The organism is Mesorhizobium sp. M0408 (assembly GCF_040321495.1).
GTDB lineage: Bacteria > Pseudomonadota > Alphaproteobacteria > Rhizobiales > Rhizobiaceae > Mesorhizobium.
This window is the reverse complement of sequence record NZ_JAMYRO010000038.1, coordinates 1-52,040: the sequence shown is the minus strand read 5'-3', so window position 1 is coordinate 52,040 and position 52,040 is coordinate 1. Positions and strand designations below refer to the sequence as shown.

General features: G+C 63.5%; 42 protein-coding genes. 18 read left to right on the top strand and 24 right to left on the bottom strand.

What is annotated here, in order from left to right:
* Positions 1–137: 137 nt before the first annotated feature.
* From NKI67_RS29855 to NKI67_RS29825, 7 genes are all read right to left on the bottom strand, one after another.
* Entirely contained in the window at positions 138–1,136 is a 999-nt protein-coding gene (locus NKI67_RS29855; protein ID WP_023679835.1) for an ABC transporter ATP-binding protein, read from the bottom strand.
* Positions 1,137–1,151: 15 nt separating this feature from the next.
* Entirely contained in the window at positions 1,152–2,207 is a 1,056-nt protein-coding gene (locus NKI67_RS29850; protein WP_023679836.1) for a Gfo/Idh/MocA family protein, read from the bottom strand.
* 92 nt (positions 2,208–2,299) lie between these two features.
* Positions 2,300–2,677, bottom strand: a complete 378-nt coding sequence (locus tag NKI67_RS29845; RefSeq protein ID WP_352620797.1) for a DUF4304 domain-containing protein — start codon at positions 2,675–2,677, stop codon at positions 2,300–2,302.
* A complete protein-coding gene (locus NKI67_RS29840; RefSeq protein ID WP_023679838.1) occupies positions 2,674–3,513 on the bottom strand; it encodes a carbohydrate ABC transporter permease in 840 nt (279 codons plus the stop codon). The genes NKI67_RS29845 and NKI67_RS29840 overlap by 4 nt, the downstream gene beginning before the upstream one ends.
* Positions 3,514–3,521: 8 nt before the next feature.
* Positions 3,522–4,445, bottom strand: coding sequence for a carbohydrate ABC transporter permease (locus NKI67_RS29835; protein WP_352575248.1), 924 nt, complete (start codon positions 4,443–4,445; stop codon positions 3,522–3,524).
* Between the two features lie 240 nt (positions 4,446–4,685).
* Entirely contained in the window at positions 4,686–5,945 is a 1,260-nt protein-coding gene (locus NKI67_RS29830; RefSeq protein ID WP_023679841.1) for an ABC transporter substrate-binding protein, read from the bottom strand.
* A gap of 2 nt (positions 5,946–5,947) precedes the next feature.
* Positions 5,948–6,907 carry an N-acetylmuramic acid 6-phosphate etherase gene (locus NKI67_RS29825; protein WP_031212743.1) on the bottom strand — a complete coding sequence of 320 codons (960 nt, stop codon included), beginning with the start codon at positions 6,905–6,907 and terminating at the stop codon, positions 5,948–5,950.
* A 199-nt stretch (positions 6,908–7,106) separates the two neighbouring features.
* Between NKI67_RS29825 and NKI67_RS29820 the strand changes: the two genes are divergently transcribed.
* From NKI67_RS29820 to nagA, 4 genes are read left to right on the top strand one after another with little or no spacing between them, the layout of a single operon-like run.
* Positions 7,107–7,988, top strand: a complete 882-nt coding sequence (locus NKI67_RS29820; RefSeq protein ID WP_023679843.1) for a glucosamine kinase nucleotide-binding domain-containing protein — start codon at positions 7,107–7,109, stop codon at positions 7,986–7,988.
* On the top strand, positions 7,985–8,767 hold the full coding sequence (locus NKI67_RS29815; RefSeq protein WP_023679844.1) for a GntR family transcriptional regulator: 783 nt from the start codon (positions 7,985–7,987) through the stop codon (positions 8,765–8,767). The genes NKI67_RS29820 and NKI67_RS29815 overlap by 4 nt, the downstream gene beginning before the upstream one ends.
* Entirely contained in the window at positions 8,764–9,795 is a 1,032-nt protein-coding gene (locus NKI67_RS29810) for an SIS domain-containing protein (protein WP_036239401.1), read from the top strand. The genes NKI67_RS29815 and NKI67_RS29810 overlap by 4 nt, the downstream gene beginning before the upstream one ends.
* On the top strand, positions 9,792–10,964 hold the full coding sequence (gene nagA, locus NKI67_RS29805) for an N-acetylglucosamine-6-phosphate deacetylase (RefSeq protein WP_023679846.1): 1,173 nt from the start codon (positions 9,792–9,794) through the stop codon (positions 10,962–10,964). The genes NKI67_RS29810 and nagA overlap by 4 nt, the downstream gene beginning before the upstream one ends.
* A 2-nt stretch (positions 10,965–10,966) precedes the next feature.
* Here the strand turns inward: nagA and NKI67_RS29800 are convergent, their stop codons facing one another.
* From NKI67_RS29800 to NKI67_RS29785, 4 genes are all read right to left on the bottom strand, one after another.
* Positions 10,967–12,490, bottom strand: a complete 1,524-nt coding sequence (locus NKI67_RS29800) for a malonate--CoA ligase (RefSeq protein ID WP_023679847.1) — start codon at positions 12,488–12,490, stop codon at positions 10,967–10,969.
* A 40-nt stretch (positions 12,491–12,530) separates the two neighbouring features.
* Positions 12,531–13,208: a ribulose-phosphate 3-epimerase gene (gene rpe / locus NKI67_RS29795; RefSeq protein ID WP_023679848.1), complete on the bottom strand. Its 678-nt coding sequence runs from the start codon at positions 13,206–13,208 to the stop codon at positions 12,531–12,533.
* 221 nt (positions 13,209–13,429) lie between these two features.
* Positions 13,430–17,110 (bottom strand): DUF7929 domain-containing protein, encoded by a 3,681-nt coding sequence (locus NKI67_RS29790; RefSeq protein ID WP_031212746.1) that lies wholly within the window; start codon positions 17,108–17,110, stop codon positions 13,430–13,432.
* Between the two features lie 10 nt (positions 17,111–17,120).
* Positions 17,121–19,082: a hypothetical protein gene (locus NKI67_RS29785; protein ID WP_023679850.1), complete on the bottom strand. Its 1,962-nt coding sequence runs from the start codon at positions 19,080–19,082 to the stop codon at positions 17,121–17,123.
* Between the two features lie 571 nt (positions 19,083–19,653).
* On the opposite strand from NKI67_RS29785, the gene dnaK reads away from it, so the two are divergent.
* The 6 genes from dnaK (at position 19,654) to NKI67_RS29755 (ending at position 25,321) form a co-directional block, all read left to right on the top strand.
* Positions 19,654–21,570, top strand: coding sequence for a molecular chaperone DnaK (gene dnaK / locus NKI67_RS29780; RefSeq protein ID WP_023679851.1), 1,917 nt, complete (start codon positions 19,654–19,656; stop codon positions 21,568–21,570).
* Between the two features lie 213 nt (positions 21,571–21,783).
* The gene (gene dnaJ / locus NKI67_RS29775; protein ID WP_023679852.1) at positions 21,784–22,914 is read left to right on the top strand and encodes a molecular chaperone DnaJ; all 1,131 of its coding nucleotides are present in this window, start codon (positions 21,784–21,786) and stop codon (positions 22,912–22,914) included.
* 117 nt (positions 22,915–23,031) lie between these two features.
* Positions 23,032–23,637, top strand: coding sequence for a phospholipid N-methyltransferase PmtA (gene pmtA, locus NKI67_RS29770; protein ID WP_023679853.1), 606 nt, complete (start codon positions 23,032–23,034; stop codon positions 23,635–23,637).
* A gap of 60 nt (positions 23,638–23,697) precedes the next feature.
* Complete coding sequence (locus NKI67_RS29765; RefSeq protein ID WP_023679854.1) at positions 23,698–24,294, top strand: NADPH-dependent FMN reductase; 597 nt, start codon at positions 23,698–23,700, stop codon at positions 24,292–24,294.
* A complete protein-coding gene (gene pyrF, locus NKI67_RS29760) occupies positions 24,291–25,004 on the top strand; it encodes an orotidine-5'-phosphate decarboxylase (protein WP_023679855.1) in 714 nt (237 codons plus the stop codon). The genes NKI67_RS29765 and pyrF overlap by 4 nt, the downstream gene beginning before the upstream one ends.
* 29 nt (positions 25,005–25,033) lie before the next feature.
* A complete protein-coding gene (locus tag NKI67_RS29755; protein WP_023679856.1) occupies positions 25,034–25,321 on the top strand; it encodes a DUF1330 domain-containing protein in 288 nt (95 codons plus the stop codon).
* Here NKI67_RS29755 and NKI67_RS29750 read toward each other — a convergent pair.
* From NKI67_RS29750 to NKI67_RS29725, 6 genes are all read right to left on the bottom strand, one after another.
* Positions 25,318–26,376, bottom strand: coding sequence for a D-alanine--D-alanine ligase family protein (locus NKI67_RS29750; protein ID WP_031212748.1), 1,059 nt, complete (start codon positions 26,374–26,376; stop codon positions 25,318–25,320). The genes NKI67_RS29755 and NKI67_RS29750 overlap by 4 nt on opposite strands.
* 267 nt (positions 26,377–26,643) lie before the next feature.
* Positions 26,644–27,525, bottom strand: a complete 882-nt coding sequence (locus NKI67_RS29745; protein WP_023679859.1) for an SMP-30/gluconolactonase/LRE family protein — start codon at positions 27,523–27,525, stop codon at positions 26,644–26,646.
* Positions 27,525–28,163 carry a 2-dehydro-3-deoxy-6-phosphogalactonate aldolase gene (locus NKI67_RS29740; RefSeq protein WP_023679860.1) on the bottom strand — a complete coding sequence of 213 codons (639 nt, stop codon included), beginning with the start codon at positions 28,161–28,163 and terminating at the stop codon, positions 27,525–27,527. Before NKI67_RS29740 ends, NKI67_RS29745 begins: the two co-directional genes overlap by 1 nt.
* A complete protein-coding gene (locus NKI67_RS29735) occupies positions 28,160–29,110 on the bottom strand; it encodes a 2-dehydro-3-deoxygalactonokinase (RefSeq protein ID WP_031212749.1) in 951 nt (316 codons plus the stop codon). Before NKI67_RS29735 ends, NKI67_RS29740 begins: the two co-directional genes overlap by 4 nt.
* The gene (locus NKI67_RS29730; RefSeq protein ID WP_023679862.1) at positions 29,110–29,877 is read right to left on the bottom strand and encodes an SDR family NAD(P)-dependent oxidoreductase; all 768 of its coding nucleotides are present in this window, start codon (positions 29,875–29,877) and stop codon (positions 29,110–29,112) included. Before NKI67_RS29730 ends, NKI67_RS29735 begins: the two co-directional genes overlap by 1 nt.
* 132 nt (positions 29,878–30,009) lie before the next feature.
* On the bottom strand, positions 30,010–31,812 hold the full coding sequence (locus NKI67_RS29725) for a hypothetical protein (protein ID WP_023679863.1): 1,803 nt from the start codon (positions 31,810–31,812) through the stop codon (positions 30,010–30,012).
* Positions 31,813–31,942: 130 nt separating this feature from the next.
* On the opposite strand from NKI67_RS29725, the gene NKI67_RS29720 reads away from it, so the two are divergent.
* From NKI67_RS29720 to NKI67_RS29705, 4 genes are all read left to right on the top strand, one after another.
* Positions 31,943–32,950 (top strand): glycosyltransferase, encoded by a 1,008-nt coding sequence (locus NKI67_RS29720; protein WP_031212751.1) that lies wholly within the window; start codon positions 31,943–31,945, stop codon positions 32,948–32,950.
* A 7-nt stretch (positions 32,951–32,957) separates the two neighbouring features.
* On the top strand, positions 32,958–33,332 hold the full coding sequence (locus NKI67_RS29715; protein ID WP_023679865.1) for a GtrA family protein: 375 nt from the start codon (positions 32,958–32,960) through the stop codon (positions 33,330–33,332).
* Positions 33,333–33,550: 218 nt separating this feature from the next.
* On the top strand, positions 33,551–34,492 hold the full coding sequence (gshB, locus tag NKI67_RS29710) for a glutathione synthase (protein WP_352648354.1): 942 nt from the start codon (positions 33,551–33,553) through the stop codon (positions 34,490–34,492).
* Between the two features lie 168 nt (positions 34,493–34,660).
* Positions 34,661–36,190 carry a YifB family Mg chelatase-like AAA ATPase gene (locus NKI67_RS29705; RefSeq protein ID WP_023679867.1) on the top strand — a complete coding sequence of 510 codons (1,530 nt, stop codon included), beginning with the start codon at positions 34,661–34,663 and terminating at the stop codon, positions 36,188–36,190.
* Positions 36,191–36,441: 251 nt separating this feature from the next.
* Here the strand turns inward: NKI67_RS29705 and NKI67_RS29700 are convergent, their stop codons facing one another.
* The 7 genes from NKI67_RS29700 to lepA form a co-directional block, all read right to left on the bottom strand.
* Complete coding sequence (locus tag NKI67_RS29700; RefSeq protein ID WP_023679868.1) at positions 36,442–38,613, bottom strand: malate synthase G; 2,172 nt, start codon at positions 38,611–38,613, stop codon at positions 36,442–36,444.
* 256 nt (positions 38,614–38,869) lie between these two features.
* On the bottom strand, positions 38,870–40,897 hold the full coding sequence (locus tag NKI67_RS29695) for a hydantoinase/oxoprolinase N-terminal domain-containing protein (protein ID WP_352648352.1): 2,028 nt from the start codon (positions 40,895–40,897) through the stop codon (positions 38,870–38,872).
* A 244-nt stretch (positions 40,898–41,141) separates the two neighbouring features.
* Complete coding sequence (locus tag NKI67_RS29690) at positions 41,142–41,765, bottom strand: CDGSH iron-sulfur domain-containing protein (protein WP_023679032.1); 624 nt, start codon at positions 41,763–41,765, stop codon at positions 41,142–41,144.
* Between the two features lie 547 nt (positions 41,766–42,312).
* Positions 42,313–42,684: a hypothetical protein gene (locus NKI67_RS29685; protein ID WP_023679031.1), complete on the bottom strand. Its 372-nt coding sequence runs from the start codon at positions 42,682–42,684 to the stop codon at positions 42,313–42,315.
* Between the two features lie 267 nt (positions 42,685–42,951).
* Positions 42,952–43,464, bottom strand: a complete 513-nt coding sequence (locus tag NKI67_RS29680; RefSeq protein WP_023679030.1) for a hypothetical protein — start codon at positions 43,462–43,464, stop codon at positions 42,952–42,954.
* Between the two features lie 126 nt (positions 43,465–43,590).
* Positions 43,591–46,029, bottom strand: a complete 2,439-nt coding sequence (locus NKI67_RS29675; RefSeq protein ID WP_352648350.1) for an NACHT domain-containing protein — start codon at positions 46,027–46,029, stop codon at positions 43,591–43,593.
* A 653-nt stretch (positions 46,030–46,682) separates the two neighbouring features.
* A complete protein-coding gene (lepA, locus tag NKI67_RS29670) occupies positions 46,683–48,488 on the bottom strand; it encodes a translation elongation factor 4 (RefSeq protein WP_352648348.1) in 1,806 nt (601 codons plus the stop codon).
* Between the two features lie 158 nt (positions 48,489–48,646).
* Here lepA and NKI67_RS29665 point away from each other — a divergent pair, with 158 nt between their 5' ends.
* The 4 genes from NKI67_RS29665 to msrA all read left to right on the top strand — a co-directional run bounded on the left by NKI67_RS29665 (position 48,647) and on the right by msrA (position 51,853).
* Positions 48,647–49,711, top strand: a complete 1,065-nt coding sequence (locus tag NKI67_RS29665) for a TadE/TadG family type IV pilus assembly protein (RefSeq protein WP_023679028.1) — start codon at positions 48,647–48,649, stop codon at positions 49,709–49,711.
* Between the two features lie 213 nt (positions 49,712–49,924).
* Complete coding sequence (locus NKI67_RS29660) at positions 49,925–50,635, top strand: DUF1223 domain-containing protein (RefSeq protein ID WP_023679027.1); 711 nt, start codon at positions 49,925–49,927, stop codon at positions 50,633–50,635.
* 78 nt (positions 50,636–50,713) lie between these two features.
* Positions 50,714–51,049, top strand: a complete 336-nt coding sequence (locus NKI67_RS29655; RefSeq protein ID WP_023679026.1) for a hypothetical protein — start codon at positions 50,714–50,716, stop codon at positions 51,047–51,049.
* A 75-nt stretch (positions 51,050–51,124) separates the two neighbouring features.
* Positions 51,125–51,853: a peptide-methionine (S)-S-oxide reductase MsrA gene (msrA, locus tag NKI67_RS29650; RefSeq protein WP_023679025.1), complete on the top strand. Its 729-nt coding sequence runs from the start codon at positions 51,125–51,127 to the stop codon at positions 51,851–51,853.
* The last annotated feature ends 187 nt before the right edge of the window (positions 51,854–52,040 follow it).

The following is a 52,040-nucleotide window of genomic DNA, read 5'->3' as shown; positions in this document are numbered from 1 at the left end:
CCAGCCCGTCCGCCAGACTCAACTGACCCAGAACACGATCCGCCATCCCGAATCTCCCTGCTTCGACCATCATCACAGAATCACCAATCGGCTTCTGTGCAAAGGTCTCACAAGGGGAGAAGGGGAGTCGGCGCCTGCTATTTCAGCACCTTCCCATCGGCTCCAAACCGGTATGTCTTCGCCGGATCCGGCGTCGCGTAGAGCGTGGCACCAGGTTCGGCGTTATAGACGCCAAAAATGCGCACTGTGATCAAGCCGGCCTTCTCGCAGTCGAGATAGAGGTTGGTGTCGGCGCCAAGGTGCTCGGCATGGACGACCGTGCCTTTCCAGGCGCCGGACTTGGGATCGACGGTCAGATGTTCGGGACGGACGCCGATGGTCTTTGCCGTTTCGCCAAGCCTGGCGCCGTCGACGAAGTTCATCTTCGGTGAGCCGATGAAGCCGGCGACGAATTCATTTGCCGGCGAATTGTAAAGCTCCATCGGTCCGCCGATCTGCTCGATCCTGCCCGCATTAAGGACCACGATCTTGTCGGCCAGCGTCATCGCCTCGACCTGGTCGTGGGTGACATAGATCATCGTGGCCTTCAGCCGGCGATGCAATTGCGCGATCTCCAGCCTGGTGTTGACGCGCAGTGCGGCGTCGAGGTTCGACAGCGGCTCGTCGAACAGAAACAGCTTGGGCTCACGCACCACGGCGCGGCCGATGGCGACGCGCTGGCGCTGGCCGCCGGAGAGCTCGGCCGGCCGCCTCGAGAGGTAGGGCTCCAGCGACAGCATCGAGGAGGCGATGCCGATGCGGCGGTCGATCTCGGCCGCCGGTGTGCCCGCCTGCTTGAGGCCGAGGCCCATATTGTTCTTCACCGTCAGATGCGGATAGAGCGCATACGTCTGGAACACCATGGCGATGCCGCGTTTGGCCGGCGGGGTGGCGGAGACGTCCGCCCCGTCGATGACCACGCGGCCCGAGGTCGAGTCCTCCAGCCCGGCGATGACCCTCAGCAGTGTCGACTTTCCGCAGCCGGATGGACCGACGAAGACGACGAACTCGCCATCGGTCACCTCGAGGTTGATGCCCTTCAGCACCTCGACCGGCCCAAAGGCCTTTTTTACGTTCTCGATGTTCAGCGAGCCCACGGCGTCGTCCCTGTTCTAGAGTTTCACGGCGAGGCCGCTGCGCACGCTCTCGTCTGCGGCAAGGCAGACGGCGAGCGACTTCACCGCGTCGTCCATGTGACGGGTCAAGTCCAGATCCTCGCGGATCGCCTTCAGCACAAACGCCTGTTCCAGGTCGCAGAGGTCCTGATGGCCGGGCTCGCCTTGCATCGACAGCATCTCGTCCGGTTTGGCGAATTTGCCGTCGGCTCCGGTCGCCGCACTGTGCAGGCGGATGGTCGAGGTCTTGGTGTGGGTGTCGATGTCGTCGGACCTGACACCCTCCTTCATGACGATCGACACGCAGCCATTGGGCGAAATCACGTCTTTCACGAAGAAAGCCGTCTCCGAAATCATCGGCCCCCAGCCGGCCTCGTACCAGCCGACCGAACCGTCGTCGAACAGCACCTGCAGATGACCGTAATTGTACATCGACGGCGCGATCTCGTCGCTCAGCCGTAGCCCCATGCCGCGCACCTCGACTGGTCTGGCGTCGGTGATCTGCAGCATCACGTCGAGATAATGCACGCCGCAATCGACGATCGGCGATGTCGTCTGCATCAACTGCTTGTGCGTCTCCCAGCTATGGCCGGAGGATTGCTGGTTGAGGTTCATGCGGAACACGTAAGGGCCGCCGAGCTTGCGTGCCTCGGCGATCAGCCGGATCCAGGACGGGTGATGGCGCAGGATGTAGCCGATCACCAGTTTCTTGCCGTTGGCCTTGGCTGCCGCGACCACGCGCTCTGCATCCGCGACGGTGGTTGCCAGCGGCTTTTCGAGGAAGACGTGGCAGCCGGCCTCGAACGCCTTGACAGCATAGTCAGCATGGCTGTCGGAATAGGTGGCGATGCAGGCGACGTCGGGCCGTTCGTCACGCAGCGCCTCGTCGAAGGAGCGCCTGATGCCGTAGCTCGAAAGCCCTTCCGGCAGCGGCACATCGGAGCGGTTGACCAGCGCGGCGATCTGGAATCCCGGATTGGTGTGATACGCCAGCGCATGGCTGCGCCCCATGTTGCCGAGGCCGGCGATGACAACGCGAAGAGGTTGGTCCATTTCAGTTTGCCTTTTGTAGAGCGCGGGCTTTCAGGTCCATCCTAATACTCGATCCATACTCACTGGCGATCTGCAGAGCAGCCTTTTCGCTTTCACAACGTGCCAGAAGTCCGAACCCGTATGTATCGACCCCCCTCTTTGATCAGAGAAGACCTCCGGTCGTCCGGCAACGGACGATCCAGATCCAGCGCCTCGGTGAATGCCTTGGATTGCTCGCTAACCATCAGGGAGTTGACACGCCAGATGATATGACAGTTGTATTCCTTTGGTCGACGCTCGATCCCGAACCGAGTCAGCCAGACTGCTGCATTGAGATAGAACTGCGGTCCCCAGGCAGACTTCTGAAGGTTAAGCAGACAGACCGTTTCCGGCCATTCGCGATAATAGTTTGTTTGGCGAACGCCGCGGAATCTGTGGCGGATTGCCGACTCGGTGAGGCCTCGAATGATCGCGTCCCGACCCTCACTCACTTGACCGCCCCCGAAGTGATGCCGCGGATCAGCTGCCGCGAGAAGATGACGTAGAGGATCAGTACCGGCATGATTGCCAGCGACAGCGCCGCCAGGATGGCGTTCCAGTTGGTGACGAACTGGCCGAGAAACAGCTGGGCGCCGAGCGTCACCGTCTTGGTCTCCTCCGACGGCGCCAGGATCAGCGGGAACCACAGATCGTTCCAGATCGGGATCATGGTGAAGACGGCGACGGTCGCCATCGATGGGCGCACCAGCGGCAGCACCAGCCGGAAAAAGATGGTGTATTCGGACAGGCCGTCGATCCTGCCCGCATTCTTCAGATCGTCCGAGACCTGCTTCATGAATTCCGACAGGATGAAGACGGCAAGCGGCAGGCCTTGCGCGGTATAGACCAGGATCAGCGCCGTCAGCGTGTTGACTAGCCCGCTCGCCACCATCAATTGCAGGATGGCGACGGTGGCAAGGCGGATCGGGATCATGATGCCGAGCGCCAGATAGAGCCCCATCAGCGAATTGCCGCGGAAGCGGTATTCCGACAGCGAGAAAGCCGCCATGGCGCCGAACAAAAGCACGAAGAACAGCGAGGCGACGGTGACGACAAGGCTGTTCTGGAAATAGTGGATGAAATCGCCCTGGCCGATCACCGTCGTGTAGCCGATTAGATCGAAGGTTTTCGGCGTCGGCGGCGCCAGCGGCGCACCGAAGATGGCGGCGCGCGACTTGAATGAGTTGACGATGACGATGATTACCGGAAACAGCGCGATCGCCGTGTAGGTCAGAAGGATCGCATGCGCGCCAATGGTGCGGGGCAGCGAGCGGGTTGCCGTGCTCATGTGGCGCCTCAGAACTGGTAGCGACGCAGGCGCGTCTGCACGAGGAACAGGTAGACGCAGACGCCGCCCAGGATGATCAGGAACATCATCGTGGCGATTGCCGCGCCCATGTTGGGATCACCGATCTGCAACTGGAAGCCGAAGAAGGCGCGGTAGAGGAAGGTGCCGAGGATATCGGTTGAATAGTTCGGCCCGGCCAGCGCCCCTTGCGCTGTGTAGATCAGGTCGAACGCGTTGAAATTACCGACGAAGGTCAGGATCGAGATGATGCCTATCGACGGCAGGATCAGCGGCAGCTTGATCTTCCAGAACTGCGACATGCCGGTGATGCCGTCGCATTCAGCCGCCTCGATCACCTCTTCGGGGATGGATAAGAGCGCCGCATAGATCAGCATCATCGGGATGCCGACGAACTGCCAGACCGAGATCAGGCTGAGTGTGGTCAGCGCGTACTGCTCCTTGCCCAACCAGGGCGTGAACAGGCTCTTGAGGCCGACCAGATCGAGCAGATGCGGCGCCACGCCCCACAGCGGCGACAGGATCAGCTTCCAGGCGAAGCCGACAATGACGAAGGACAGGATTGTCGGCACGAAGATCGCCGTTCGGTAGAAGGCGGAGAATCTCAGCCGCGGGCTCGACAGCAGCGCCGCCAAAAGGACGCCGATCGGATTCTGCACCAGCATGTGGATGATGAAGAACCAGACATTGTTCCGGAGAGCATTCCAGAAGCCCACCGACCAGTTAGGATCGCCGAACAGCGTGCGGAAGTTTGCCAGTCCCACGAAGACTTGGGATTGGTCTATGTTGCGGAACAAGGAGAGCTGCAGCGTGCCGGCCAGCGGCAGGATCATGATCGCCGTATAGACCAGCACTGCCGGCGCCAGAAAGACGCCGATGTGCCAGCGGAACGGTCTTTTCGGTGTTGCGGCCATGAGTTCGGTCCCGCCGATCAGGTTCTTGCAATTGCCGTCAAAGGGCGCGGCGCCTCCCTCCCCTCGAGGGGAGGGTGCCTCGCAAAGCGAGGCGGGTGGAGTCGGCAGAGGCAGCGCGCTATCGTCGTTCGACCGTGCTTTCCAGCAGCGATCAAGCCGCAGCCTGCCTCGACCGACCCCCTCTGTCGCCTTCGGCGACATCTCCCCCCTCGAGGGGGGAGACAACGCTTCGCCGCACTCTTACTTCGCCGGCTTGTACCAGCTGTCGAGGCCGTCCTGCAGCTTCTTGGCGGCAGCTTCCGGCGTGTCGGTGCCGTTGATGACGTTGGCCGATTCAACCCATGTCTCGTTTTCGAGGTTCGGCGTACCGCGGCCCAGGATCTGGTAAGTCGAGCGGATCGTCGACTTGCACTTGTCGCGCCAGGAGACGAATTCCTGCGCCAGCGGGTCTTCCATCTTCACCGGCGTGTTGTTCAGGCTGAAGAAGCCCGGCAGCGCGTTGGCATAGATGGTGGCAAAATCAGGCGAGGCGACCCAGGACAGGAAGGTCTTGGCCGCGTCGGCGTTCTTGGACGCCGCATTGAGGCCCATGCCGATGTCGGTGTGGTCGGAGATGTAACAGGTGTCGCCGGCCTTCTGCACCGGCGGCGGGAAGGCGCCCATCTTGAACTGCGCCTGCGTGTTGAACAGGCCGATCTCCCACGAGCCGGCCGGGTAGATGGCGGCGCGGCCGAGCGTGAACAGGTTCTGGCTGTCCGGATAGGTCTGCGCCTCGAAACCGTCGCCAAGATAGGGCTTCCACTTGGCAAGCTCGGCATAAGGTGCGACCCACTGAGGGTCGGTCAGCTTCTGCTCGCCCTTGATCAGTGCGGCGCGGCCTTCCTCGCCCTTCCAGTAGTTCGGGCCGATGTTCTGGTAGCCCATGGTCGCGGCTTCCCAGAGGTCCTTGGTGCCCATCGCCATCGGGATGTAGGTGCCGTCGGCCTTGATCTTGTCGAGCGCGGCGAAGAATTCGTCGCGCGTCTCCGGCACCTTGATGCCGAGCTTGTCGAAGGCGTCCTTGTTGTAGATGAAGCCGTGGATGACCGAGGCCATCGGCACGCAGAATGTCGCCTTGCCGTCGTCGGTCTGCCAGGCCGACTTGGCCACCGGGGAGAAGTTCTCCATGCCCGGCAGCGCCGACAGATCGGCGAGGTTGCCCTTCTTGAAGAGTTCCAGCGACTTGTCGAACGGGCGGCAGGTGATCAGGTCGCCCGCCGAGCCGGCGGCGAGCTTGGCGCCGAGGGCGGCGTCATATTCGGTTGGCGCCGACGGCGCGAACACCACCTTGATGCCCGGGTTCTTGGCTTCGAAGGCCGGGATCAGCTTGTCCTTCCAGATGGCAAGGTCGTCGCCGCGCCAGCTTTCGATGTTGAGCGTTACGTCGTCGGCATAAGCCACCCCGGCGGAGCCGAGAATGCTGGTGCCGAGAAGAAGTGCCGTCAGTAGCTTCGTTGTCATGCTCAGTCTCCCTGTTGACCTTTTTCAGGTTCGGTTTTGATGAGAACAGAGGCATTGCGCCCCTTGCTCCCCTCGATCGCGGAAAGGGCCGGCCGCAGCTTGTGGCCGGTCCCTTCCAATATCTTCTCGGCTGCATCGGCGCTGGCGGCGCCGGCGGCGAGCAGAATAGCGGTCTTGACGACGCCGCCGCTCCTTTCGAGCAGGCGCGCCGCCTCGTCCTTGTCGCGCCCGCTGACGGCGGCAACGATGCGTGCGGCGCGGTCGCGCAGCTTGATGTTGTCGGCCATGAGGTTGACCATGTAGCCGTCATGGACATGGCCGAGATGGATGGCGGCGAGCGTCGACAGCATGTTGAGCGCGATCTTCTGGGCGGTGCCTGCGCCCATGCGCGTTGAGCCGGCAATCAGCTCCGGCGGCGTTTCGAGCAGGATGGCGATGTCGGCCAGCCGCAACAGCGGCGCATCCCTGTTGTTGGCGATGGCAATGGTCGCCGCACCGCGGCGCCTGGCGTCCTCGATCGCCCTGACTGCATAAGGTGTCGAGCCGCTGGCCGAGACGGCGATCAGGCAGTCGCCCTTGCCGATGCGGGCGGCGGCAACTGCTGCCGAAGCTTCCTCGGTGTCGTCCTCCGGCCCGCCGGCCAGTGTCTTGAAGGCCTCGTCGCCGCCGGCGATCAGGATGGCGATGCGGTCGCGTTGGATGCCGAAAGTGCCCGGCAGCTCAAGCGCATCGGCCAGTGCCATCAGGCCCGAACTGCCGGCAGCCGCATAGGCGAGCTTGCCGCCGCTTTTCAGTCTGCTTGCGATGATTTCGGCTGCCGCGGCAATGGCAGGAATGGCGCCGTGCACAGCCTTGGCGGCCTCGATCTGTGCGTTGGCCAACGAGGAAAGGACGGCTTCCGGGGCCTGGATATCCAGTCCCTCGGCATTCTGGTGAAGCGCTTCGGTGCGCGTTTCGGCCATCCGCTTTCCTCCAATCGAGAAAACCATACCAAAAAAATACCACTTGTCCACACGCATTAATGAAATCCTTGCGGCGGTGCAGGCCTGCGAACGCAATTGGCTGATTTTCCAACAAACTACGCCTTAACTTTTTTGAAACGGAAATTAATCCTTGGCTATTGGTATTTTATTGGTATTATCCGCCCGGAGGAGAAATCGCGTGAAATTCGTGCTCGGCATCGATGGCGGCGGCACCAGCTGCAGGGCGGCCCTTGCAACGGCCGACGGCAGCGTCCTCGGCCGCGCCAAAAGCGGTGCCGCCAACATCCGAACCGATCTCACCGGCGCCAGGACGAACATCGTCGACGCAGCGCAGCAGGCCTTTGTCGCCGCGGGCAGGGATCCCGCACTGATCCCGCAAACTCCGGCCGTTCTCGGTCTTGCCGGCGCCAATGTCGGCACCTACCGGCAGCAGCTCGAAGCGATCCTGCCGTTCCGCATCAGCCGCGTCGAGACCGATGCCGAGATCGCGCTGGAAGGCGCGGTTGGCTCAGGCGACGGCGCCATGGCCATACTCGGCACCGGCACCGCTTATATGGCGCGCAGACGAGGCAAGTCGCGCGCCATCGGTGGCTGGGGTTTTCAGGTCGGCGACCAGGGCAGCGGCGCCCGCATCGGCCGCGACCTGCTCGAGCAGACGCTGCTCGCCTATGACGGCATCCGCCAGGGATCGCCGCTGACGGAGACCATGCTCGCCATTTTCCGCAACAATCCCGAGGATGTGGTCGAATTCACCACCAACGCCAAGCCCGGCGATTTCGGCGGCTTCGCGCCCAAGGTGTTCGAACATGCCGAAAAAGGCGACGCCGTCGCTATCTGGATCCTCGACAAGGCGATCGCCGATGTCGAGGCAGCGCTTGGCGTGCTCGACCTCGGCGGCGACGATCCGCTCTGCCTGCTCGGCGGGCTGGCGCCGCTTTATGCGCCGCGCCTGTCGGCCCGCTACCGGGCGCTGCTGAAACCGCCGCTCGACGACGCGCTGGGCGGCGCGGTTCAGATGGCGGTTCGGATTTTCGCAAACACGGCGGAGGCAGCTCGATGAGTGAGGCCGCCGACCAGATATTTGCGGCGCTGAAACAATCGTCGCAGAGTGGCGCGCCGCTCTATCTGCAGCTCAGGAAGAGCATCGAGGATGCGGTCAAACGCGGGCTGATCGGACCTGGCGATGCGCTGCCTTCCGAGCGCGACATCGCTAGCAAGGCCGACATTTCGCGCGTCACCGTGCGCAAGGCGGTGCAGGACCTGGTCAAGGGCGGCATCCTCGTCCAGCGCCATGGTTCCGGTACCTTCGTTGCGCCACGTATGGAGCGCGTCGAGCAGTCGCTGTCGATGCTGACCTCGTTTACCGAAGACATGGCGCGGCGCGGCATGGCGGTGCGTTCGGCTTGGCTCGACCGCGGCCTCTATCCGCCGTCGCCCGACGAGATGATGGTGCTCGGCCTGGCGTCGAACGAATTGGTTGCGCGCGTGGCGCGCCTTCGTATCGCCAACGACACGCCGCTGGCGATCGAGCGCGCCTCGCTATCGACAAGCGTGCTGCCCGATCCGGCGGCGATTGGTTCGTCGCTCTACGCCGCGTTGGAAAAGACCGGCAACAGGCCGGTGCGGGCGGTGCAGCGCATTTCCGCCACCAATCTCGGCGATGGCGACGCACATCTGCTGGAAGTACCGCCGGGTATTGCCGGCCTGCACATCGAGCGTATCTCCTATCTGGCGAGCGGCAAGGTGATCGAGTTTACCCGCTCCATCTACAGGGGCGACGCCTATGATTTTGTCGCCGAACTCCGGCTGAGCGGGCCGGGCGAAGAGGGCCGGCCGTGACCGCAACAACGACCCATATGCGGCGCGAGATCGAGGAGATCCCGGAGGCCACCGCCCGCCTGCTCGATGGCTCGGCCGCGGTGCTGACGGAAGCTGGACGCGGCATTCGCGAGCGCGATCCGAATTTCGTCGTCACCGTGGCGCGCGGCTCGTCCGACCATGCCGCAACCTTCATGAAATATGCCGTGGAGTTGACCGCCGGGCTGGCGGTTGCATCGGTCGGCCCGTCGATCGCCTCGATCTATGGCGCCAAGCTGAAGCTGGGCGGCTCGGCCTGCCTGGCGATCTCGCAGTCCGGCAAGAGCCCGGACATCGTTGCAATGGCGCAAGCGGCGAGGACCGGCGGTTCGCTGACCGTCGCCATCACCAACACCGCCGATTCGCCGCTGGCGCGGGCTTCGGACTACGCGATCGACATCCTGGCCGGACCGGAGCGCAGCGTCGCGGCGACGAAGACCTTCGTCAATTCAGCCGTCGCAGGACTCGCCTTGATGGCGCATTGCACCGGCGACGAGAAACTCCTGGTGGCGCTCGCGCGCTTGCCGGAGCATTTTCGCAAGGCGATCGCCTGCGACTGGATGGCGCTGGCTGGGGCACTCGAGACGCCGAAATCGCTGTTCATTCTCGGCCGTGGCCCGTCGGCGGCGATCGCCAACGAGGCGGCGCTGAAATTCAAGGAAACCTGCGCCATGCATGCGGAAGCCTATAGTGCCGCCGAGGTCATGCACGGCCCGCTGGCGCTGGTCGGTCCCGGTTTCCCGGTGCTGGCTCTGGCTGCTCGCGATGCGTCCGAGCCATCGGTGGCCGATGCCGCCGACAGCCTGGCCGGCAAGGGCGCTGCCGTCTTTGTGACGTCGAACAAGGCAAAGAGCGCTCAGCGCCTGCCGCATGTCGCAACCGGTCATCCGCTGACCGACCCGCTGACGCTGATCGTGTCGTTCTATGGTTTCGTCGAGGCTTTTGCCCGCCATCGCGGCCTCGACCCCGACACGCCGCCCAATCTGCGCAAGGTAACGGAAACCCTATGAGCGACCGTTTTGCCCTGACTGGCGCCCGGATTTTCGATGGCGACGACTGGCACGACAATGCGGCGCTTGTCGTGCGCGACGGCCTCGTCGAGGCCATTGTTGCCGCCGGCGCCATTCCATCCAATGTTGCGCGTATCGAGACCGGCGGCGGCATGCTGGCGCCTGGCTTCGTCGATCTGCAGGTCAATGGCGGCGGCGGCGTCATGCTCAACGACCATCCCGACGTCGCCTCGATCGAGACCATCTGCCGGGCGCACGCACCCTTCGGCACGGCGGCGCTGTTGCCGACGCTGATCACCGACACGTCCGAGATCACCGCCGCGGCGGTTGCGGCCGGAGCCGAGGCGGCACGGAGGAAGGTGCCGGGGTTCCTGGGCCTGCACCTCGAAGGGCCGCATCTGTCGATCGCCCGCAAGGGCGCACATGACCCGGCTTTGGTCCGGCCGATGCTAGACTCCGACCAGACGATGCTGATCGCCGCACGGAAAAACCTGCCCGTGCTGCTGACGACGGTGGCGCCCGAATCCGTCGAGCCCAGCCAGGTGTCGGCGCTTAGCAAGGCCGGCATCGTCGTCAGCATCGGCCATTCCGATACCGGCTATGCCACGGCTCGCGCCTTTGCCGAGGCCGGCGCAACGGTGGTCACCCATCTGTTCAATGCGATGAGCCAGATCGGCAATCGCGAGCCAGGGCTAGCGGGCGCCGCAATCGATACCGGCACATTCTATGCCGGGATCATCGCCGACGGTATCCATGTCGATCCGGCCACCATGGCCATCGCCTTGCGCGCCAAGCAGGGGCCGGGCAAGATCCTGCTCGTTACCGATGCCATGGCGACGATCGGCACCGACATGACCTCGTTCACGCTGAACGGCCGCACCATCCACCGCAAGGATGGCAGGCTGACACTTGCCGACGGCACGCTGGCGGGCGCGGATCTCGACATGATTTCCGCGGTGCGCTTCATGCACCGCGTCGTCGGTCTCGACCTCGATGAAACCTTGCGCATGGCCTCGCTCTATCCGGCGCAGGCGATCGGCCAGTCGCACCGGCTCGGGCGCTTCGCCAACGGTACCGCGGCCAACATCGTTTCGCTGTCGGACGATCTGGACATTAAAAGCGTCTGGATCGATGGCGCCAGGGTTTTTGCAGGCAGCTCTGCTCGTTAGGGTTAGCCGGCTTTGGACGTATAGAGGTCCTTGTAGGCTTCGCGCAGCAGGTTCTTCTGCACCTTGCCCATCGTGTTGCGCGGCAGTTCGTCGACGAAGATCACCCGTTTCGGATGCTTGTACCTGGCGAGGCGCCCGGCGATGGCCTCGACGATCCCTGCGGCGCTGATGGTCGAGCCTGGCGCCCTCACCACGACAGCGGTGACGCCTTCGCCGAAATCCGGATGGGCAACGCCGATGACAGCGCTTTCGGCGACGCCAGGCAGCGCGTCGATCTCGCTCTCGACTTCCTTTGGATAGATATTGTAGCCGCCGGAAATGATCAGGTCCTTGCCGCGGCCGACGATGTGGACATAGCCGTCGGCATCGATCAGCCCGAGATCGCCGGTGATGAAGAAACCGTCGTCACGGAACTCCGCTTTGGTCTTTTCCGGCATGCGCCAGTAGCCGCAAAAGACATTGGGACCCCTCACCTCGATCATGCCGACATCGCCCTTGGCAAGTGTTTCGCCGCTCTCGGGGTCGGTGATGCGCAGGGAAACGCCGGTCAGGGGAAACCCGACCGTGCCGGCACGCCGCTCGCCATCATAAGGGTTCGACGTGTTCATGTTGGTCTCGGTCATGCCGTAGCGCTCGAGGATGGCGTGGCCGGTGCGCTCTCGCCAGGCTCTGTGCGTCTCGGCCAACAGCGGCGCCGAGCCGGAAATGAACAGGCGGATGTTTTTCGCCGCTTGCCGGTTCAAACCGTCCTGCTGCAGCAGGCGGACGTAGAATGTCGGCACGCCCATCAGCACGGTGGCGCGCGGCAGCAGCGAGACGATGCGGGCCGGGTCGAATTTGGTTTCGAACAGCATCGAGGCGCCGGCCATCAGGACGACATTGGTGGCGACGAAAAGGCCATGCGTGTGGAAAACCGGCAGCGCGTGAATCAGCACGTCTGCGGCAGTGAAGCGCCAGAGGTCGACCAGCACCCGCGCATTCGAGGCGAGGTTTTCGTGGCTGAGCATGGCGCCTTTCGAACGGCCGGTGGTGCCGGAGGTGTAGAGGATCGCAGCAAGGTCGTCCGGTCCGCGCGCCACGTCGTGGAAGTCCACGGCCGCCTCAGAGGCGCGATCGGTCAACGAACCCTCGCCCTTGCTGCCGAGTGTCGCGACCGCAGCGCCCGAGGCCTGCGCCAAAGCGCCGATCTCGGTCACTCGCGCCGGGTCGCAGACGATCAGTCGCGGCTCGGCATCCCTGAAGAAATAGTCGAGCTCGGTCAGCGTATAGGCGGTGTTGAGCGGCAGGAAGATCGCGCCGGCACGCAGACAGGCGAGATAGAGGAAAATGGCCTCCGGGCTTTTCTCGACCTGAACGGCGACGCAGTCGCCGGCTTCGACGCCCAGCTGCGACACCACATGTGCCAGTTGAGCGGAGCGCGCCAGCATTTCGCCATAGCTGATCGAGCGCCCGTCCTCTGCCTCCATCAAAAGGCGTCCGGGCGTGGGCATCCGGGCACGGAAAGCATCGAACAGATGGTTGCTCATAAGTCCCCCCGAGCGGCTGTCTCCGGCCGAACGGCGGCGGTCAGCCGGCCGCCTTGTCCGCCGCCGCCCTGATTGCCTCGATATTTGCCCGGTAGGCCTCGACGCTGCCGCCCTTGAAGATGGCCGCACCAGCGACCAGCACGCTGGCGCCGGCGGCGGTGACCAGGGGCGCAGTTTCAGGCGAAATGCCGCCGTCGATCTCGATCCGGATCGGCCTGTCACCGATCAGCGCCTTCACCCGCTTCACCTTGTCTACGATCGCCGGAATGAAGGCCTGGCCGCCGAAGCCCGGATTGACCGTCATGATCAGGATAAGATCGAGCCGGTCGAGCACGTATTCGATCATCGTCTCCGGTGTCGCCGGGTTGAGCGACACACCGGCCTTCTTGCCAAGGTTTTTGATCGTCTGCAGCGAGCGGTCGAGATGCGGCCCGGCTTCGGCGTGCACCGTGATGCCGTCGCACCCGGCCTCGGCGAAGGCGGCCAGATAGGGGTCGGCGGGGGCGATCATCAGATGGCAGTCGAAGAAGGCCTTGGTGCGGTTGCGAATCGCCTTGATCACCGGCGGCCCGAAGGTGATGTTGGGGACGAAATGCCCGTCCATGACGTCGAGATGGATCCAGTCGGCGCCGGCGGCCGCCACCGCCTCGACCTCGTCGCCGAGCTTCGAGAAATCGGACGCCAGCACCGATGGCGCGATCAGGGTTTTTTTGCTCATGACGCGGTCTTCCCGAACGCCTCGGTTTACGGACCCTCTGTATCGCCTGCCTAGACCATGAGTCGAGTCCGGAAAGTGGAAGCCGGTTTGTCCTTCCGCTGATGCCACGGCTTCAGGTTTTCGCTGCTCTTTCATCTGCCAGCCAAAGAAAAACCCCGCCGGATCGCTCCGGCGGGGTTTTCTTGATCGAACCATCACCGTTTGAAGTTCCGTGCGCGATCCTATTGCTCGATCTGCGGCTTGCGCCTTGGCACGACCTGCTGAAGAACCTTTGGATTCAGCAGCAGGTTCGGTTTGCGGATCGGCTGGCACTGGCCATTGATCGGCCGCGCGCCCGGTGCGCATTCCAACCGTGGTTTGCGGCAGGCGCCGTCGCGCAGCTCTGTCCCACGCGGGCAGACGCATACGCCACGCTTGTTGTGGATCTGGCCTGGTATCGGGCACTCCACCACAACAGGCTTCTTGCGCCTGCAGGCATTGCCTTGCACTTCCGTGCCCCTCGGGCAGACGCAATCGCCAGCGGCATTGTGGATCTGACCACGAATGGTGCACTGCTCCGGCTTCGGCTGGATTGGCCGGCAGGCATTGCCCCTGACTTCCGTACCCCGCGGGCAGACGCAATCGCCAGCGGCGTCGTGGATCTGGCCACGGATGGTGCACTGCTCGGGCCTTGGCTGGATTGGCCGGCAGGCATTGCCTCTGACTTCGGTGCCCCGCGGGCAGGCGCAATCGCCAGCAGCGTCGTGGATCTGGCCACGGATGGTGCACTGCTCGGGCTTCGGCTCTTTCCCCACGCAAGCGCCGTTCTCCAGCTCGGTTCCGCGCGGACAGACGCAGCGTCCGTCTTCGGTGCGGATCTGGCCTTTGAGCAGAACGCAAGGTTTTGGCTTCGGCACGATGACCGTGCCGCCCCCGGACGAGCATTGGCCATTGCGGAAGGTCGTGCCGGGCGGGCAGACGCAGTTGCCGGCGTCGTTCATGACGAAGCCTTGCGAGCATTCCTTCTTCACCTCATTCCTGATGGTGAAGGGATGGCAGGCATAGGCCTTGCCACGATCACCCTGCACGTCGGCCGCACCGCGGGACAACACGTCGCCACCGCCTTGCACCGGCGTGTTCGGAGACAGCACGCCGACGCAGTTCTGACCATTGACCGTGCCCTGCAGATTTGCCAGGCGACCGTCGTCGGGAAGCACCACGGTCACGTTGTGAACGTGGCTTTCCCCCGAGCCGATCGTCAAATTGGCAATGCAGGAGGCAGGCAAGGTTGCCGGCTCCGGCGAGCAGCCGAAGGGCGGATCGATCGAGGTGATCGCAACGCCCTCCAGCCGGCCGAGGCCTTCGACGCCGATGGCATCGCCGATGCGAACCGGGCCAGAGAAGGCGCTCGCCCCATCGTTCGTGATGGTGATCTCGAACGAGCAGGGCTGGCCGGGCTTGCACTCGGCATCACCGGTCTTCTCGACGCGGATGGTCGAGGCGCCGCCGCCCTTGGCGCAGGCCTGGCCGATCGGATAGACGATGTCGTCTCCCGGAGCCGGGCCGTAGGAGCCGCGTGCGCAGTTCTCGAATTCGCCGTTCGCGGCAACCGTCAGGTCGAAATGGCGGCTGGTTCCAGGCGTCATAACAGCGCCAGGAATCTGGCAGGACAGTGTGTTGGCCGGAAGCGGTCCGCAAGCCCATTCCGCGCCGTCTGGGGTGACGGTCTGGATCTGGACCGGCGCTCCGCCGGCTATCAGCGTCGCGGCATCGTTGACCCGTACCGGACCGGTCGGGGCAATGGTGCCGAGGCTGATGACGGTAATGCGGCAGGAAACGACCGCAGCACCGGCCAGCGAGGCATTGCATACCTTGGTGATGCGCAGGGCCGGCTGGCCGCCATTCGGATGACGGATGCGTTCCTTGGCGCAGGCCCTGTTGTTGGTGATGTCGTTCTCACCGGGAATAGCCTTCACCTCGGCGCAGTTCTCGACACTGTCGGGCCGGTAGTTGGCCGGCATCACCGCCCTGACGAAGATCGGCGTCGAGGCGCCAGGCAACAGCACGATGCCGGCGGTGTCGCAGCGGAACTGGCCGGGGCCGTTCGGTCCGCATGTCCATGGCGGCGTCGGGCCGAAGGTCGAGGATGCCGGCGCGCCGCCCGGATAGGTATCGACGACCGTCAGCGGCCCATTATAGGGGACGCTGCCATTGTTGATTATGTCGACCACGAAGGTGCAGACGCCATCGGCCGAACAGAATTCGGTGCGGGCGCGCTTCTTCAGGATCAGGTCGACCTTCTTCTCCACCGGCGGCCGGCAGTCGCGGTCACGATCGCCACGCCGGCAGACCGGGATCGATGCACAGCCGCGATCGTTTTGCTGGCTGCCGAAAAGCGGCTTGCCGCTGGCGCCGTAATTGTAAGTGGCGCAGTTGCGCAAGACGCTGCCTCGCCAGCCTGCGGCCGGCTTGAAGCCGAGCTTGAGGTCGACAGAGGCACCCGGATTGAGCGTGGTCACCAGATGAGTGCAAATCATCGGGGTGGTTCCAGGCGCGCAGACCCAAGGCGGGTTCGGCCCTGAATCGAGGGTGGAGCCGGCCGGCAGGGTGACTTCGTCGAGCACGATCTTGCCGTGGTAGGGTGCATCGCCGACATTGGTGACCCTGATGGTGAAGTCGCAGCCGCCGCCCATCGTGCAACGTTGCACGTCGGCGCGCTTTTCGACTTTCAGATCCGGTTCCTTGTCCTTCGGCGGGCAGCGCTGATCACGTGGGATGACGATATCGATGGTCTGCGTACAGCACCGGCCCCAGCCCTCCCTCGGGCCGGCATAGGTTTCGATACCGGTGACGATGATGTGGATGACGTCGCCGGGTGAAGCGCCGACGATCTTCCAATTGAGCACACCGCCGCCGGCCGGCACCAATTGCGTGTCGGGAATGATGGTGATGCCGGGTGTCGTCGTCGAAAGCTGCACCCATTTGCCGGCCATCTCTGGGCCGACCGGCATGTGGTAGATGAAGGCGCCGCCGCCGGGCAAGCAATCGACCGTGCCGCGCTCCACCTTGAAGCATTCCTTGCCGGGAGGTGGAGGCGGCGGGTTGCACCTGGTGACGTCGATCTTGATCGACGTCTTTGCACCCGTGAGATAATTGCCGTCGTCCGGCTTGCCCGGATCCTGCGACGGGATTTCGATGCCGGCGCCGCGTTCGCGGCTCACCTTAACCGCGCCCTGGTTGTGAACGATCGTCGGCGACGGAAACGCCGCATGGTCGATCTTGGCGGTGATCTGGAACGTGATGACGCGCTGGTTCGCAGCGCCGATGCCGTCGAGATCGCTGGCGGAAATCCGGAAATCGGACACCGTCGCGGTATCGTCCGGGCCAGCCGAACTGCTGATCGCAGCGCCGGGCAGCGGTCCGCCGGACGCATCGGTGCCGTCGCCGGTCACATGCACGCCGACGATGCGCAGGCCGTGCGGGAGCTGGTCCCTGAAATCGAGCCTGACCTTTTTCAGCATGGCGGCGAGGTCCGGGCTGGCAAAACCCTGCGGATTGCCGCGCAAGCCAAAGCTCAGCGAGTATACGACATAGTCGCAGCCTCTCTGGGTGCCTTTCTTGGTGAAGAAGGGCACGATCCGGCCCGGCTCCGGATTGACGGTGCGAGGATTGTCGAAATCGAGCCTGGGATCTGGAACGGCAGTGTAGATGCCCGCATCGGCAGGCTTGGTCTTGGCCGGAGCAAGGTCTTCAGCGAAGCCTTGCAGCGGACTCAGCATGGCGACCGCGATACCGGCCGCCATCAGCCAGCGCACGCCGCGCCTGGCGAGTGACAGGGGTTTCATGATGGTCTCCATGACGGATGATTGTTTGCCGGTTGATGGGCTGCTTGTCGCAGGCGGGAAAAATGCGAGATTGCTCATCTTCCCCTCCTCACGGTTCGCAGCTGACGGCTGGGGTTCTGAGCCGCAAGGTCATCTTGCAGCAAGGGTAGTAGCCACCCTTGTCGCTATCGGACTGCCTGTAGAAGCAGAGCCCGACATCGACCGTATCGCCAGGGTAATGGCCGGTGATGCCGATCGTGTATGGCGCGCCGGGCGCATGCGACAGAGGTGAAGTCACCCCAACGCCAGGCGTCCTGGACAGAGCCTTGATCGAATCGCCGCCAAAGCCGGCATGGTCATGGAGATAGAGATCGGCCTCGAGGCCGGGGGGCGTGCAGAAATACCTGACATCCTCGACATCAAGGCAAGGAGGCAGATTGCCGGGGGGCGGAAAGTCCGGCGGATAGAACGGTGGCAGATAGCCGCCCGGCACCTGCTCGTAATAGCCGGCACGGCCTTCGCAGGGGCGCCAGACCTCGACGTCGCCGACATGGCCTTCGACTTCCGGGTCTTCGAAATAATTGTCGAAGTCGACGAACCACGCGCCGAAAGGCGGCATGTTGGCCGGCTTGACCAGTGCCGTCGGCGTGATTTGCACGCCGTGCACGGCGAGCGGCCCGCCGGCTGCGAGTTGTTCGGCAAGCTCCGGGTTGTCGCGCAACTTGTCGCCGGTATCGACCAGCGTGTCGGTGCAGACGCCGGTATCGAGATTGCCTTCGGCATCGTAGCCATATTGCAGGTCGAGGCCGCCGGCCGACTGTCGGTTGTCTTGCGGGAAGCCGACCGCATATTCCTGCGGCACTTCCACCCAGGCCGATTCCGTCGCCGGATCGTCCGGATTTTCGCGCCAGTAGCGGATGACCTCACCCTTGCCGGAATCGGCGAACTGGCTGTAGTCGTAGCGGTTCTCCACCGGGCCGCGCTGGGCCAGGTACATGAAGCCCTCGTTGTCGAAGGCGATGTCGGTGACCGCGTAATCCTTGTCGGCCTTGACCGTCAGTTCCCAGCGCGGGTCGCCGGCGAAACTGCCGTCGCCGGCAACGCCCACCGACCAGATCTCCGCCTTATCACCGACCGAATAATAGAGCCGGCCGCCACGATAGGCGACCGACCAGACGCGGCGCTCGTCCTGCGTGTAGCCCCAGCTGTCGGGGTCCTCGCTGTCGAAGGCAGCACCCTGGATGTCAATCACCGAGCCGTCGTCGGCAAGGGCGGCAAGCCCGTGCGCCGGGCGGCCGGCTATGCCGTGGTCGAACGTGTCGAGCAGCGCGCCATTGGCGTCGATGCGGTGGATGAGGCCGGTGTCGAGATCGCTGGCGAAGAACTGGCGGTGGATATTGTCGAAAGTGACGTCGCCGATGCCGGGACCGCTATTGGCGTCGATATCGGCGAATTTCGAGACGGCGCCGGTGATGCCGTCGATCTTCCAGATCGTTCCGGAGCCGCCGCCGTTTTCGGTGCCGAACTGGCCGTCCATGAAGACCGCGTCAGCCGTGCCGCGGCGCTGCCGCTCCGGCCGGCCGTCGGCGTCGCCGTCTGGCGTGACTATGCGGATGCCGTGCAGCGACGTGGCGCCGGCATAGAGGTTTGGAATGGCCGATGGAACGCCGTCGCGCACGCCGTCGTCGTAGGTGATGCCGAACACCTGGCCGATTTGCCCGGCCGTGACCTCGAACGGTGGCGGGGTGAAGACCAATTGGCCAGACGCCGGCCCGCCCAGCCTTGAGACGTCGAAGATGCGCAAGGTCGCGCGCGCCGTGTCGATGAAGGTTTCGTCGACGGGATCGACGCCCGGCGGCAGGCCTTCCTCGAAATTGGGAATGATGGTGCCGGAGAATCCGGTCACTGCCATTGAGCCGGGATAGATGATCTGGGTTTCCTGAGCCTGGGCCGAGCCACCGAGCCAGAGCCCAGCGGCGAGCGCCAAGATCGACAATCCGCTGGCAGCCTGGATGGCGCGGCGCAAACGGCCGGCACGAGAGCGCACGAACGCGCCGTGGTCGCAAGACATGGATCTCCCCCCACAGGTCATGGGAGAAGCATCCGGTCCCGGCGCGCAAATCAGGGCAAGGCGCGGCGTTCCGGCACGTTCATCCCTGATCGAATTGTCTGCTTTCCTCAACGTCACGATACGCCTGCGTCCGCGCAGGGTCAACGGAACCAGCGAAAAGCCCAGCGCATCGACCCGGTCCCGAAGGCGATGGTCGCGCTGAGTTCCTGCTGTTCCCGGAGACCATGGAGCCTCTGGATCTGTGGTCATGGGGCTTTCCTTTCCGGGGCCGCACCACGCGGCACCTGAGCGTCAGTCGCGGGGCGAGGCGGAAAGGTTCATGGGCCGGGGGCCGGGCCGGCTGGATCACCGCCGGAAAATACGGGCCTGCCGGTCCCGAATCCGATCAACCGCGATGAAAGGTGAACGCCTTGCGCAGAATGCTTGCGCGCCACGCAGCCTGTTCTTATATACGCGCCAAGCCGTCCAGCGCCGAATGCCGGTTGCCGGAGCGGAATTTCTTGTGAACAGGGGCTTTCGTCGGAACGCCTGTACGGGTCCTGAGAGCCTGCTTAGCGGAGAGATTAGAGAAATGGCAAAAGTAATCGGTATCGATCTGGGAACAACCAATTCCTGTGTCGCCATCATGGACGGCAAGGAATCCAAGGTCATCGAGAATGCGGAAGGCGCGCGCACGACCCCTTCCATCGTCGCCATCAACAGCGACGGCGAGCGCCTCGTCGGCCAGCCGGCAAAGCGCCAGGCGGTTACCAATCCTGAGAACACCATTTTCGCGGTCAAGCGCCTGATCGGCCGCCGCTACGACGATCCGGTGACGGAGAAGGACAAGAAGCTTGTCCCCTACAAGATCGTCAAGGGCGACAATGGCGACGCCTGGGTCGAGGCCGGCGGCAAGAAGCAGTCGCCTAGCCAGATCTCGGCGATGATCCTGCAGAAGATGAAGGAAACGGCGGAGGCCTATCTCGGCGAGAAGGTCGAGAAGGCGGTCATCACCGTTCCGGCCTATTTCAACGACGCCCAGCGCCAGGCGACCAAGGATGCCGGCAAGATCGCCGGCCTCGAAGTGCTGCGCATCATCAACGAGCCGACGGCGGCCGCGCTTGCCTATGGACTGGACAAGAAGGAAGGCAAGACGATTGCCGTCTATGACCTTGGCGGCGGCACGTTCGATATTTCGGTGCTCGAAATCGGCGACGGCGTGTTCGAGGTGAAGTCGACCAATGGCGACACCTTCCTCGGCGGCGAGGATTTCGACATGCGTCTGGTCGAATATCTGGCAGCCGAGTTCAAGAAGGAACAGGGCATCGACCTGCGGAACGACAAGCTCGCCCTTCAGCGCCTCAAGGAAGCGGCTGAAAAGGCCAAGATTGAGCTGTCGTCCACCACGCAGACCGAGATCAACCTGCCCTTCATCACCGCCGATGCCACCGGCCCCAAGCACCTGACGCTGAAGCTGACGCGGGCGAAGTTCGAGAGCCTGGTCGAGGATCTCGTCCAGCGCACGATCGATCCTTGCAAGGCGGCGCTCAAGGATGCCGGCCTGAAGGCCGGCGAAATCGACGAAGTCGTCCTGGTCGGCGGCATGACCCGTATGCCCAAGATCCAGGAGATCGTGAAGCAGTTCTTCGGCAAGGAGCCGCACAAGGGCGTCAACCCGGATGAAGTCGTCGCGTTGGGCGCCGCTATCCAGGCCGGCGTGCTGCAGGGCGACGTCAAGGACGTGCTGCTGCTCGACGTGACGCCGTTGTCGCTCGGCATCGAGACGCTGGGCGGCGTGTTCACTCGGCTGATCGAACGCAACACGACGATTCCGACAAAGAAGAGCCAGGTGTTCTCCACGGCCGAGGATTCGCAGTCGGCGGTGACCATCCGCGTCTTCCAGGGCGAGCGTGAAATGGCCGCCGACAACAAGGCGCTCGGCCAGTTCGATCTGGTCGGCATCCCGCCTGCGCCGCGCGGCGTGCCGCAGATCGAGGTCACCTTCGACATCGACGCCAACGGCATCGTCAACGTCTCGGCCAAGGACAAGGGCACCGGCAAGGAGCACCAGATCCGCATCCAGGCGTCCGGCGGCCTTTCGGACGCCGACATCGAGAAGATGGTCAAGGACGCCGAGGCCAATGCCGAAGCCGACAAGAAGCGGCGCGCGCTGGTCGAGGCCCGCAACCAGGCCGAGGCGCTGGTGCATTCCTCGGAGAAATCTCTGAAGGAATACGGCGAGAAGGTTTCCGAGGCCGACCGCACGGCGATTGCCGATGCGATCGCGGCGCTGAAGACCGCTGCCGAAGGCGACGATGTGACCGAGATCGAGGCCAAGACGCAGACGCTCGCCGAAGTCTCGATGAAGCTCGGCCAGGCCATGTACGAGGCTTCGCAGAAGGAAGCCGCCGAGGCCGACGCCAAGGCTGATGCCGCCAAGGACAGTGACGTCGTCGATGCCGACTTCGAGGAAATCGACGAAGACGACGAGAAGAAGAAGTCGGCCTGAACCGCCTGACGGTACAGGTAAGGGAAAAAGCCCGGCGCACAGCCGGGCTTTTTTGCAACCCTTTGCCGGAAAAACGCTGAGCTGCCCGAAAAAATGCGGACAAAGCCTCGTAGACACTGGCATCGCGGCTCCATCACACCTAAATCGGAACAGCGTGCCGGCAAACGACGCAACGATGCTTCAAGACGTTGACTATCCGGACTGCGGGAAAACATGAAAGCTGATTTTTACGAAACGCTAGGCGTGCAAAAGGGCGCCGACGAGAAGGAGCTCAAGAGCGCTTTTCGCAAGCTCGCCATGCAGTTCCATCCCGACCGCAACCCAGGCGACCATGCCTGCGAGCACAAGTTCAAGGAAATCAACGAAGCCTATGAGACACTGAAGGACCCGCAGAAGCGCGCCGCCTATGATCGCTTCGGCCACGCCGCCTTCGAGCACGGCGGTATGAATGGCGGGGCGCAAGGCTTTGGCGCCGGCGGTTTCGCCGACATTTTCGAAGACATTTTCGGCGACATGATGGGCGGGCGCCAGCGCCGCTCGTCCGGCGGCCGCGAGCGCGGCGCCGACCTGCGCTACAATATGGAAATTACGCTGGAAGAGGCATTTTCCGGCAAGACCGCGCAGATTCGGGTGCCAGCCTCGATCTCCTGCTCGGAATGCTCGGGCAGCGGCGCCAAGCCTGGCACCCAGCCCGTCACCTGCTCGATGTGCAACGGCCACGGCAAGGTGCGCGCCACGCAAGGCTTCTTCTCGATCGAGCGCACCTGCCCGCAATGCCAGGGGCGCGGCCAGACCATCAAGGATCCGTGCCCGAAATGCGCCGGCCAGGGCCGTGTCACCGAGGAGCGCTCGCTGTCGGTAAACATCCCTGCCGGCATCGAGGATGGCACCCGCATCCGGCTGGCCAATGAGGGCGAGGCCGGCCTGCGCGGCGGCCCGTCGGGCGATCTCTACATCTTCCTCGCGGTCAAGCCGCACGAATTCTTCCAGCGCGACGGGGCCGATCTTTATTGCAAGGTGCCGATCTCGATGACGACGGCAGCGCTTGGCGGCTCGTTCGAGGTGACGACACTGGACGGTACCCAGACGAAGGTGAAGGTGCCGGAAGGCACCCAGAACGGTCGCCAGTTCCGCCTCAAGGGCAAGGGCATGCCGGTGCTGCGCCAGCCCAATATCGGCGACCTCTACATCCAGACCGTGGTTGAGACGCCGCAGAACCTTTCGCGCCGTCAGCGCGAATTGCTGGAGGAATTCGAGCAGCTTTCCTCAAAGGACAATTCGCCTCAGTCGAGCGGATTTTTCGCCCGCATGAAAGACTTTTTCGAAACGTTCGGCGAGCACTGAAGCTGATCCCTGGAAAACGCTTCCCGAGCGTCATCAACACCTTATCCGGGGATTCGACTTGTCTTGCACCTCGTAACTGTTAAGTAGCATGCGAGGGAGCGTTGAGGAGGACTTTCGATGACGCGTAGTCCCGGACTGCGAAAGACGCTGGCGGAAAAGTTCGACGACGAGCTGAAGTTCTTCAAGGGCTGGATCGACAAGCCGAAGGCGGTCGGTTCGATCGTCCCGACCAGTTCCATCACCGCAGGCAAGATGGCCTCGATCGTCGATCCGACATCCGGCCTGCCGGTGCTCGAGGTCGGGCCCGGTACAGGCGTCATCACACGCGCCATCCTCGCCCAGGGCATAAAGCCTGAGAACCTCTACGCGGTCGAATATTCCACTGATTTCGTGCGCCATCTGCGCCAGCTTTATCCAGGCGTCAACGTCATCGAGGGCGACGCCTTCAATCTCGACGCGACGCTTGGCGACAAGCGCGACCTGATCTTCGATTCTGTGATATCGGGCGTGCCGCTGCTCAATTTCCCTGTCGCCCAGCGCATCGCCTATGTCGAGAGCCTGCTCGACCGTATCCCGGCGGGCCGGCCGATCGTGCAGCTGACTTACGGGCCGCTGTCGCCGATCCCGCCGGGCCGCGGCGACTATACGGTCGAGCATTTCCATTTCGTCATCCGCAACATTCCGCCGACGCAGCTTTGGATCTACCGACGCGGGGCCGCATGAATTGAAGCGTTGGGTTTGAATAGCACTTGTCTTATACCCATCGGGTGACAAGGCAGACCCATGGCTGTGATCCCGAAAATTCTCGTCGTCGCCGGTTCGTTGCGCAGCGGCGCCTATAGCGGCAGGACCGCCGACGTGGCACAGAAGGAACTTGCCATGCAGGGCGCCGAGGTGACCCGCATCTCGCTCGCCGACTATCCGCTGCCGATCCTCGACCAGGATTTGGAAAAGGACGAAGGCATTCCCGACAACGCCGTCAAGCTCGGCCGGATGATCGCCGCCCATGACGGGCTGCTGATCGCGACGCCCGAATATAACGGCTCCATTCCACCGCTGCTCAAGAACAGCATCGATTGGGTGAGCCAGCTGCGCAAGGATGGCGGCCGGACGTTCAGGCCGCTTGCCGGCAAGGTCGCCGGCCTCTGCTCGTCTTCCAACGGACCCTTCGGCGGGATACGCTGCATCAACCATCTGCGCGCCGTTCTGGTACGCTGCCGGATGGAGGTGGTGACACCGGAGTGTTCGGTGCCGGAGGGCGGCTACGCCTTCGACGACGAGGGCAACTTCCGGGACGAAAGACTACGCCAATCGATGGAGCACCTATGCCGAACGCTGATCGAAACCTCGCGCATGCTGTCGACGCGGATCGAGGCATGATCCCGGACGCCGCGCATGCCGACACGATGCAGGAACGGCTGATCGTCGGCCTCGACCTGCCGACGCTGAAGGAAGCCGAGAAAGCGGTGCGCGAGCTCGACGGGATCGTCTCCTTCTACAAGATCGGTTACCAGCTCGCCTTTGCCGGCGGGCTCGATTTCGCCCGCGAGCTGGCCAGCGGCGGCACTAGGATCTTTCTCGACATGAAGCTCCTCGACATCGATAACACCGTTGCCAAGGGGGTCGACAACATCGCCAGGATGGGCATGAGCATGCTGACCATCCATGCCTATCCGAAGACGATGAAGGCGGCGGTCGAGGCCGCGAGGGGCAGCGACCTTTGCCTGCTCGGGGTCACCGTGCTGACCTCGATGGACGAGCAGGACGTGATCGACGCCGGCTATGAGTATGATCCGCATACACTGGTGCTGAGGCGCTCCGAGCAGGCGCTGCATGCCGGCATGGGCGGCATCGTCTGCTCGGCCGAGGAAGCTGAGGCGGTGCGCCGCATCGTCGGCCCCGACCTGGCGGTCGTGACGCCGGGAATCCGGCCGAAGGGCAGCGACCATGGCGACCAGAAGCGGGTGGTGACGCCGGCGCAGGCGATCCGTAACGGCTCCAGCCATCTCGTCGTCGGCCGGCCGATCGTCGGTGCGGCCGACAGGCGGGCGGCGGCGGAAGCCATCCTTGACGAAATGCGCTCCGCGTAACATCCCCAAAACCATTTCGGAGAAATGCCATGCCCAAGGGATACTGGATCGCTCGCGTCGACGTGCGCGATGCGGAAGGCTACAAGGACTATGTCGCAGCTGCCAAACCGGCCTTCGACCGCTTCGGCGCCAAGTTCCTGGCGCGCGGCGGCGCGCATGAGAAGGCCGAGGGGCCGGGCCGCGACCGCAACGTGATCATCGAGTTTCCGTCGCTTGCGGCGGCGCATGACTGCTACCACTCTCCCGAATACCAGCGCGCCGTCGCGATCCGCCAGAAGGTGGCCGAGGGCGAAATCGTGCTGGTCGAGGGGATTTAGGCGAGAAGCCGGTTCGCCGCTGCCTCCGCCATCGCATCGGCGAGGCTCAAGCCCCATTGCTGGCGACAGTAATCGCGGAAATCGAAGCAGGGCAGGCCGGGGCAGACCTCGAACTCGATGAGGTGGACGCTGTCGTCGGCTTCGACCCGGAAATCGATGGAAAACACATCCCGCAGGCCAAGCCCGACCATCAGGCTTTCGGCGATGTTGCGGATCCTTGCATCAGCCAGAGGCTGGCTGCCGGCGACCGGCAGCAGCAACGGCTCGGCGTAATTTCCCGTGGCTTTGGCCGCTTCGCCGGTATTGCCGTAAAGCGCCAGGCTGTCCTGCATGGTCTGGAAATCGCCGCCTGAATCGACAAAGGCGATGCCCAGCGCCTCGACGCCGGTATCCGGCCTCAATCCGAGAAAACTGGCGCGCGCGTTGCGGCCGGCGACATAGGGCTGGACGACGACATCGTCGCGATAGGCGGCGAAGACGCGCCGGCTAAGCTCCAGCGCATGGCCGAGATCGTGGCAGCGCGAATCGGGCCAGATACCGATCTTGGCGCCGAGCCGGTTCGGCTTGACGAACCAGCCGGCGGGCGAAGCCGGCGGCGCGACCAGCCAGGCGCCGTCACGGGCAAGGCCCGCCTGCGGCACCGGCAAGCCGAACGCGCCGAGCACGGCGCCTGAACGGAACTTGTCCTGGCAGAGCGCGAAAAGCGCATCGTCGGCGCCGATCGCCTCCAGGCCGTTCAGCCGTGCCAGAGCTGGTGCCGCGCCGCCGCGGAAATAGGCGATGCCGTCGGTCAGCGTCCAGACTAGCGTGGTCTTCGGGTCCTCGCCGGCGAGAACGCTTGCGGCGTCGTCGAGCGCCACCGGCGCAAACGACGGGCCGCGCTTCTGGCAAGCGGCGGCAAGTGCGTCGAATTCAGCAGCGATATCGGTCGATTGCGCCAGATAGGAGGCAATTTCGGCGGCACGCTCCGGCACGTGGTTATCGGCAACCAGCCGATCGAAGCAAGCCTTTTCTGGCTCGTAGACAAGGATCAGCTTCGGCTTGCGGCTTGACATGATCGAACGATTTCCCGGCAGCACGATTGCTAAAGCAATTCCAGGAAAAGTGTGAAACGGTTTTCCGTCCGGAATTGCGTCAAAACAAAGAGATAGAGCGGTTCAGCGTTCCCGCGAAACGATGAACCGTTCTAGCATCGCACGGCGAATGCATTCGGCTTTCGCGGAACCGACGTCAGCCGGACGCCTGCACGACAGCAACGGCGCCATCTTCCTGTTTGACCATGATCTTTTCCGAAAACCGGTTCCCACTTTTCGGGATCATGGTCAGCCAATCAGCACACGCGGCTCGAAGCGACCATTGACTGGAATGTCGAGCATAAATGTCATGCCGGCTTGCGGGTCGAGCAGGCGCTGCTTCTCGCTCTTGCCCGACCAGGCGGAGGTGACCGCCAGCCGGTCGGCATTCCTGCCGACGAAAGCCGGACAGGAAGGCTGCGTCGCCGGCATCGCCACCGAACGGACGAGCTTGCCGTCGGGTCCATAGGCTTCGACGACGCTGCCGCCCCAGCAGGCGTTCCACAATATGCCGTCACGGTCGAGCACCGAACCATCGATATAGCCCTTGGCCGAACGGTGGTCGACGAAGACCTTCGGTTCGCCAACCGGCAGGCCGGTCGCCGGATCGCAGCCGACGCGCATCAACAGCCCGGTGCTGGTGTCGGTGTAATAGGCGATCGTCCCATCCTCGGAAAAGCAGATCGAATTGGGCACCGTGACGTCGGCATAGAGCCGGCGCAGCTCGCCCTTGAAGAACCAGTAGATCGAACCGGCGGCCTTCTCCTCGCCCTTGCCCATGGTGCCGACCCAGAGGGCGCCGCAAGGGTGAACGCGTGAATCGTTCGAGCGGGTGACCGTATTGTCGGCCTCGATCGGCGTGTGCAGCGTCAGCTTGCCGGTCGCGACGTCGCGGACATGCAGACCGGTCTCGGTGGCGATCAGCTGGCGTTGGTCGTCGATGATGCAGATGGCGCTGGCCATCTGACCGAGCTCGTGGATTTTGACGGCACCGCCCGACAGGCGCTGTTCGAGGAGCTGGCCGTTGACGATGTCGAACCAGTAGAGCGTGTCGGTGGCAGGGTCATAGCTTGGTCCCTCCCCGAGTTGGCAGACATGGTCGGAAAAAACCGAAACAATGGTCTCGCTCATCATGCCACTCCAAACGCCGCGTCCCAGGCCTGAACTGCGGCTTTCGCTCGCGCTGCCACTTCGTCGACGCTCATGCCCGGCTTGAACAGGCTCGAGCCAAGACCGAAGACGCTGACGCCGGCTGCCTTGTAGCCGGCAAAATCCTTATCCGAAACGCCGCCGACCGCGCCGACCAGCACACTGGCCGGCAGCACCGCGCGCATCGCCGAAATGCCCGCCGCGCCAAGCACGCTCGCCGGGAAGAATTTCAGTGCCGAGGCGCCGAGCCGGATTGCTTGAAATGCCTCGGTCGGCGTGAACACGCCGGGCATCGTCACCATGCCGTAGTGCATGGCACGGCCCATGACCTCGGCATCGATATTGGGGCTGACCAGCAGCCGCCCGCCGGCCTTGTGCAGGCCGTCGACATCGGCGGCGCTGAGCACCGTGCCGGCACCGACCAAGGCTGTTGGAGGAAGCGCTCCGACAATGCTGGCGATGGAGGCGTAAGGATCGGGCGAGTTGAGCGGCACCTCGATCGCTTCGATACCGGCGCCGAAGATCGCCTGGCCGATCGCCACCGCCTCGCTTGGCTTGAGGCCACGCAGGATGGCGACCAGACCCCGCTCGAGCTTTGGAAAAGGTGCGGTCTCTGTCATGCGGCAACTCCATTTCCGGCGATCATGCCATTTTCGCGCGCGGCTTCGGCAAGACCGGCACGCACCGCCTCGTCGGCGTCGACCACCCTGACCGCGAGCCCGGCAAGGCCGAGCGCGTCGGCATAGAGCGTGCCAAGTGCGCCCGACGCGATCAGCACGACGGGCACGGCACTCGCCCCATAACGGCGATTTGCCGAAGCGATCTCGCCGCCGATCAGCAGGCCGGACAGGCACGCGGCGGCATCCTCGGGCTTCAGATCCTGCAGCAGGCTGGCGGCGCGGATCGAGAACAGTCTTGAACCGATGTCACCGCCTTCGGCCAACGCCTTCAGGCACCACTCCCGGAAAAATGGATTTTCGGCGGCAACCGGCTTCGGCGGCTCGCCCAGCGAATGGCGCAGGATCGAGTGCGCGGCCAGCACCGAAAACAGCTCGCCGGTCGGCCAGGTGCCGAAACCGGCAACGGCACCGTCCTCGACCAGCACCCATTTCGAATGCGTGCCAGGCATGCAGACGACATGGCGTCCCTTTGCCGGCAAACCGGCGCCGGCAAGCTGCGTCTCCTCGCCGCGCATGACATCCGGGGCGTCGGCCAGACGCTGGGCAAGGCCGGGCACGATGCGGATGTCGCGGCGCTGGCCGGGGATGCGGGCAGCGCCGGCGAGAATAGCGCCGATCGGCGCCGGCACGCTGACATAGGGCGCCTCCAGCCAGCCCTGGCGCGAACCGGCCATGCCGCAAATGATGACCGGCAGCGCCTCGGCTGCGCCCAGTGCAGCCAGATGCCCTTCAAGAATGGACGAAAATCCTTTAGCCTGGGCGGTGATCAGCCCGTCATCGCCGCGCCGCTCGGCGAGAACCTTGCCGGCGCCGTCGAGCAGCCAGACCCTCATACGGGTGGTGCCCCAGTCGACGGCCGCGACGGAAGCTGCCTTGCTCGATGAGATCACAGGAACCCCCCATCGACGATCAGCATCTGCGCGGTCAGCATGCGTGAGGCATCCGACGCCAGGAACAGCACGGTGCCGACAATGTCTTCCGGCTGCATCACCTCTTTGATGCACTGTTTGGCGACATGAGCGGCGAGCGCTTCTTCGGTGACCCAGAGCTTTCTCTGCCGCTCGGTGATCACCCAGCCGGGCGCGATCGCGTTGACACGGATGCCGTCGACGCCGAGCTTGCCGGCAAGACCCTTGGTGAGACCGACGATGCCGGCCTTGGCGGCGGTGTAGGCCGGCATATCGGGATGGTTGATGAGAAACGACGTCGAGGTGAAGTTGATGATCGAGCCGCCGCCGGCCCGCTTCATGCCCGGCGCCACCGCCTGTGCGCTGAAGAAATGCGGGCGCAGGTTGATGGCATGGTTGTTGTCCCAGAACTCCACCGTGACGTCTTCGACGGCATGACGGTCATCCTGAGCGGCATTGTTGACCAGCACGGTCACGTTGCCATGCGCCTCGGCGGCTTTGGCGATTGATACCCGCAATGCCTCGATGTCGCGTATGTCGGTCTTGAGATAGAACGGCCGCCGGCCGAGCTCCTTGTCTAACCGATCGGCCAGCGCCAGGCTCGGACGGTCGGCGATATCGATGAAGGCGACCTTTGCCCCCTGGCGGACAAAACCTTCGGTCAAGGCAGCACCAATGCCGGAGCCGCCGCCGGTGATCAGCACCGAAGCGCCTTCGAGGTCGGCAAAGCGTGCCGATGGCATCATGAAATTCTCTCCCGGTCCAATGATCGCGGTCGGCCGGCGCGCATCCTATCCAGCCATGTCGGGCGGGCAAGGGCGAAAGAGTGGATTGTCAGGACTTATGTCCGACAAAAGGCCGCACGGGCCGCCGATCGATCAGTTGCCCAGCCGGACGCGGTACAATTCGACGGCGGCTCCGCTGGTCCCGGCAACCGGCTCAAGCCATTCCGGCACGCTGCCGCGCATCAGCCCGGCAAGAAAGCCTGCCGGCGCCTTGGCTGCGAGGAGCTTGCTTTCGGCGCTGCCGGGGCACAGCGCGACGAGGCCGACGTGATGATCCGCCACGACCGTCCTGGCATCGGCATCAGACCCAAGGAAGGCATCGAGCGCCAGCAGGTTGCCGGCGACATTGCGATGATAAGGCCCAGCGAAGACGCGATGTCCGGAATAGGCCAGGATAGGCGATCCGAGATTGGAAATTGCCAGTACGGTGGTGCCGGGCAGGCGGCCGAGTGCCGCAAAGGAGGCCATGCGCTGGCAAGCGACATCGGTGCCGTCGCCATTATCCGCCGTGGTGTTGCTGTCGTCGAAGGCTACCGAGGTCGCCGCGGCAGCCCCAGTCCAGACCGCATTCACCGAAACCAGCCAGACGGCAGCCATGCGCAGCGCCACCCCGCGCGACGCGCTGGCCTCGGCCCGTTGACGCCATTTGGCAATCCAGGCGGCAAGCGGGATGACGGCGAAGGCGATCGAGAATGTCGAACCGCGTACCTGCCAGGCGCTGACGATGAAGGCCACGACAAGCAGCGCGCCGACAAGGCTGTCCTGCCGCCGCCAGCCACCGCGGCCAAGGCGAAGCGCCATCAGCACGAGCGCAATGAGCGGCGTGGCATAGCGCGCCACCACCCCGGCCGGATCTTCAGCGAGCAGCTTGAACAGCGATTGCGCCTCGTCGATGTGATCAAGCCATAGCTCCTTGAGGCGCGGATCGAGGTTGGCGTAGGGCGCTGCCAGGCATTGTGGGAACAACAAGACGACGACAGCGCCCAATAGCAGGGCAAGCAGGCCAAGTGAGGCGATGCGCCGTTGGCGCGTGCGGCCGGCCGGCTCGATCGACGCTATCGCCGCAAGGCCGGTTCCGGCAATCGCCGCGACGACGAACTGCACGGTCGAAAAGGCGTCGCATTGCGCCTGACCCCAGGCAGACGGCGCAATGGTGGCGACAAAGACGAGAGCGGACACGCCGGCAAAGCCGAGGCCGAAATCCCTGGCGATCAGCCTCTCGCCATTGGCGCCGAGGGCGAACAGCATGGCGACAGAGGCGCCGATGGTGGCCACATAAGGGGCGGTCTCCATACCGACCGCCAGCATCAATCCGGCGCACAGGCCGGAGAGCAATGCCGCCGGCCTGCGCATTGGCGCTTCAAGCAATAGGCTCAGGCTGGCCATGCTCAGCATCAGCTGGATATTGTGGTGATCGAGCGCGCCAGGCGAAAAAATGCCAATGAAATACAGTGCGGCAGCGCCGACCACGACAGCGGGCAGCACGGCGCTGTCACCGGCAAAGCTGCGTGCGGCGCGGGCGGTGAAAAACACGGTCAGGCAGAAGAGCAGCGTCGGCCACAGCACTTGCGCAACATTCTCGGCAAAGGCCGCGCTGCCGGTCAGGGCCGATACGGCGATGATGATGGCGGCGATCGGCGCATCGACCAGCCGCGACCAATGCATGACGAAACCGCCTTCCAGGCCCATCCTGTACTGGTGCAGATCGAACCAGCCCTGGCTGGCCAGCATGTCGCGAACTTCGACAAGGCGCAGCAGATTGTCGTTGTCGCCGCCGGCATTGGTCAATTCCGGGAAGCCGGCAAGGGCATTGACGGCAAGTGCCGGCAACGTGGCAAGCAGCGCCAGCGCGATATCGGACCTCCAAATGGAGGCGCCATCGTCGGCTGTGCTCATATCAGGACCTTTGGAAGGAATACGGTGCGGTTTAAACCTAGCCTTAACAGCTTCAATAAATAGTAAAGCCGCCCGAGCGAGGCCGGCGCTTGAGCGGTCAGGGGCCTCACAGGGCATCCGGAGACGAAAAATGCCACAAGAAGTGCGCCATGAGCCGAGCATCGCCGTGCTCCTGCCTTGCTACAATGAGGAGCTGACGATCGGCGAAGTGGTGCGGCGCTTTCGCGAAACGCTGCCTGCCGCCGCGATCTATGTCTACGACAACAATTCGCGCGATCTGACGGCGCTCCGAGCCCGCGCCGCCGGCGCCATCGTGGTGCGCGAGCCGCGCCAGGGCAAAGGCAATGTCGTGCGCCGCATGTTCGCCGACATCGAGGCCGACATCTACCTGATGGCCGACGGCGACGGCACCTATGCGCCGGAGGACGCGCCGCAACTGATCAACACGCTGCTGACCGAGCGCTCCGACATGGTGGTGGGCACCAGGCGCGGCGTCGCCAACGACGCCGGCAGGACAGGCCACGCCTTCGGCAACCGCATCTTCAACAGCCTCTACAAACGTTTGTTCGGCTCGGACTTTACCGATATCTTCTCGGGTTACCGCGCCTTCACCAGGCGCTTCGTCAAGAGTTTTCCCGCCGTTTCCGGCGGTTTCGAGATCGAGACCGAAATGTCGGTGCACGCCTCGCAGCTCAAATTGCCGGTCAGCGAGATCGGACTCGACTATGGCCGCCGGCCGGAAGGCTCCTCGTCGAAGCTGTCGACCTTTCGCGACGGCGCGAAGATCCTGTGGATGTTCGCCATGCTGATGAAGGAGACGCAGCCGCTGCGTTTCTTCGGCGCTTTTTCGGTGTTCTTCCTGGCATCAAGCCTGTTTCTGATGGCGCCGGTGCTGATCGAGTTCGCCGAAACCGGGCTTGTGCCGCGCATGCCGACCTGGGTTCTGTCGGTCGGCCTGCTGCTGCTGTCGATGCTGGCGGCGGTGACCGGGGTGATCCTCGATTCGGTGTCGCGCGGCCGCGCCGAGCAGAAGCGCATCTTCTATCTGTCGATGCCTTCCGGTCGCGTCGAACGTGAACGTGCAAGCGCGCTCGCGACTTTGAAGGCCGGACCGCGCAAGACCCCGCGCGCGGCCTAGAGCCTAGATGGGACGCCTCGCCCGCTTCATTGTCGCCGGCGGCATCGGCTTCGTCGCCGACGCGGGTGCGCTTTGGCTGGTGCTGGCGGCAACGCCGCTTGGCCCCTTGGCAGCCCGCATCATTTCGATCGGTTTTGCGCTGTCCGCCACCTGGCTGATCAACCGCCACCTGACCTTCTCGCCTTCCAGCCGGGGCATCGCGCATGAGGGCGCCCGCTACGGCGGCGTCGGCATTGCCACCAGCGTCGTCAATTATCTCGTCTATTGCGTCATGTTGTTCGCACTGCCGATGGTGTCGCCGCTCATAGCCCTTGCGGTCGCCTCGCTGGTCGCCATGGCGCTGTCCTTCCTCGGCTATTCCAAGCTGGTGTTCGACCGCTGAAGGCACATCGCGTTGGGATCTGCGCCAAGCGAAGCGCAGCCTCATCATGACCTTGGCCGATTGGCAGAGGCCGCCGATTTCCTTATATCGCTGTCGTCGATGCATCGGCCCGAAAAATCGGAATCGATTTTCGGAAAGCACGATGCATGGATTCAAGAAATGTTGGAGCGTACTTTGTGCGTCCAAGTGGATCGCTCCAAGTGCGCCGGAGAGCTGCCATGCCCCTGAAAGTCGCCGTCCAGATGGACCACATCTCCACCGTGTCGGTAGCCGGCGACACGTCGTTTGCACTGTCGCTGGAGGCGCAGCGGCGCGGCCACCAATTGTTCCACTACACGCCCGACCGGCTGTCGCTGCGCGACGGCAAGGTGTTTGCCAGTATCGAGGCGATGCAGGTCCGCGACGAGAAGGGCAATCATTATTCGCTGGGCGAAGAAGTCCGCACCGATCTTTCGGAGATGGACGTCATCCTTTTGCGGCAGGATCCGCCCTTCGACATGAACTACATCACCACCACGCATATTCTCGAGCGCATCCATCCGAAGACGCTGGTGGTCAACGACCCGGCCTGGGTGCGCAACAGCCCGGAAAAGATCTTCGTCACCGAATTTCCCGACCTGATGCCGGACACGCTGATCACCAAGGACCCTCTCGAGGTCGCAGCCTTCCGCAAGGAGTTCGGCGATATCATCGTCAAACCGCTCTACGGCAATGGCGGCGCCGGCATCTTCCACCTGCACGAGGCCGACCGCAACCTCGCCTCGCTGCTCGAAATGTTCGACCAGTTGTTCCGCGAACCCTACATCGTGCAGCGCTACCTCAAGGAGGTGCGGGCTGGCGACAAGCGCATCATCCTGGTTGACGGCGAGCCTGTCGGCGCCATCAACCGGGTACCGGCCGAGCATGATTCCCGCTCCAACATGCATGTCGGCGGCCGCGCCGAAAAGACCGAGCTGACGGCGCGCGAACGCGAGATCTGTGCCCGCATCGGCCCCGCGCTGAAGGAGCGCGGCTTCATCCTTGTCGGCATCGACGTCATCGGCGACTACATGACCGAGATCAACGTGACCTCACCGACCGGCATACGCGAAGTGCAGCGCTTCGGCGGCGCCGACATCGCCAGCCTATTTTGGGATGCCGTCGAGGAGAAGCGCAACTAGCGTACATTGCTTCTGGAAGCGGCCGCGTTCCGGACCATTGCAGCCGTGGCGCTCAGCTGTTCCCCAAATGTTCTTGCCTTCGCCGGAAATCTGTGGTTGTCTCCGGTGACGCCGTTCGCGGCATGATCGCAAAGGCTTGGGGCAAAAGCCTGCATCCGGGGTGAAGACATGGTGGCGCGGGTTCGCACGGTTGCTTTCCAGGGCATCGAGGCCGTGCCGGTCGACGTGCAGGTGATGATCGCGCCGGGCAAGGTCAACATGCACATCGTCGGGCTGGCCGACAAGGCTGTAGCCGAAAGCCGCGAGCGGGTGCAGGCAGCGCTGCATGCATCCGGCCTGTCGATGCCGTCGAAGAAGGTCACCGTCAATCTGGCACCCGCTGACCTGCCCAAGGAAGGCAGCCACTACGATCTGCCGATCGCCCTCGGGCTGATGGCGGCGCTCGGCGCCATTCCGGGCGACATGCTGGCCGGCTATGTCGTGCTTGGCGAATTGTCGCTCGACGGAACCATCGCCGCGGTGGCTGGCGCGCTGCCGGCGGCAATCGGTGCCAACGCCGAAGGCAAGGGCTTGATCTGCCCGTTCGCCTGCGGGCCGGAAGCGGCCTGGGCCGGCAAGGACTTCGACATATTGGCGCCGCGCAGCCTGATCGCCATCGCCAATCATTTTCGCGGCACGCAGGTTCTGTCACGGCCGGAAGCCGGCATCCATGCCGCGGCGCGCGACCTGCCCGACCTTGCCGACATCAAGGGCCAGGAGACCGCCAAGCGGGCGCTGGAGGTGGCGGCCGCCGGCGGCCACAATCTTTTGATGGTCGGACCGCCGGGGTCGGGAAAGTCGATGCTGGCGCAGCGGCTGCCGTCGATCCTACCGCCGCTGGCGCCCAGGGAATTGCTCGAAGTCTCGATGATCGCCTCGGTGGCCGGCGAACTCGGCGAAGGAAAACTCACCGACCGGCGGCCGTTCCGCGCGCCGCATCATTCGGCCTCGATGGCGGCGATGGTCGGCGGCGGGTTGCGCGTACGGCCGGGCGAGGCTTCGCTCGCCCATCACGGCGTGCTGTTCCTCGACGAGTTTCCCGAATTCTCGCCGCAGGCGCTCGATGCGCTGCGCCAGCCGCTCGAGACCGGCGACTGCATGATCGCGCGCGCCAATCATCGCGTTACTTATCCGGCACGTATCCAGCTGGTCGCGGCGATGAACCCGTGCCGCTGCGGCATGGCCGGCGAGCCCGGCTATCGCTGCCTGCGCGGCGACCGCTGCCGCACCGACTACCAGGCGCGCATTTCCGGCCCGCTGCTCGACCGTATCGATCTCAGGATCGAGGTGCCGGCGGTCTCGGCCAGCGATCTGATCCGGCCGGACCGGGCGGAGAAAAGTGCCGCCGTCGCACTACGTGTTGCCCGCGCCCGTACGATCCAGCGCGAGCGCTTCGAGCGGCTCGGCGCGACCGCCACCACCAACGCCCATTGCTCGCCGTCAGTCATCGAGGAGATCGCCATGCCCGATGCCGCCGGCCTGTCGCTGCTGAGGGATGCCAGCGAAAAGCTCGGCTTTTCCGCGCGCGCCTATCACCGCGTCTTGAAGGTGGCGCGGACCCTGGCCGATCTCGAGGCCAGCGAGACGGTCGGCCGCATTCATCTGGCCGAAGCGATTTCGTACCGCATGAGCTCGGAGCGGATGGCGCAGGCGGCGTAGCGTTTTCCCTCCCCCTCGAGGGGAAGGTGGCCGCGAAGCGGCCGGGTGGGGTCGCCGGTGAGACGCTCGGCCTGTCGCATTTCGAAACCGACCGAGGTGCGGAGCGTTGCGATGCTCCTCCTAAGGCGCACCGTCAGAATTGGGTTGGCGCACTGCATTGGCGACCCCACCCGGCCCTTCGGGCCACCCCCCCTCAAGGGGGAGGGAGACGCCGGCGCTTACCCTTGGCCGGCGTGCATCGTGCTTTCGGTTCAGCCGTTATCCCGCGCCTTCAGCTCCAGCCGCCGCGCGTGCAGCACTGGCTCGGTGTAGCCGTTGGCCTGGACGCGGCCCTTGAAGACCAGATCACACGCGGCGAGGAAGGCGATGGACTTGTCGAAATCCGGCGCCATCGGCCGGTAGAGCGGATCGCCTTCGTTCTGGCGGTCGACGATCGCCGCCATGCGTTTCATCGTCTCCATGACCTGCTCGGGCGTGCAGACGCCGTGATGCAGCCAGTTGGCGATGTGCTGCGAGGAGATGCGCAGCGTGGCGCGGTCCTCCATCAGGCCGACGTCGTTTATGTCCGGCACTTTCGAACAGCCGACGCCCTGGTCGATCCAGCGCACGACATAGCCCAGAATGCCTTGCGCGTTGTTGTCGAGTTCCTTCTGGATGTCCGCCTGAGACCAGTTCGGCCGCACCGCGACCGGCACCGACAGGATGTCGTCGAGTTTTGCCTTGGGCCGGCTCTTCAGTGCCGCCTGCACGGCATGGACGTCGACCTTGTGGTAGTGCGTGGCGTGCAGGGTTGCCGCCGTCGGCGACGGCACCCAGGCGGTGTTGGCGCCGGCCTTGGGATGGGCGATCTTCTCGGCCAGCATCGCCGCCATCAGGTCGGGCATCGCCCACATGCCCTTGCCGATCTGGGCGTGGCCGGCCAACCCACATTCCAGCCCGATGTCGACGTTCCAGGCTTCGTAGGCGGCAATCCAGGCGGCCTGCTTCATGTCGCCCTTGCGGATCATCGGGCCGGCTTCCATCGAGGTGTGGATCTCGTCGCCGGTGCGATCGAGGAAGCCGGTGTTGATGAAGACGACGCGTTCTTTCGCGGCGCGGATCGCCTCCTTGAGGTTGACGGTGGTGCGCCGCTCCTCGTCCATGATGCCCATCTTGATGGTGTTTTTGGGCACGCCGAGCAGCGCCTCGACGCGGTCGAAAATCTCGACGGCGAAGGCGACTTCGTCGGGCCCGTGCATCTTGGGCTTTACGATGTACATCGAGCCGGCGCGAGAATTGGCGCGGCGCCCGTTCACGCCGATGTCATGCAGCGCGATCAGCGCCGTCAGCGCCGCATCCATAATGCCTTCCGGCACCTCGTTGGCGTCGCGGTCTGATATCGCCGGATTGGTCATGAGGTGGCCGACATTCCTGACCAGCATCAGCGAGCGGCCGGGCAAGGTCAGCGTGCCGCCATCGGGCGCGGTATAGGTGCGGTCGGGGTTGAGCCTCCGAACAAAGCTCTTGCCGGCCTTGGTGATCTCCTCCGCCAAGTCGCCCTTCATCAGGCCGAGCCAGTTGCGGTAGACCAGCACCTTATCCTCGGCATCGACGGCCGCCACCGAATCCTCGCAGTCCTGGATCGTGGTCAGCGCCGATTCCAGCACGACATCGGCAATGCCGGCCGGATCGGTGCGGCCGATCTGGTTGTTGTGGTCGACAACGATTTCGATGTGCAGGCCGTTCTTGGTGAGCAGCACGGCTTCGGGGTCGGCGGCATCGCCGCGATAGCCGGCAAACTGTCTGAGGTCGGCAAGCGTGGTGGCGCCGGCACCCTCGCCGAGCCGCAACATGCCGTTGGCGACCGAAAGCCCGTTGACGCCGGCCCATTTGCCTGTCGTGAGCGGCACCGCCTCGTCGAAGAAGCTTTTCACCCAGGCGACGACCTTGGCGCCGCGCGCCGGATTGAATTTGTTGCCTCGCTCGGCGCCGGCCGTCTCCGGGATAGCGTCGGTTCCGTAGAGCGCATCGTACAGCGAACCCCAGCGCGCATTGGCGGCATTCAGTGCATAACGCGCGTTCATCACCGGCACCACCAACTGCGGCCCGGCAACCAAAGCGATTTCCGGGTCGACATTTTCGGTGGTCATGCTGAACGCCGGCCCCTCGGGCAGGAGATAGCCGATCTCGCGGAGGAACGTCTTGTAGGCCTCCATGTCGACGGGCGCGCCATTGTCGCGATACCAGCGGTCGAGCTTGTCCTGCATGGCATCGCGCTTTTCGAGCAGCGCCCGGTTTTTTGGCGAGAGATCATGGACGATGGCCGAAAAACCGTTCCAGAATGCCTCCGCCTCGATGCCGGTGCCCGGCATCGCTTCGTTCACGACAAAATCATGAAGCTCGCGGGCAATCCGCAATCCGGCGATCTCGACGCGATCAGTCATCAGGGCTTCTCCAGACGAAAGGCTAGGCCGGGCCTTTGGCATGTCACGGTGGCAGGGTCAATTCAGCTCAGGGTGAAGGTAGGGCGTTTTCGCTGCCGATCTCCCCCCTTGAGGGGGAGATGGCCGGCAGGCCAGAGGGGGTCGCCTCGCGTGGAGTGCAACTCTTCTTTGCACCAAATCGGGTCGCGCTTCATGCGCGGCGACCCCCTCGGTCGCCTTCGGCGACATCTCCCCCTCGAGGGGGGAGATTACGCGCTCACACCGCAATCCTTGGCCTTCCCGACGCCACCGCCACGACATGCGCCTCGATGAACATGCGCTGGCCCTCTACTGTGGAGACGCGGAACTCGCTGGCGATTTCGATCTCGGCACTGTCGGTGCCGGCGTCCTTAGCCCGCCCGGCGGCAATCGCCCGCACATCTTTCTCCGCCGCGGCGATTGCCGCCGCCTCGTCGTTGAAATCGCGCACGCTTTCACCTGAGGCAACGCGGAACAGCCCTTCCTTGGGCTGGCTGACCCGCGCCTCGGCCGATACCCGGACCTGGCCGACGACGGCGCCGAGCGCGTTGGCGACATCGGTATCCTGCGGCACCACGCATCGATTGCCGACCAGCTCGGCCAGGCCGGCATAGTGCAGCGGCGCCGAGGCGCCGAGGCCGATGACCGGACGGTCGAGCGCGACGCTGAGGCGGGCGATGCCGGGATGCGCGTCGACGGCGCGCTGGACCAGGGCATGGGCGACGGTCGCCGCGCCATCCAGCCCGTCCTCGGCAAAGGCGGTCTCGAGGATGACTTCCGCCGACAGGCGGGTCAGCGCGGTCAGCACCCGTTCCGAGATCGCCTCCGGCGAGGCGGCGATGAACTGGCCGCGGCCGTCGCGCCTGCGCGCGAACAGCTCGGCACCCAGACGCGCCGCGGCCGCATCCCAATTGGCCTGCCTGCCCAGCACATGCGCGGCGTCCGACGGCGTGAAGCCGGCGACATGCACCAGCCCGCGCGACACCAGCCGGTTCAAGGTGGCGTTCTGGGCGTTCGAGGTCAGCAATCTGTCGAGAGCCTGCGGCACGGCACCAATCAGCTCGTAAAGCTTGGCTTCGGCGCCGGTCAGTCCGGCCGCCAGCCGCTCCGGCACGCCGGTGCGCACCGCCAGGCGGCCATCCATGCGGCCGGGATTGGGCGCGCGCAGCTGGCGCTCGAGCTCCGCCGTGACGGCCTCGCCATGCATCAAGCCGGCCAGCGCCAGCGGCACCAGGCGGCGCGGGCCGAGCAGGATCTTCGGGCTGAGCGCGCCATCCTCCAGCGCCACTTCGGAATCGCCGCCGAGGCCAAAGGTGCGCATGGCGACGGCCTCGACCATGGTGCGGAAACCGCCGACGGTGGCGCCTTCCGGATCAAGCCGCGGCCGGCCCTTGTCGAGCACGGCGACGTCGGTGGTGGTGCCGCCGATATCGGAGACCACGGCATCGTCGAGGCCGGTCATGTGGCGGGCACCGACGAGGCTGGCGGCGGGGCCGGACAGGATGGTCTCGATCGGCCGCTGGCGGGCAAAGGCGGCCGAGACCAGAGCGCCGTCGCCGCGCACCACCATCAGCGGGGCGGCGATGTTGCGCGCGGCCAAAAAGCCTTCGGTTGCCGCGACCAGCCGGTCGATCATCGAGATCAGCCTGGCGTTGAGCAATGTCGTCAGCGCCCGGCGCGGGCCGCCGAGCTTGGCCGACAGTTCGTGGCTGGCGGTGACCGGCAGGCCGGTCCTGTCGCGGATCAGGTTCCGCGCGCTTAGCTCATGCGCCGGGTTGCGGGTGGCGAAATAGGCGCAGACGGCAAAGCCGGACACCGAATTTTCCAGTTCCGGCAAAGCTGCCTCCAGCCCGGACAGATCGAGCTTTGCCGCATTGCCATGGACATCGTGGCCGCCGGGGCAGAACACCACCGGGTCGGTGCCAAGCGCCGCCTTCAGCCCGTCGCGGGCAAGGTCGCCCTCGGCAAAGCCGATCATCACCAGCGCCACGCGGCCGCCCTGGCCCTCGACCAGCGCATTGGTGGCTAGCGTCGTCGACATCGACACCAGTTTGATCGCTGCCGGGTCGGTGCCGGCCATTTCGAGCACCGCATCGACCGCGCCGGAGATGCCGACCGCCAGATCGTGCCGTGTCGTCAGCGCCTTGGCCTTGGCCAGCACTTTTCCGCCGGGGCCGCCGGCTTCCGACCACAGCACCGCGTCGGTATAGGTGCCGCCGGTGTCGATGCCGAGGAACAGGGGTGGCGATTTGATGTTGGCGGTCATTGGCGGGTCCGGAGAATTGCTGCCCCGCCCCTTAGCCGATACGGGCCGGGCGATAAAGGCACGAGCGCTGGGCCAAGGCAGCGTAATCTCCCCCCTCGAGGGGGAGATGGCCGGCAGGCCAGAGGGGGTCGTCTCGCGTGGAGCCCCGGCATTCTCTGGCCGCGATGGCATTGGCGTCAGGACGTACCGACCCCCCTCTGTCGCCTTCGGCGACATCTCCCCCTCAAGGGGGGAGATCGCTAGGCTACCCCACAAACCCCACGCGCTTATGCGAGCCATCGCAAAACGGCTTGTTGGCGGAGTGGCCGCAGCGGCAGAGGAAGGCGCGTTGCGTACGGTCGACCGTGTGGCCGGTGCCGGTGACGATTTCGACATTGCCTTCGAGCTTGAGCGGGCCGTTGGTCGTCGGTGTGACGGTCAGCGGGCCATTCCGCACCTCCAGCGCCGGCGTGTCCTTCAGCGCCGGCTCGCCGGTGGCGGTGAAGCCCGATTTGGTGTGGCTACCATCGCAGAACGGCTTGTTTTCCGAGGCGCCGCAGCGGCAGAGCGTGGCGCGGTAAAACGTTTCGCCGCCCAAGACGATCTCGGCATGGACCGCCAGCGGACCGTTTTCCCTTATGCGCACAATGTTGACCGCCGGCGGCCTTTCCTGCGGCCCGCCATCCTTGCGGACATAGGTGATGGCGCCGGACGGGCAGGCTTCGGCGAGCGCCACGATCTTCTCGACGCTGGCCGCCTCCGGGTGGATCCACTGGCCGGGCGCGTTGGGCACGAAGACATGCGGATCGCCCAGCACGCAGTTGCGCGAATGGATGCAACGTTTTCCCGAAAAGCCGATGTCGATCTTCTCGCCTTCGACCACTGCCATGGGTGGGTCTCCTGTCGGACTACGCTATGGCGACAGTCAGGACGACGTCAAGGCAGCATTCTCCCCCTCGTGAGGGCCGACCTCGGGCGCGGCGGTAAGGGAATTCCCATTTTTTGCTCGCAGCACCACATTTTGTTCTTGCTTTGTGCCGGCAGCTATGCTACTAATTTGCGTATGGTGCCAATTGGCTCCAACGACCCGCCTGCCGAGGCGGGTTTTTTGTTTCAGCTTTGAATTCCGGCGTTGCCGGCCGACGTTGGCGGGACGCCCCTGCCCGCTTTGCGCTGGCTTCTCCCCCACAAGGATGGAGCAATCGCCTATGAAGTCCCCCGGCCGCGGAGCCTGCCCTCGGGCTTGCGGAGGCAAGACTCGTGGGCGGCCACCTTCTTCCCGCCGGGGAGAAGAGCCTGGCGCAGCGCAGGCGACCTCCTCTCCCCTCGGGGAGAGGTCGGATCGCCCCGAATTGCCCTTCGCAATTCGGTTGGCAATCCGGGTGAGGGGGCACTTGCCTATACGCGATTGCCCCAACAAGAGGGAGACGGGCAACTCACGGAACCAGATCGATTTCCTCGGTCTCGCCGCCACTGCAGGTGTAGCAGCAATCGTCGCACTTTTCCGTATTGCCGGGGCCGACGCCCCAATAGGTATTCTCGTCGCCATCGACCCAGGCGCCGTAGCAGATCGATTCGCCGTCACTGCAGGACAGCGGGATCGCCTTGGTCTCGCCGTCGTTGAGATAGTAATCCTGATTGTTGCCCGGCCAGACATGATCGCGGTCCTGGCTGTAGAGCTCGACGCGCATGGCGTTGGGATGGCTGTTCTTGATCTCGAAAGTGACATCGCCGGCATGCGCGACGGGCGCAAACAGTGCGGCAAGGCAAAGCGCCGCGACGGCGCGGCGCGCGAAAGCATAGGACAACATTGCAATTTCCCCCGGAATGAAGCGGCCTGCCCGACCGCGAGGGGGAACATGGCATGGCGGCGGGATGGGTGGAAGGGGGTGCGCCATTTGCACATCGCGAAAGCGCAGCGTTGCCAAGGAAGACCCCTCTCCGGTTTGCTTCGCAAACCACCTCTCCCCACTTCGTGGGGCAAGGAAATGCCAATCGCCGAAGCCTCACAAGACCTGGGTTCCTCGCCCCCACAAAGTGGGGGAGAGGCCGGAGCGGGGGCGGTTCGACCGGGCTCAACGGCCAGGCTTCAGCAGCGTCCAGATCCAGCCGATGAATGTGAGCACCAGGAAGGGATATCCGGCAGCGGGCAGCGGCTCCGAGGTCGGCAGCAGAGGCGTACCCCACAGGATCAGGCCCGCCGACGCAACAAACAGCAAGGCGGCCACGACAGCGGTAAGCCGCATCCACAGCGCGAAGGTTTTCGGCGCACTGACCATGACCAGCGCCGCCGCCCAAAGCGAGATACCGCCGACATAGGAGGGTACGCTGGCCTCAAGCCCGGCCGCATTGCCGGCCAGCAGCAGGCTCTCGCCGGCGAGAAAGGTCAGAAATCCGGCCGCCACCCAGTCATTGCCCTGGCGCTGATATTTCATCGTCAGCAGCGCGGTCGCCACCACGAGCGCCACGCCGTCGATCGTCCAGAGCGTTTCGCGGAGCGGGGCGCTCGCCACGAAGGTGCCGGCGAGGCCGAAGGCGCCACCGATGGCGAGGCCGATTGCAGCGACGATGTCCAAAGTGGAACGCATTTGATATCTCCTCACGCCGCGAAGAGGATACGTCAGCGTGGGGCGTCCTCAAAGCGCACGTCGAGGGGAACGCCAGGAGGACGGGGACGAGACAGCCGAGGCCAGTCAGCTCACGATTGGCTTTATCTAGCGGATTCTCCCTAGTGCTTCGTGCAGGGTTCTTAGCCGGCGCGATATAGTCTCCGACCGAGACCGCCTCTCGCCCCTCTGAAATGCCCTATGTCCAGCGACGAGTTCGAGCAGCCTTGCTTTTGGGATCGCCGGAGCGAGAAACCATGAAGATAAAGCGGCCCCAGAACTAAGGCCAAGTGCCAGCAGGCCGGCGCGGATCAACTTGTCAGGTTCAGACGTTGGCAAAGTGACGAAACCGATCAGGACGCCGATGGCCATACTAAAAACAGAGCCGATCACGAAAAACTTGCCTGTGGATACCCGTCGAAAAAACGACGCTACGTCGTCAAGAACGGCCTCTATAGTATCCTTGTCCTCACTGGATGGCCTTCGTACATTTCTGCCGAGAAATTCGGAGATTCTCCGCATAGACAAAAGGAGGTTTATGGTTGCAATCTCTAGCAATAGAACCACTCTAACCGGCACATCCTTGAACCAAGTAAAATCTTCGCCACAAACCGCTGAAAAGTACGCAGCCGAGTTCGGCTCTTTCAAAATAAAACGAGCAATTACCGTGTCGTTCTTTTCATTCTCAATAAGAAGCAATCTTGTTGTGCTCGACTTCTTCGTAGCCGCAAAAGCCGACTCAGCAATGATATATTCATAGTATTGCTTGTGCGGAAGCATCAAGTTGCTTACTCCGCCTGCAGGATCGCTGACGAATAGCCCAGCGCTCGCTACCTCGTTGGCAATCATCTCCGATAACTCCTGCGGACTATGATCCGCATACTTAGCCTCAAGGCGCCGAATTGCTTCTACAGTATCGACACTTGAGCCTGAAGTCTGAAAGATATTGAATACTTTCTTGTAGCTATCGAACACCACCTTATCCAAACGGGCCCGCGTTATCGTGTTCCTTGTATCGCGAGCGACCATGTCCCAGACAAGCAGCCTTGTGAAAGTTTCTCGCAATTCCCGCCGCAGCATCAGATACGTTGCTCCTATTGGTGCACCCGTCGTGCGTTGATAATTTTCGATTTCCGTCTCTTTTCGTTGATAGGCGGCGTCAAGATAGCGCTGAATGAGAACCGCGTCCGTTAACTGCTGTCCTTGTTTTTGCAGGTGTTCGATTTCGGGCCAGATTGTTGCCACCACAGGTAGCATTGATGGCCTAGAAACAATGTCGCGAAAGTTTCTATATTGATTTGCTGCGGCTATGACGGACGTCGCTAGCTCAATGTCAAATCCAGAAAGAGCTTTCATCACTTCGCCCGGCGTAAGGCGGTCTATTTCCCAGAGATCTGTATAGGCATTACCTGCAGCTCCTTTCGAGCCATCGACTCGAAGCGTTCTATTCTTCTCAGCTTCATCTATGAAGAAATTTGGCCTCCCGGTAAAAACGAGTTTTGTACCCGGATAAGCTAGTCGCCAAAGCGCATTGAAGTGCTCATGCCGATCAAAGGCCCGCCCTGCATTCCGGAGTTCGTCAAACCCTTCAAAAATTAAGACAGCCTCCCCAGCCTGGATCAGATTGTAGATCCGACGGGCGTCCAGCCCAAACCGAATTGCCCACGGCGCCAAAAAAGATGCAGGGTCCGTTTCTGCCGGGCTCTGACTTCTCAGTTCCATTAGCAACGGAACCGGCCCCGAAGATGCTTTCCTCTTGAGGTAGGCGCGTGCCCACTCCACACACAAGGCCAACATTGCCGTGCTCTTTCCTTGTCCGTACTCACCGACAATTGCCAAATGCCTGCGCGAGTTCTCTCGAATCCACGCTTCATACACCGCGGCAAGATCGTACCGCTGATGTGAATGTCTGTCGCGCAATACGTGAGTACCCACGTAGGTGTCCGAGAGCGTTGACTGCGTCCCGCCTAAGGTTTCGTGGTCAAAGCGGTGAATTAATTCCCTAGCATACGAATCAAAATTCAATCCCTTTCGTAGTAACGAGGACCGTCCCCAGACCTCTATTTTCCTCCCTTTTACAAACACATTTTTATGAAGGTCGTTCTTTGTATCGAAAATGGCAAAAATGCGAACCGCACCTAGTTCGTATTTTTCATAGCCAACTGCATCAAGCCTACTTACTATTTCGGCGCGATTAAATTCACCGCTGAATACTAATACTATTACATTCTGCTTATCGTTATTTGCGGCTAGATACATGAACCCCAGCCAGGCAGAAATCCTACCCCGCCATCCGCCGCTTTCAATGATGATCTCCGAAAATGCACCGCACAGAAGACTCCTTGCCAAATCGTTCCATTTTGGTGGAGCTGGCGCCTCGGCGATTCGTTGTTTCCAATTAATTGCGGCATCGCTCGCTATTAGATCAGGCTGCCCCTTTGCAATTCGGGCGGCTTCTGCCAAAGCCAGAGAAAAAAGATTATTGTCCCGATTTTGTTTCGCTAGTTCGCTGACCGTAATAGTCGGCTTTGCGTCCCAATTGACCATCGCTCTGTCTCCAAAGCGCCAGATAGCCATCATCGCAACGAATGCTAAGCCTGAACCAAGAAGGCCATAGATTGAGGGGGGGTCCTGGCGGGAGATCTCTTACAATCTCACGACCCGCTAGATCGTTAATTACTGACAGAGCAAGTGAGGCAATTTCAAAGAAAAAGGAACCAGACAAGAAATTAAGCAAAGTCGCAAGACACGTAATAATCGAAAAGACCACAAAAAAGGCAAAGCGCGCCTTAGACGCGGTCATTCTATATCTCAGGTATGCTATGTAAATAACTGAGCAAAGAAAAGAAATCCCTAAGAATAGCGACAAAGCGTTGTCAAACAACTTTGCTATCATTTGAAAGCCCCCAAGCCGTTACCTTATTGTTGTTTCCGGCAAATAGCAAGAGTGGAGGATTGGCGGTCGTATACACAACGATCCGCAAAATATTCTCAACTGCGGATATTTGGCGGACGCAGACTGAACAACTACCCAAAGAGTCCTGCTGGCAGCCCTGATGGCGCTTGCGCCCCATCTCCACCCTGCCGCTTCAGCGTCGCGCTGGCGGGGGGCCCGCTGCCTCCGGCAGCTCCCCCGCTTTCGAAGCCTGCCATCGATTCACTGGATCGATGGCTTGGCGCTGTGCGCGCCAACCGGCTTCTCAATCCCCCATCTTCAAGGCCTGGATAAACGCCTCCTGCGGGATGTCCACCTTGCCGAACTGGCGCATCCGCTTCTTGCCCTCTTTCTGCTTGTCGAGCAGCTTGCGCTTGCGTGATACGTCGCCGCCGTAGCATTTGGCGGTGACGTCCTTGCGCAGCGCCGAGATGGTCTCGCGGGCGATGACCTTGCCGCCGATCGCCGCCTGGATCGGGATCTTGAACAGATGATGCGGGATCAACTCCTTCAGCTTCTCGCACATCTGGCGGCCGCGCTTTTCCGCCGCCGTGCGGTGGACCAGCATCGATAGCGCGTCGACCGGCTCCTCATTGACCAGGATCGACATTTTGACCAGGTCGCCCTCGCGATAGTCGGTCAGGTGATAGTCGAAGGAGGCGTAGCCCTTGGAGATCGACTTCAGCCGGTCGTAGAAGTCGAAGACGACTTCGTTGAGCGGCAGGTCGTAGATCAGCATGGCGCGCTTGCCGACATAGGACAGGTCGGCCTGGATGCCGCGCCGGTCCTGGCAGAGTTTCAGGATGCCGCCGAGATAGTCGTCCGGGGTGAGGATGGTGGCGCGGATCCACGGCTCATCGATGGCCGAAATCTTGACCACGTCGGGCATGTCGGCCGGGTTGTGCAGTTCCTTGACCGTGCCGTCGTTCAACAGCAGGCGGTAGACGACGCTAGGCGCGGTGGCGATGAGATCGAGATTGAATTCGCGCTCCAGCCGCTCCTGGATGATTTCGAGATGCAGCAGGCCAAGGAAGCCGCAGCGATAGCCGAAGCCAAGGGCGGCACTGGTTTCCATTTCAAAGGAGAAGGAGGCGTCGTTGAGGCGCAGCTTGCCGACGGCGGCGCGCAGATCCTCGAAATCGGCGGCGTCGACCGGGAACAGGCCGCAGAACACCACCGGCTGCGCCGGCTTGAAGCCGGGCAGGGCCTGTGCCGTCGGGCGCTTGTCCTCGGTGATGGTGTCACCGACGCGAGTGTCGGCGACTTCCTTGATCGAGCCGGTGAAGAAGCCGAACTCGCCGGGGCCGAGCTCGTCGACATTGATGCGGGCGGGCGTAAAGACGCCGGTGCGCTCGACCAGGTACCTGGCGCCAGTGCCCATCATGCGGATGGTCTGGCCCTTCTTCAGCACGCCGTCGATGATGCGGACCAGCACGATGACGCCGAGATAGGCGTCGTACCAGCTGTCGACCAGCATCGCCTTCAGCGGGGCCGTGATGTCGCCCTCGCGCGGCGGCGGCAGATCGTTGACGATCGCTTCCAGCACGTCGGGAATGCCTAGCCCGGTCTTGGCCGAGATCAGTACGGCGTTGGAGGCGTCGATGCCGATCACCTCCTCGACCTGTTCGCGGATGCGCTCGGGCTCGGCGGCGGGCAGGTCGACCTTGTTCAGCACCACGACGATCTCGTGGTTGTTGTCGATCGCCTGGTAGACATTGGCCAGCGTCTGCGCCTCGACGCCTTGCGAGGCGTCGACGACCAGCAGCGAACCTTCGCAGGCAGCGAGCGAGCGCGACACTTCATAGGCGAAGTCGACATGGCCGGGCGTGTCGATCAGGTTGAGGATATAATCCTGGCCATTGTTGGCGTGGTACTTCAGCCGCACCGTCTGCGCCTTGATGGTGATGCCGCGCTCGCGCTCGATGTCCATCGAGTCCAGCACCTGCTCCTTCATGTCGCGCAGCTCCAGCCCGCCGGTCGACTGGATCAGCCGGTCGGCAAGCGTGGATTTGCCATGGTCGATATGGGCAACGATGGAGAAGTTGCGGATGTTTTTGATCGGCGTGGTCATGCGGCGCGCTTTAGCAGGGGCACGCTACATCGGCAAGCGGCGGGGCGCGGGTGCGGCGGCGGGGCGGTAAAGTCGTTAAACTTTGATCCATGAGATTAGAGCATAGTTCGCGCCCGGCGTGGTAGCCCACCGGCCGTCGCCGTTTCGGGGGGATCGGAATGCCGTTGTCAGCACGCAAATTTCTCAAATCGGTGAGCGGCTCGTTCGCGCCATTGCTCGCCATCTTGCTTATCCCGATGGTTGCCGCATTGGGTTTTTCCATCGACTATACCTCTGCGGTTTCAACCAGGGCATCGATGCAGAACGCCCTCGATGCAGCGTCGCTGTCGATCACGACGCTTGCGACGGACACCTCACTGGCGGACCGCCAGGTAAAACTGCAGGAGGCATACCTGGCCAATGGCGGGCAAGGCACGGCCAAGCTCGACAGCTTCGTCGTCGCCACCGACGGCGCCGCCAGCATCAAGGCTTCGGCCGGCTTTGCCATGCCGACGAATTTCATGCAGATCGCCAGGATCAACACGGTGCAGGTCGGCGTTGCGTCGGCAGTGACAAAGCGGCCGGCATTGGTGCAAGCCACGTTCAAGGTGACCAAGATCTCGGGCTGGTGGGGCAAGACAATGACGCTCTACGGCACCAAATTCGGGGACACGGTGGCCAACAAGCTGATGAAGATCACCTACACATACAACGGTTATGGCGATCCGAAAGGCTATGGCACGGCGACCGTCTCCACGATCAACGGAGCGACGATCACTATGGTCCAGCAGCAGGTGTGTACGACCACGACGGTGCTCAGCTTCTACGGCTTGCCTAGCACCACGATCGTCCAGACCGACTCATACGGCAGGAAATACGCGACCACCTGTGTCAACACAATGTATCCCGCGACCGGTGCCGGCGCGGTGATCGACGTCAGCCAGATGGACCAGCTATATCTGCAGATGGATGTCCCGTCAGGCAATCCAACGGTGCTCAAATCGAACGATCCGGCAACATCGAACCGCCTCTACGCGAACGGCGTCGAGATCGCCAGTGGCCAAACGGTCGATATCTTTACGCTGGTGCCGTGCGGCCAGACCAGCACACAAGCGTGGGAAGACGGGGGATCGTCGGTGCCGACATCTCCGACCATCACCGATTCCAACGCCGACTTTTTCTACACAGTAACCGGCAAGTGCGCCTTCAATCAGCGGGCATCGGAAACGCTGTTGACACAATAGGCCGCCGCAGCTGAGTGCGAGGGCATGTCGCCCGCTTAGGCTGCCCGTCCATCACACCGCCGCCCGGTCACACCGGGTGGCGTGTTGGTTGCGAGCGACCGTCTTCCCTTCGCTCCCTGTGGGAGAGCTGCGAACGATCACGAAGCGGTGATGCTGTAACGAACCGTGTGTCGGCGGCGAAGTGTGGACATGGAACCGCACAGGAGAACGGCGATGACCGGATCGGAACGAAGCACAGCCCTGATGGGGCTCGCCGCGGCACTGTTTTCCGCGACTGTGCTGTCGGCAACCAGCGCGGCCGCCGGCCAGACGCTGACCGTCGTAGAGCTGTTCACCAGCCAGGGCTGCTCGTCCTGTCCGCCGGCCAACGCCAATCTGATCAAGGTCAAGGACCGGCCCGGCGTGCTGGCGCTGTCCTTCAACGTCACCTACTGGGACTATCTCGGCTGGAAGGACACATTCGGCAAAGAAGAATTCACGCAGCGCCAGGTCCGCTATGAACCGTCGCTCGGCCGTTCCGGCCCGTTCACGCCGCAAGTGGTGGTCAACGGCAGGGCCGATGCCGTCGGCGCCAGGCCGGGCGAGATCGAGCAGCTGATTTCGAGCGGCGGCCGCGGTGACGGACCTTCGCTGTCGCTCGCCGGCGGAAAGGTCAGCATCGGCGCCGGTCCGGTGCCCGGCGGCAAGGCCGACGTCTGGCTGGTGCGTTACGGCAAGGGCGTCGTCGAGGTGCCGGTGGCGCGCGGCGAAAACACCGGCCGCACGCTGCCGCACGCCAATGTCGTGCATTCTCTGACCAGGCTGGGCAGTTGGACCGGCGACGCCACCGCGCTGCCACTGCCGGCGGCGACGGGCGGCCTCAGCACAGCGGTGCTGGTGCAGGTGCCGGGCGGCGGGCCGATCCTTGCTGCCGCTACGAACTAGAAACCCTGCCGAAATTTTCATAACGCGCAGCGGCGCCGCCGCATGCCGTCAACCCCTGCCAAACCCAAGGAGATCATCATGACCAATCGTTTGACCAATCGCCCGACCCTGGCGGCACTCGCCTTCGCACTTTGCTCGACGGCGCTGTTCGCAGGAGGCGCGGCGCGGGCCGAAGATGCGATGAAGCCGGCGATGGCGACAAACGCCATGAAGCCGGCAACGGGCGCCATGAAGCCGGCAACGGACGCAATGAAGCCGGCCGGCGCCATGGCGGCTGACGCGATGGCCCCGACTGCGATGAAGCCGGGCGATCCGATGAAGGCCGACTGCATGAACAAGGCCGCCGCCGAGACGGACGCCATGAAGAAAGCCGAAGCGACCAAGGCCTGCGATGCCATGGCTCCGGCCAAATAGGCGATGCGCACAGCAATGTGAGAGCCCGGCGGACCTATCCGTCGTATAATCCACCAGCATCATGGGAGATCAGACATGACCGGAGCCGTGAAACGATCGTCGATTTTCGCAAAAGCAGCACTTGCCGCGCTCATCCTCACGGCCGCCGCGGCCGTATTCTGGCAGACGCCGGCAGTTTCGGCCGAAGACGCGGTGGTGATCCCGCCGCCGGCAATGGACGAGAAGGCCACCGCCGGCACCGAAAAGGCGGTCTTTGCCGGCGGCTGCTTCTGGGGCGTGCAAGGCGTGTTCCAGCACGTCAAGGGCGTCACCAGCGCCGTTTCCGGCTATGCCGGCGGCGACAAGGACACGGCCGTCTATGAAATGGTCGGCACCAGCCGGACGGGCCATGCCGAATCCGTCGAGATCACCTACGAGCCGTCCAAGGTGACCTACGGCCAGCTGCTGCAGGTGTATTTCTCGGTGGCGCACAACCCGACGCAACTGAACTACCAGGGCCCGGACAGCGGCACCCAGTACCGTTCGACGATCTTTGCCGAAAACGACGCACAGAAAAAGATCGCCGAAGGCTACATCGCCCAGCTCGACAAGGCCAAGGTGTTTCCCAAGCCGATCGTGACGACGCTGGAGACCGGCAAGGCCTTCTATCCGGCCGAGGACTATCACCAGGACTTTCTGACGCTCAACCCGACCTATCCCTATATCGTCTACAACGATTTGCCCAAGGTCGAGAACCTGAAGCGGCTGTTCCCCAATCTTTACAGCGAAAAGCCGGTGCTGGTGCTGGCCGCCAACAAGAGCTGAGCTTTTGCGGGGGGCCTGCTGATCTCCCCCTTGAGGGGGAGATGGCCGGCAGGCCAGAGGGGGCCGGTTCGGTTGGCGCGACGCGGTCCGGCATATCGAGGGAAGACGAAGTTGGCACTCCGCCCGCGGCGGGGGGCGGGGGGGGGGGGGGGGGGGGAGCGGTCGGAAGGGGGGCGGAGGGGGAGCG

Bases quoted from the DNA above. Each gene is read 5' to 3' on its own strand.
- NKI67_RS29715 (WP_023679865.1), top strand. From the start codon at position 32,958: ATGGGACGCCTCGCCCGCTTCATTGTCGCCGGCGGCATCGGCTTCGTC.
- NKI67_RS29755 (WP_023679856.1), top strand. From the start codon at position 25,034: ATGCCCAAGGGATACTGGATCGCTCGCGTCGACGTGCGCGATGCGGAA.
- gshB (WP_352648354.1), top strand. From the start codon at position 33,551: ATGCCCCTGAAAGTCGCCGTCCAGATGGACCACATCTCCACCGTGTCG.
- dnaK (WP_023679851.1), top strand. From the start codon at position 19,654: ATGGCAAAAGTAATCGGTATCGATCTGGGAACAACCAATTCCTGTGTC.
- NKI67_RS29675 (WP_352648350.1), bottom strand. From the start codon at position 46,029: ATGGTCAATTGGGACGCAAAGCCGACTATTACGGTCAGCGAACTAGCG.
- NKI67_RS29700 (WP_023679868.1), bottom strand. From the start codon at position 38,613: ATGACTGATCGCGTCGAGATCGCCGGATTGCGGATTGCCCGCGAGCTT.
- NKI67_RS29720 (WP_031212751.1), top strand. From the start codon at position 31,943: ATGCCACAAGAAGTGCGCCATGAGCCGAGCATCGCCGTGCTCCTGCCT.
- NKI67_RS29765 (WP_023679854.1), top strand. From the start codon at position 23,698: ATGGCTGTGATCCCGAAAATTCTCGTCGTCGCCGGTTCGTTGCGCAGC.
- NKI67_RS29790 (WP_031212746.1), bottom strand. From the start codon at position 17,110: ATGAGCAATCTCGCATTTTTCCCGCCTGCGACAAGCAGCCCATCAACC.
- NKI67_RS29655 (WP_023679026.1), top strand. From the start codon at position 50,714: ATGACCAATCGTTTGACCAATCGCCCGACCCTGGCGGCACTCGCCTTC.
- NKI67_RS29680 (WP_023679030.1), bottom strand. From the start codon at position 43,464: ATGCGTTCCACTTTGGACATCGTCGCTGCAATCGGCCTCGCCATCGGT.
- NKI67_RS29660 (WP_023679027.1), top strand. From the start codon at position 49,925: ATGACCGGATCGGAACGAAGCACAGCCCTGATGGGGCTCGCCGCGGCA.
- NKI67_RS29815 (WP_023679844.1), top strand. From the start codon at position 7,985: ATGAGTGAGGCCGCCGACCAGATATTTGCGGCGCTGAAACAATCGTCG.
- NKI67_RS29690 (WP_023679032.1), bottom strand. From the start codon at position 41,765: ATGGCAGTGGTCGAAGGCGAGAAGATCGACATCGGCTTTTCGGGAAAA.
- NKI67_RS29750 (WP_031212748.1), bottom strand. From the start codon at position 26,376: ATGTCAAGCCGCAAGCCGAAGCTGATCCTTGTCTACGAGCCAGAAAAG.
- NKI67_RS29835 (WP_352575248.1), bottom strand. From the start codon at position 4,445: ATGGCCGCAACACCGAAAAGACCGTTCCGCTGGCACATCGGCGTCTTT.
- msrA (WP_023679025.1), top strand. From the start codon at position 51,125: ATGACCGGAGCCGTGAAACGATCGTCGATTTTCGCAAAAGCAGCACTT.
- nagA (WP_023679846.1), top strand. From the start codon at position 9,792: ATGAGCGACCGTTTTGCCCTGACTGGCGCCCGGATTTTCGATGGCGAC.
- NKI67_RS29745 (WP_023679859.1), bottom strand. From the start codon at position 27,525: ATGAGCGAGACCATTGTTTCGGTTTTTTCCGACCATGTCTGCCAACTC.
- rpe (WP_023679848.1), bottom strand. From the start codon at position 13,208: ATGAGCAAAAAAACCCTGATCGCGCCATCGGTGCTGGCGTCCGATTTC.
- NKI67_RS29830 (WP_023679841.1), bottom strand. From the start codon at position 5,945: ATGACAACGAAGCTACTGACGGCACTTCTTCTCGGCACCAGCATTCTC.
- NKI67_RS29695 (WP_352648352.1), bottom strand. From the start codon at position 40,897: ATGACCGCCAACATCAAATCGCCACCCCTGTTCCTCGGCATCGACACC.
- NKI67_RS29725 (WP_023679863.1), bottom strand. From the start codon at position 31,812: ATGAGCACAGCCGACGATGGCGCCTCCATTTGGAGGTCCGATATCGCG.
- NKI67_RS29665 (WP_023679028.1), top strand. From the start codon at position 48,647: ATGCCGTTGTCAGCACGCAAATTTCTCAAATCGGTGAGCGGCTCGTTC.
- NKI67_RS29785 (WP_023679850.1), bottom strand. From the start codon at position 19,082: ATGTCTTGCGACCACGGCGCGTTCGTGCGCTCTCGTGCCGGCCGTTTG.
- NKI67_RS29840 (WP_023679838.1), bottom strand. From the start codon at position 3,513: ATGAGCACGGCAACCCGCTCGCTGCCCCGCACCATTGGCGCGCATGCG.
- lepA (WP_352648348.1), bottom strand. From the start codon at position 48,488: ATGACCACGCCGATCAAAAACATCCGCAACTTCTCCATCGTTGCCCAT.
- NKI67_RS29850 (WP_023679836.1), bottom strand. From the start codon at position 2,207: ATGGACCAACCTCTTCGCGTTGTCATCGCCGGCCTCGGCAACATGGGG.
- NKI67_RS29705 (WP_023679867.1), top strand. From the start codon at position 34,661: ATGGTGGCGCGGGTTCGCACGGTTGCTTTCCAGGGCATCGAGGCCGTG.
- pmtA (WP_023679853.1), top strand. From the start codon at position 23,032: ATGACGCGTAGTCCCGGACTGCGAAAGACGCTGGCGGAAAAGTTCGAC.
- dnaJ (WP_023679852.1), top strand. From the start codon at position 21,784: ATGAAAGCTGATTTTTACGAAACGCTAGGCGTGCAAAAGGGCGCCGAC.
- NKI67_RS29800 (WP_023679847.1), bottom strand. From the start codon at position 12,490: ATGAGCAACCATCTGTTCGATGCTTTCCGTGCCCGGATGCCCACGCCC.
- NKI67_RS29740 (WP_023679860.1), bottom strand. From the start codon at position 28,163: ATGACAGAGACCGCACCTTTTCCAAAGCTCGAGCGGGGTCTGGTCGCC.
- pyrF (WP_023679855.1), top strand. From the start codon at position 24,291: ATGATCCCGGACGCCGCGCATGCCGACACGATGCAGGAACGGCTGATC.
- NKI67_RS29825 (WP_031212743.1), bottom strand. From the start codon at position 6,907: ATGGCCGAAACGCGCACCGAAGCGCTTCACCAGAATGCCGAGGGACTG.
- NKI67_RS29730 (WP_023679862.1), bottom strand. From the start codon at position 29,877: ATGATGCCATCGGCACGCTTTGCCGACCTCGAAGGCGCTTCGGTGCTG.